Origin of the sequence: Paraburkholderia sp. Ac-20347 (assembly GCF_017104805.1) — a bacterium.
Lineage (GTDB): Bacteria > Pseudomonadota > Gammaproteobacteria > Burkholderiales > Burkholderiaceae > Paraburkholderia > Paraburkholderia tropica.
The window spans coordinates 1-48,862 of record NZ_JAAGPN010000032.1 but is presented as its reverse complement, the minus strand read 5'-3'; the positions used below and the strand labels follow the sequence as shown (position 1 = coordinate 48,862).

Sequence of the window (48,862 nt, the reverse complement as noted above, 5' to 3'; positions counted from 1 at the left end):
GCGCGCGCGCCTCGCGGCGCGCGCGACGGTGTTCGGCTACAGCCCCGCCGAATCGGGCCACAGCAGCGCCGAGGCGTTGCGGGCCGAAGGCGTCGCCCACGTGATCACCGACATGGCCGCGCTGCCGGCCGTGCTGCAAGGCTGGTCCCCGCACTGAGGCCGCGCCGCGCGTCGTCCCTCGCCGCTATATGTATGGGCGTTTCGCGCGTTTCGCGTGTATCGGCGTGTCCACGTATGGCGCGTCGCTGCAAAGCAAGTAAGCGTGTGTGACAATCTGCACCCGCCGGGCCCCGGCAGCCACCCGGCGTGGCGCGCGCGTCACACGAAGGGCGCGCGGCCGCCACGCGAACGCCGGCTCGATTACTATCCGAGGATGGCGTCGTCAGCCGGAAAAAGATAGTTTGCTACCAAATCGCTTTGGGCTATCATCCCGCCGATGTCGAATCTTCACACCTTACGACTGGCCGTCAGCAGTTCGCTCGTCCTCGCCGCCCGCAAATGGCGCCGCACGACGCATGGCGCGCTCACGGCCTATAACGTCTCCGAAGCCTGCGCCTCGCCGCTGCTGATCGCCGGCCGCCTGGGCGAAGGCGTGCGCCAGGTCACGCTCGCCGAACACGTGGGCATCGAAGGCCCGTCGCTCGTGCGTCTGCTCGATCAGCTCTGCGCCGCCGGCCTCGCCCGTCGCGACGAAGACCCGGACGACCGCCGCGCGAAAACGATTTCACTGACCGACGAAGGCCGCACCGTCACCGCGCACATCGAAGCCGATCTGCGCGATCTGCGCGCGCGCGTGCTCAAGGGCGTGAGCCGGGCGGATCTCGAAGCCACGCTGCGCGTGCTCACCGCCTTCAACGCCCCGGACCCGGCCGAGGGCGCACCCCGGACCGAAAGCTGAAAGCGGCCTCATGACCTACCCGACCCTCCGCGACTGGCTTTTCTCGGTCAAGACGTTCGCCGCGTCGATGCTCGCGCTCTATATCGCGCTGATCTTCCAGTTGCCGCGGCCGTACTGGGCGATGGCGAGCGTCTATATCGTCTCGAATCCGTTTGTCGGCGCAACGCGCTCGAAGGCGCTCTATCGCGCGCTCGGCACCGCGCTCGGCGCAGCCGCCGCGATCGCGCTCGTGCCGCCCTTCGTCGAAACGCCGCTGCTGTTCAGCGTGATCGTGGCGACCTGGACCGGCACGCTGCTCTATCTCGCGATCATGGACCGCACGGCGCGCAGCTATGTGTTCATGCTCGCCGGCTACACGATGCCGCTGATCGCGCTGCCCACCGTGACCGATCCGAGCACGGTGTTCGACGTGGCCATCGCGCGGACCGAGGAGATCACGCTGGGCATCATCTGCGCGAGCGTCGTGGGCAGCAACATCCTGCCGAGCCGCCTCGCGCCCACGCTGATCGAGCGCGCCGACGCCTGGTTCCGCGATGCCGCCTTCTACGGCCGCGAAACGCTCTCGGGCCACATCACGGGCAAGGCGCTTTCGGCTTGCCGCCAGCGTCTCGCGGCGACGGTCAATCAGCTCGAATTCCTGCTGAGCCAGTTGAGCTACGACCACACGCATCCCGAAGTGCTCGCGCGCGCGGAGAATCTGCGCGGACGCATGCAACTGTTTCTGCCGATGATTTCGGCGCTCGCCGACCCGCTGCTGGCCCTGCGCCGCGACCTGCACACGTGGCCCGAAGGCCTCGACGCGCTGCTCGCCGACGCCGCCCAATGGTTCGACGCGCCGCTGCCCACGCGCGCCGCCGAGATGCGCGACGACTCCGGCGACCCCGTCGCGGACAGCCTGCGCGCGCGCATCATCGCGCTGCAGCCGGGCCACGACGCGCTCACGAGCTGGGAAGGCGCGCTGCTCTCGAACGCGCTCTGGCGTCTGGGTCAGGTGATCGACGTCTGGCAGGACTGCCGCTCGCTGCGTGCGCTGATCGCACACGAAGCGGGTTCGTGGCGGCCGCGCTATCGCCATTGGCGTCTGGGCGGCACCGAGCGCTTCTACGATCGCGGCATGATGCTGATTTCGTGCGCCGTGCCGGTGAGCGCGATTCTCGTGGCGTGCTGGCTCTGGGTCAGTTCGGGCTGGCACGACGGCGCGGGCGCGGTGACGCTCGCGGCCGTGGCTTGCTGCTTCTTCGCCGCGCTCGACGAGCCCGCGCCGATGGTGTTCCGCTTCTTCGCCGCGACCGCCGCGAGCGTGGTGTTCGCGGGCCTCTATCTGTTCGTGGTGCTGCCCAAGGTGCACGATTTCCCGATGCTCGTGCTGCTGTTCGCGGGGCCGTTCATCTTGATCGGCACCTTGATACCGCGTCCGCAATTCAACATGGTGACGATGCTCGTGGCCGTGAACACCGCCACCTTCATCAGTATCCAGAGCGCGTACGAGGCCGACTTCCTCGTGTTCCTCAACAGCAATATCGCGGGCGTCGCGGGTCTGCTGTTCGCCTATGTGTGGACGCGCGTGACGCGCCCGTTCGGCGCCGAACTCGCCGCGCGCCGACTGCTGCGTTCGAGCTGGTCCGACGTGGCGCTCTCGGCCTCGGTCGCGCCGCTCGGCGATCAGCGCAATCTGGCCTCGCGCATGCTCGATCGCCTGATGCAGTTGCTGCCGCGTCTCGCGGCCTCCGACGAGCACCGCCATCCGTCGATCGAGAGCTTCCGCGATCTGCGCATCGCGCTCAACGCGCTCGATCTGCGCCGCTCGCGCCGCAAGCTCGACGGCGACGTGCCCGCCGCCATCGACCGCGTGCTCGCCGGCGTCAGCGATCATTACTCGCGCTGCGCGCAAGCGAGCGCGCGCCAGGACGCGCCGCCCGCGCTGCTCGCCACCATCGACGACGCGCTGCATCGCGTGGCCACGCGCGGCATCGCGCAAGGTCTCGGCGACGCGCAGACCGAAAACGCCGCGCCGCCGCGCATGCGCGTCTCGCAGCGCTGGCTGCGCGACACGCTGCACGCGCTGGTCGGGCTGCGTCTCTCGCTGTATCCGACGCTGGTCGCCCAGCGTCCGAGCGGCGATACCTCGGGAGGCAAAGCGTGAGCGCACAACCTTTTTCTGTCTCTGTAAAACCCGCACCATGATCGGCGAAATCGATATCTTCGGCGTGTTCGTGCCGGCCGTGCTCGTGCTGATGCTGATCGCGTACCTCATCAATGTCGTGATCGGCAAGGTGCTCACGCGGGTCGGTTTTTACCGGCTCGTCTGGCATCGCTCCATTTTCGATCTCGGCATTTATGTGTTCGTCCTGGCTGCCGTCATCATCGTGTCGCATCGCTTCGTGAACTAACGTGAACGTGAAAAAAACCTGGTTCTCCGCAGGCCAAATCCTGCTGACGCTCATCGTCGTCGTCGTCGCCGCGCTTGTGCTGTGGCGCATCGTCAACTACTACATGTTCTCGCCGTGGACGCGTGACGGCCACGTGCGCGCCGACGTGATCCAGGTCGCGCCCGACGTGGGCGGCCTCATCACGAACGTCGACGTGGTCGACAATCAGCAGGTCAAGAAAGGCCAGGTGCTGTTCGTGATCGACCAGGCGCGCTACACGCTCGCACTGCGTCTCGCGCAGGCCGCGCTCGAACAGCGCAAGGCCACGCTCGCGCAGGCCAAACGGGAATTCGCGCGCAACATCACGCTCGGCAATCTCGTCGCGAGCGAAACGCTCGAAGAGAGCCGCACGCGCGTCGAACAGGGCGAAGCCGCCGCGGCCGACGCCCAGGTGCAGGTGGACACCGCGAAGCTCAATCTCGAACGCACGACCATCGTGAGTCCGGTTGACGGTTATCTGAACGACCGCGCGCCGCGTGTGGGCGAGTACGTGTCGGCGGGCCGCGCGGTGCTGTCCGTGGTGGACATGCACTCGTTCCGCGTCGACGGCTATTTCGAGGAAACGCGCCTGCACGGCATTCATATCGGCCAGCCGGTCGAGATCACGGTGATGGGCGAAACGCGTCCGCTGCGCGGTCACGTGCAGAGCATCGTCGCGGCCATCGAGGACCGCGATCGTCAGGCGAGCCCGAACCTGTTGCCGAACGTGAACCCGGCGTTCAGCTGGGTGCGTCTTGCGCAGCGCATTCCGGTGCGCGTCGCGCTCGACGAAGTGCCCGACGACTTCCGCATGATCGCGGGCCGCACCGCGACCGTCGCCGTGCGCGCGGACGCCAACGACAAGCAGCGCGCGAAGGACAACGCCAATGGCGCGAGCGGTGCGAGCAGTGTAAGCGGCGCAAGCGCAGCAACGGCCGCGAGCGGAGCCTCGCAATGACGCGCCGCCGCCTCTGGCGCTCGTTTGCACTTGCGCCGCTCACGCTCGCGCTCGGCGCGTGCATGAATCTGGGCCCGAACTACAAGCTGCCGAACGAAGCGCTCGTCAACGCGCCGCTCGCGCAAGGTCCGATCGCGGGCGCGGATAAAGCGCCGGTCTCGCAGGGCGATGTGCCCAACGACTGGTGGCGTCTTTACGACGATCCCACGCTCGATCAGCTCGTGCAGGACGCGCTGCAATCGAACGCGAGCCTGCGCGTGGCCGCCGCGAATCTCGCGCGTTCGCGCGCGGCGCTCGATGTGGCCAACGCGCAAGGCGGCTTCTCGGGCGGCGCGACCGTGGGCTTCCAGCGCGCCCAGGAATCGGCGGAACAATACCTGCTGTTCAGCAAGCTGCCGGTGGAAAACCTCGGCTCGCTCGGCGTGAATGTCTCGTATGAACTCGATCTGTTCGGCAAGCTGCGCCGTGGCGTCGAATCGGCGCAGGCCGAAGACGAAGCCGTGCTGGCCGCTGCCGATCTCGCGCGCATCACCGTGGTCGCCGACGTCGTGCAGGCCTATGTCGAATCGTGCTCGGCGGGCGAGGAACTCGCCATTGCGCAGGAGTCGCTGAAGCTGCAACAGCAGCGCGTGGCGCTCACCAAACGCCTTCGCGACGCGGGCCGCGGCAACCAGCCCGACGTGACGCGCGGCGTGACGCAAGTCCAGACGCTCGCCGCCGACATTCCGCGCTTCCAGGGACGCCAGCGCATCGCGCAATATCAGCTCGCGATGCTGCTCGCGCAGCCGCCGTCGGCGCTGCCGCCGGCCATACTCAGTTGCAACCGCCTGCCGAAGCTCTCGCAGCCGATTCCGGTCGGCGACGGCGCGGCGCTGTTGCGCCGCCGCCCGGATGTGCGCGAAGCCGAACGCCAGCTTGCGTCGGCGACGGCGAAGATCGGCGTGGCGATGGCGGAGATGTATCCGGATATCAGCATCGGCGCGAGCGTCGGCTCGGTCGGTATCGCGAGCGATCTGTTCTCGCCGATCACCAATAGCTGGTCGTTCGGCCCCCTGATCAACTGGACCTTCCCCGCGAACGGCCAGCGCGCACGCGTGCGCGGCGCGCAAGCGGCAACGGCCGGCGCCCTCGCGCATTTCGACGGCGTCGTGCTGAACGCGCTGCGCGAAACGCAGTCGAGCCTCGCCACCTACGCCGCCGATACGCAACGCGCCGATTCGCTGCGCACCGCGTATGGCTCGGCGCAACAGTCCGCCGACGAAACGCATCGGCTCTATTCGGCGGGCCGCGAATCGTTCCTCTCCGATCTCGACGCCACGCGCACGCTCACGGCGGCGCACTCGCAGGTGGCGGCAGCCGAAGGCCAGGTCGCGCTCGATCAGGTCAAGCTGTTCCTCGCGCTCGGCGGCGGCTGGCAGCCCGATCAGGAAAAGCCCGCGCCCGCCGATGCGGCTTCGGGCACGCAGGCCGCCGCGCCCGCGCAATAACTGCAACCTGGCACGGGCGCGCAAGAAGACTCGCGCGCCCGGCTTCGACACTTCACGTTGGCTTACTTCGCTTCGGCGGCCGTCGCGCGATAACGCGCCGCCGGCTGCGATTGACCGAAGTTCGCCGCCATCGCCTGACGCGCGACCTCGAACGTCTTCCACTGCTGATCGTCGGGCAACGGCGGAATGGTGACCGTCTCGCGCAGATCGTAGCCCGCGAGCGCCGCATCGACGAGATCGTCGACTTCCATCACGCCATTCAGTTCGTTCACGTCCTTGCCCGCGTGCGACCAGATATCCGTGCGCGTGGCGCCCGGCAGCACCGCCTGCACATAGACGCCCTTGGGCCCGAGTTCGACGTGTAACCCTTGCGAGAGGAACAGCACGAACGCTTTGGTCGCACCGTAGAGCGTCGCATGATATTCGGGCACGAGACCCAGCACCGACGCCACGTTGACGATCGCGCCCTGCCCTTCGCGCGCGAAACGCGGCGCGACGGCGGTGGCGAGCCGCGCGACCGCCGTGGCGTTCAGCGCGATCAGCTTGCTCACGACCTCGGCGCCTTGGTCGACGAACGTGCCCGCCGCCGCGGTGCCCGCGTTGTTCACCAGCACGCCGATGCGCGCATCGTTCGCGAGCCGCGCTTCCACTTGTTCGAGGTCTGCTTGCTGCGTCAGGTCGGCGCGCAGAATCTCGACATTCACGCCATCGCGCTCGCGCAACCGCGCCGCCAGCGCTTCAAGACGCGACTGATCGCGCGCGACGAGCACGAGATCGTGACCGCGCTGCGCGAAACGATCGGCATAGACCGCGCCAATTCCTGCTGACGCGCCGGTGATCAGAACAACGGGTTTTGCTGACATGGTGACACTCCTTTGTGCATCGATCGGTTTATACATGATGTCCATCATGTATTTTAGTCGAATGATGATGAGCATCATGTATAATGTCAAGCAGAAAATCGAAGTCCGTGGAGAACGCGATGCGAGTCAGTCGTGAGCAGGTGGCGATCAATCGCCAGAAAATTCTGGAAGCGGCCAGCCGCTTGTTCCGCGAGCGCGGCTACGACGCCGTTACGGTCGCCGAGGTCATGAGCGCCGCCGGCCTCACGCACGGCGGCTTTTATGGCTATTTCAAGTCGAAGGACGATCTGATTGCGGAAACGCTCTCGCACGTGTTCGCGCAGGGCGAGGTCGGCGAAACGGATGTGGCGCGTTACGCGGCGCGCTATCTGTCGCGCGCGCATCGCGACAATCTCGCCGGAGGGTGTCCGACCGCGGCGCTGGGCGCGGAAACGGTGCGTCAAACGCCCGAAGCGCGCGCCGTGATGGCGGCGGGCCTCAGGAAGCAGATCGAGCGATTGAGTGCGGCGAAGTCGGCGAGTGGAGACGCTTCCACAGTTGCACGCGCGCGGCGCGCGGCCATCGGCAGCTGGTCGGCGATGGTGGGCGCCGTGATTCTCGCGCGCCTGATCGATGATCCCACGCTCTCGGACGAAATTCTCGACGAGACGCACGCATGGATCGATGACCAGGATCGCGATTCAATTCAAAACATTTAACGGGTCTGGCGAATGTCTGGTGAATGCGCGGCAGTGAAAGCGCTTTCACTGCGATCGAATTGAATGGTTTAGAACGCGAAAACGCGGTGCGCCCCATTGGGATGCACCGCGTTTGCACATTTCATCACGTCAAATCACGCCAATTCCGTGGCGCAATTCACGCTCACTTCATGATAACCGGCGGCGAATACGAGCTGGCCGAACCGCTTTGCGACGAGCCATCGGTCGAAGGACCGTAGCCGCTGCGTGCGGCGAGACGGGCCTGCGCGGCGCGATAATCTTCAGGATAGTAAGGAGACACGACGTTCGGTCTCCAGCCCACCGATTCCAGCTGTTTCAGCTCGTTGCGCACCTGTGCGCGCGTGACAGGACCGTTTTCCGGTTGCGATTGGGCGAACGACACGGCGGGCACCGCGAGCACGGCGGCCAGCGCAACAGCCTTGAGAAGCGACTTCATGACATAACCTCCGGTAACTTGACTTGTCGGTGCAGCGCTTGCTGCGAACCGTTGTTGATAAGTCTAGAAAGTCCGGGCTCCGAGATAAATGTCAGCCAAACGAATTCACTGTTTTCGTGACTCGTATAATCGCGCGCCGATTTTTATCCCTGTTCGCATGATGGGAATGCGCTTCTTTTGTTAAGACATAAGCTTTTTCCCTTATGGAATAAGGCACAGCGGGCGATCACCGCCCAGGCACGCGACGCGGCTCTGGTGCATCATAGCCACTCCGACTCGTCGAAGCGCAAGGAGGAGACAGCGATGGCAACGTGGAAACCGGACCCGACGTTTTACCCCTCGGCCCGTCTCGCCGCCGACGCGGCCCCCGAAAAGCTCGCGTGGGTCGCGAGTTTCGACCCTACTAGCGCGGTGCCGGACTCGCTCGACGTGGTCGATCTCGACCCTGCCTCGCCGGAGTTCGGCCGCATCGTGCATCGTCTCGCGATGCCCCATACCGGCGACGAGCTACATCACTTCGGCTGGAATGCGTGCAGTTCGTGCCTGTGCCCGAACGCGCCGCACGCGCATACGGAGCGCCGCTATCTCGTCGTGCTGGGATTGCGATCGTCGCGTATTCATATTGTCGATACGAAACCCGATCCGCGTCGGCCGCATATTGTGCGCGTCCACGAACCGGAAAGCGTCGCGCAACGTGCGGGCTACACGCGCCCTCATACGGTGCATTGCGGGCCGGATGGCATTTACGTCACCGCGCTCGCCAATGCCGACGGCGAAGCGCCTGGCGGGATCTTCCTGATGGATCACGAGAGCTTCGACATTCTCGGCCAGTGGGAAATCGAACGCGGCCCGCAGGAACTGGCGTACGACGGCTGGTGGCATCTGGGCTTCGACACGGTCGTGACGAGCGAATGGGGCCTGCCCGCGAACTTCGAAAACGGCCTCGTGCCCGAAGTGCTGCTGGGGGGTCAGTACGGTCACCGCCTGCACTTCTGGGACCTGCACACGCGGCGGCACAAGCAGACGCTCGACTTCGGCGCGGAGAATCAGCTCGTCTTCGAACTGCGGCCCGCGCACGATCCCACGCGCCCGTATGGCTTCGTCAATTCCGTGATCAGCCTGAAGGATCTTTCGGCCTCGATCTGGCAGTGGTATCTCGACGGCGATCAATGGGCGGCGCGCAAAATCATTGAGATTCCTGCCGAGCCCGCCGATCCGGAACTGCTGCCGCCGATGCTCAAGGGCTTCGCCGCCGTGCCGCCGCTCGTGACCGATATCGCACTGTCGCTCGACGACCGCTTTCTCTATGTGGCGTGCTGGGGAACCGGCGACCTGCGGCAATACGATGTTTCGGATCCCGAACATCCTAAGTTGACCGGCAGCGTGCGGATCGGCGGCATCGTTTCGCGCGCGACGCATCCGCTCGCGGGCGGACGTGCGCTCAACGGCGGCCCGCAGATGGTCGAAGTGAGTCGCGACGGACGGCGCGTCTATTTCACCAATTCGCTGTATGGCGCGATTGACGGGCAGTTTTATCCCGAAGGAATCGACGGCTGGATGGTGAAGCTCGACGCCGGTCCGGACGGCGGCCTCGCCTTCGACGAGCGCTTTTTCGTGCAATGGCCCAAGACGCATCGACCGCATCAGATCCGGCTGGAAGGCGGCGATTGTTCGTCGGACTCGTATTGCTACCCGTGAGCGTGCGGAGCAATGAGCGGCATCTTCGGCGGCTTTGACGCGCACTGGGCGGCGTGGAGCGCCGTGGTCGGCAGCGGCGTCTTTCACGGCGCGAATCCGGCCATGGGCTGGCTGTTCGCGACGGCGCTGGGCCTGCAACGGCGCAATCGCGGCGCGCTATTGATGGCGTTGCCGCCGATCGCGCTCGGGCATGCGGCTTCCGTGCTGCTGTTCACGAGTTCGATTGCGCTGCTCGGCACGTGGGTGCCGCGTCTCGCGCAAGGCGGTCTGCATTGGGTGCTGGGCGCGCTGCTGATCGGCTGGGCGATCTGGCAGCATGTTTACGGGCATCGGCATCGCGCGCGCGTGGGCATGACCGTGGGATTTCTCGGCCTCGCGGCATGGTCCGCGTTGATGGCGACGCTGCACGGCGCGGGTCTCATGCTCATGCCCGCGATGTTGCCGTTGTGCGGCGCGGGCGGCGTCAATCCGTTGACCGTGTCGTTTTCGTTCACGGCGCTGCATACGCTCGTCACGCTCGCGACGACGGCGATCATCGCACTCGTCGCTTATGAATACGTGGGGCTGGGAATACTAAAGCGCGGCTGGATTAACTTCGACTGGTTATGGCGCGGCGCACTGGTCGCGACGGGGACGTTGGTGATGGCGACGGGTTGAGCGAATGCGAGCGCAGCAAAAAATTACTCGAAGAATTCCTCGTCGATTTTTTTAAGCTCGATGACTTCTTCGACTCGACACCCTACGTTGTATCGAATCATCAATTTCGCCAGTTGACGACCATCGATCAGAACGATGCGTTTGCTAAGGAGATTGGCGGTCTCTTTCGCCGACGAAGAAAAAGCCGACGTCGTCACGAAAAGTCCCTTGGCTGCCTTGAAGCGATCCAGCGAGCCGAAAAAGTCGCGGACCGCACCGGAGCCGATGTTATTTCCGTCCGCATAGCGCTTTGCCTGCACGTAAATGCGATCCAGACCCAACGCGTCTTGATCGATCACGCCGTCCACACCGCCATCGCCGCTTCGGCCCAATGCGCGCCCGGCGTCGCGCGTCGATCCGCCATACCCCATTGCCAGCAGCAATTGAATCACCAGTCTTTCGAAGAATTCGGGAGGCGCCGCAATGACGTGAGCGAGTAAATCGAGGCTCAATTCGGCGTCCAGTTCTGCCTGCGCTTTTCGAATGATTTCGTCGGGCGTCATACCGCTTGCCTGAACGGCCTCGACTGCCGCTAAAGCCGATGGGTCGCTTTCAGCTTCGTTACCTGCTTCGCGGAATGAAACGAATTCGGGGAATTGCGTCAGGAATTTGATGTCGATTTTCTGCGGCGGTTTCGCGAGAATTTCGCGCCCGCGGTCGGTGATCTGAAAATGCGCGCGTCGCGTGAGTTCGACCAGACCGGCTTTGCCGAGATAGCTTTTCGCCCAATGCACGCGATTCGCGAAGGTCGTCTGCTTGCCCGAAGGCAGCAGTTCGGAACGCTCGTCTTCGCTTAAAAGGAATTCGTCAGCCAGAGATTGAACGACATCCGAAATCTTCACTTCACCGCCTTCCGATGCACGCAGAACGGGAAGCATCAAGGTCTGAAAATCGGGGATGGCCATGGCGATCTGGATTCCAATGAAGTGAGCTTAAACAGCACGTGATTGCAGGCGCGTTCCATCGAACAACTTCACGACGCACGCTCGACGCCCCTTATTCTCCCGCCGGAAAATCCGTCGCCAGTCCAGCGTCGCGCCACGTGTCAATATCGGCGAGCGCGGCGCGCAAACGCGCCGCCACCGCATCCACACCGAATGCGCCGAGCACGAAATGACGCGGCGGCGATTCCACTTCCGTGATGCGAATAATCGCTTGCGCGGCGCGCGCCGGATCGCCCGGCTGATGGCCGCTGCCTTCTGCCGTGCGCTGCATGCGCGCGCCCGCGGTTTCCGCGTAATCGGCAATTCGATTCGGCGTCTGCACGAGCGAGCGCCCCGCCCATTCGGTGCGGAACGGTCCCGGCTCCACACAGGTCACCTTGATGCCGAGCGGCCCCGCCTCCGCGAGCAAGGCGTCGGAGAATCCCTCTACGGCGTGTTTGCTGGCCGCGTAATACCCCGAACCCGGAAAGCCCGCGAGTCCCGCCACCGACGTAATGTTGATCACGTGCCCGCGTTTCTGCTCGCGCATGACCGGCAGCACCGCGCGCGTCAGCGCAAACAGACCGAACACATTCGCATCGAATTGCGCGCGAATCTGCGTCTCTTCGCCTTCTTCAATCGAGCTTTGATAACCATAACCGGCGTTATTCACGAGCACATCGATCGCGCCAAAACGTTCGCGCGCTTGCGCAACGGCCGCAGCAATCTGCGCCGGATCGGTCACGTCGAGCGAGACGCGCAGCAAACGCTCGCCCGCCTCGGGCGCGAGATCGTCAAGCGCGGCCTTGTTACGTGCGGTCGCGATGCAGCGCCAGCCGCGCGCCAGCACGGCGCGCGCGAACTCGCGGCCGAAGCCGATCGAGCAGCCGGTGATGAACCAGACGGGTGTTGCGTTCGGGGAAGCATTCGAAGAATTCGCCGACATAACAGAGCCTCGCAGACGTTGAAACAGCGGACGTTGACACTGCAGACGTGAACGCGCGCCAGCTCAGCGCGCGAAAGGCAATCGGAAGGCGTGCGCGGCCGGGCGGAAGGTCGAATGACACGGCGCGTGCGCGCATCGATGATAACGGCAACGCGCCGTCCGTGCAGAGCGCAGCGCGCATGCCTGCCCGCCTGCCCCCCCCCGCCCACCCCAGCGCCAAATCGCGAGGCCATGTACCATACGGCGCTCGCGCCCACGCGCCCCGCTTAACCCGTCTGCATTCAACGTATTCGCCGGAGTCAACCCGATGTCCACCCTCAGCACGCCCGAGACCGCCGCCCAGAACGCCACCGAAGCACTCGAAGCGCGTTACGGCACGCCCTGGAGCGCGCCGCTGCCCGCCTGGAACGCCACGCTCGACACGCTGCTCGCGCATCGTTCGGTGCGCAATTACGCCAAAAAGCCGCTGCCCGAAGGCACGCTCGAAACGCTGATCGCCGCGGCGCAATCGGCGTCCACGTCGTCGAATCTGCAAACGTGGAGCGTCGTCGCTGTCGAGGACCCGGAACGCAAGGCACGTCTGTCGAAGCTCGCCGCCGATCAATCGCAGGTCCGCGAAGCTCCGCTCTTTCTCGTCTGGCTCGCCGACCTCAACCGCCTGGAAGCCGCCGCGCAACGCACGTCCGCGAGCGCCGAAGGCCTGCACTATATGGAAACGCTGCTGGTCGGCGTGATCGATGCCGCCCTCGCCGCGCAGAACGCCGTGGTCGCGCTCGAATCGCTCGGCCTGAGCTCGGTGTATATCGGCGCGATCCGCAACCAGCCCGAACAGGTCGCCGCCGAACTCGGTTTGCCGCCGCGCGTGATGCCCGTGTTCGGCCTCTGCGTGGGTTACGCGGACGAGTCGCGCCCGGCGCAGGTCAAGCCGCGTCTGCCGCAAAGCGTGGTGCTGCATCGCGAGCAATACGACGCGCCGACGCAAACCGACGGCATCGCCCACTACGACGAGGTGATGGGCGCATTCCAGACCGCGCAAGGCCTGAGCGCCGCCGGCTGGACTTCGCGCTCGCTCGCACGCTGGCGCAGCCGCGAGTCGCTGCATGGCCGCGACCGTCTGCGCGACGCGCTCCAGGCGCTCGGCTTCGAACTGCGTTAATCCTCGCCGCGCGGACGACCGCATCGATATCATCAGCATACCGAAGCATTTGAATGAAGGAGCTACGAAGATGAAAGTCGCCATCATGGGTGCGGGCGCGGTCGGCTGCTATTACGGCGGCATGCTCGCGCGCGCGGGACACGACGTCGTGCTGATCGGTCGCGAGCAGCACGTCGAGGTGATCGAACGCGAAGGCTTGCGTCTGGAAACGCAGACTTTCGACGAGCGCATCGGCGCACCGCATCTGCGCGCCAGCACGCGCCCCGATGCGGTGGCGGGCGCGCAACTCGTGCTGTTCTGCGTGAAGTCGCCCGACACGGAAAGCGCGGGCGAGTCGATCAAACCGCATCTCGGCGCGGACACGCTGGTGCTCACGCTGCAGAACGGCGTCGATAACGCCGAGCGTTTGCGCACGGTGATTACGCAGGACGTCGCCGCCGCCGTAGTGTACGTGGCGACGGAAATGGCCGGCCCCGGTCACGTGCGCCATCATGGTCGCGGCGAACTCGTGATCGAGCCTTCGCGCAGCAGCGAAGCGGTCGCGCAAACGTTGATCGACGCGGACGTCCCCACCGAAATCTCGGCGAACGTACGCGGCGCGCTCTGGGCGAAGCTGATTCTGAATTGCGCGTACAACGCGCTTTCGGCGATCACGCAATTGCCGTATGGACGCCTCGTTGAAGGCACGGGCGTGCGCGACGCGATGCACGACGTCGTCGAAGAATGCAAGGCCGTGGCGCATGCCGATGGCGTGACGCTGCCGCCCGATGTGGAAGCCGCCGTGCGCCGTATCGCCGAAACCATGCCGGGCCAGTTCTCGTCCACCGCGCAGGATCTCGCGCGCGGCAAGCGCAGCGAGATCGATCATCTGAATGGTCTGATCGTGCGGCGCGGCACCGCGCTCGGCGTGGCCACGCCCGCGAACCGCCTGCTTCATACGCTCGTCAAACTCATCGAGGACAAGGCGCACGGCGCGCTTTGATATCCCCGATCACGTCCCAGCGCCGCCGCATCAGCCTGCGAACAAGCCAGGCGGTTGCGGCGGCAGCTTCACGCGAAAGATCGCGAAACGCCCATTGCGCGGATAGCCATTCGAGAAGTTCAATTCGTGCAGATGTGAATCTGCGAAATACAGATAATCATTCTGGAGTGCGAATCCATCGGCCCATGACACCTTGCCGGGCTCATCGACGAGTGTGCGTTGAGTAAAGGCCGGCTTGCCGTTGCGCGCGACGAGCGTGAGCGCCACCACCGTGCGCTTTTCGAGGTCGCCGCCGTAGAGCGTGCCATCCGCGCCCATCAGCAGGCCGCCCGTGAGCGCGTAATCGCCGAGATATTGCACGCGCTTCGCGAGCGCTTGCGGCGAGAGCGATTCGTCGATGAGCGCTTCCGTCGGCGCGCGCCAATAATGATGATCGGTGAGCGGGCGGTAATAGAGCCAGTCGCGTTGCGGCGAGAGCGCGATGCCGTCGGTTTGCAGCATGAGCACCTGACCGTCGAGCTTGCGCGCCACGCGGTCGCCGAACATCAGATGCTGATGCGGATCGGACACGCTCGACCGGTCGCCTGCGAGCACGAGGCGCGCGCGGCCGTCGCTCAAACGCGCGACCACCACGCCGCCGCGATTGCCCGCGTTGCTGATGAACGCGTAGCCGTGCTGCAGATCGATGCGCACGTCGTTGATCGAATCGGCGGCCGTGACGGCCGACTCGAACGTATACGTGCGCACGGGCGTGCCCTTGCCGATATCGAACTGCACGAGTTTGGGCGGCTGCAGACCCTGATCGACCGAGGGCAGCGACGAATCGAGCACCCACAGGCGGTCGCGCTCGTCCACCCAGAGCGCCTGCGCGGAAATCCACTGACGTTCACCCGAACGATGCGGCTGGTATGTGTTCCAGCTCGTGTCGGGAAACGGCAGCAGACTGCCGCTACGCAGATCGACTTCGACGACACTGAAACGCGATCGATGCACCGACGAAGGCGCAGTCGCAAAGACGCGGCCCGCTTTCGACACACCAATGCCGACGAGTCGAAAATCGTCACCAAAGGTCGCGACTGTTTCGAGTTTCGCACCAGCGGGCGCGGGCTGTTTTGAATCCGCCGGATTGGCGGCGCTCGCAGCGTGCGCCGCATTGGCAGACAGAAAAGCGGGTAAAGCCGCGCTATAAACCGCGGCGCCCAGCCCGGCGACGAAGCGTCTGCGCGAGCGCAGGAAGGAATGCACGGCGTCCATGCTGTCTCCTCGCGGTTGGGAAACCGTGCGTCTGCACGGCCCTCGCTGATGATGTGGCAGCCGCGAGGCCGTGTTGGTTCCCTTGAAACCCGCAATGAGCGAATGCCGTGCCCGTCTTTATCCGCACGGCATTAGTCCTTCGGCGCTTCACGTTCGAAAACAAGCAGCGTCGAGGTCGCCGATGCGTAGAGCTTGCCAGCCGCATCGGTAATCGACGCCTCCGCGAAGGCCGCGCGGCGGCCGATGCTCAGCACGCGCCCTTCGGCGCGCACCGGGCCCGTGTTCGCGGTCATGGGGCGGTGGTATGCCACCTTGAGTTCGAGCGTGGTGTAGCCCTGATTTGGCGCGAGGCGCGAATGGGCCGCGCAGCCGCAAGCGGAATCGAGCAGCGTGGCCGCGTAGCCGCCGTGCACCGTGCCGATAGGGTTGTACGCGTGCAGTCCCGGCACGCCTTCGAACACGACGCGGCCTTCATCGACTTCGACGAGCTTGAAGCTAAGCGTTTCGCCGATGGGCGCGCTGCGCCCGCTTGCGAGCATGCGCTGGAGTTGTTCGAGGCCGCTCAGGTCGGCGGGCAATTCAGCAACGAGGTTCATGGCAGTCCGGTCTCCGTCGGGTTGCGCGGTGGCGCATTCGTGCATCCATGCACCGATGCGTGCGTATGCACAGATGCGCCCAAAAAAGTGGACGGCGCGCGCCTGACGCAATGCATTCATCAATGCGCAATGCGATGCGCGCGCCGCCGTCCCGACATCCTACCGCGTTGCGAACGATCGTGCACAAATCGTTTTCGACCTGAACCGACGCTCCATTCCAGACGGTATCCGCCCTCAAATCCGTCAATACGTTTCGAGGTGCAGCCGCCCTTCCCGCTTGAGCCGCTCCCACAACGCCTCCCAACCGATGCCATGCGCCTCCGCGATCTCGGCGAGCGCCTGCAGCACGCCGTCTTCCATGCCCTTGAGTCCGCAGACATACACATGCGTGTTGCCATCCGCGAGCAGCGGCGCGACATCGGTTGAGCGCTCGCGCATGGCGTCCTGCACATAGCGCCTGGGTTGGCCAGGCGTGCGCGAAAACGCCAGATTGGTATCGATGAAGTCTTTCGGCAAATTCATCAGCGGGCCGAAATAAGGCAATTCCGACTGCGTGCGTGCGCCGAAGAACAGCATCAGTTTTCCCGTCGCGCCTTTGAGCCGGCCGCGCCGGCGATACTCCGTCATTGCGCGCATCGGCGCGGAACCGGTGCCGGTACAAATCATCAGCAAATGCGAGTTCGGATGATTCGGCATCAGGAAGGTATTGCCGAATGGTCCGATGACGCTCACCACGTCGCCCTTTTTTAAATCGCAGAGATAATTCGAACACACGCCGCGCGCGGCATTGCCGGCATGATCGTGCGTCACGCGCTTCACGGTCAGCGAGACATTGTTATAGCCGGGCCGCTCGCCGTCACGCGGACTCGCGATCGAATACTGGCGCGCGTGATGCGCACGGCCATCGGCGCCCGCACCAGGCGGCAGAATGCCGATCGACTGGCCTTCGAGCACAGGAAACGGTAGCGCGCCGAAATCGAGCACGATGTGATGAATATCGCTTGGCGTCGTGTCGTCGGTGAGACGATAGTTGCCGACCACGGTCGCGGTCGTCGGCGCCTTGTGCGTGTAGAGATTCACATAAGGACGCGCCGCCGACCACGGCGGCACGGTCGAACCGCGCACGAGATCCGAACTGGCAATAGGCGCATCGGGCGCTTCAGCAGCGAGGTCTTGAGGCGCGTTGTCATTGTCCGCCGATACGGGCGCGCTCACGGTAGGATTCTGCGTCGGCAATTCATCCCACGAATACTGCTCGTCGACGGTATACGCATTCGCCTTGAACACGTTGCGCCAATTGTCGATTGCGCCCGTCGGGCACGGCGGCACGCATGCCATGCAGCCGTTGCAGACATCGGCCTTCACTACGTAATTCGTGCCGTCGTGCGTAACCGCATCGATCGGACAGGTTTCTTCACAGGTATTGCAGCGAATGCAGATCTCGGGATCGATCAAATGCTGCCTGATGATGTCCACGGGAACCGGTCCGTTCATGATTGTCTCCCTGCCTGCCACGCCGTCTTTCAGTTGAAGCGCACGTACTCGAAATCGACGGGCTGGCGATTGATGCCCATTGCAGGCGGCGCAATCCAGTTAGCGAACTTGCCGGGCTCCACCACGCGGCCCATCAATGACGCCACATACGCGCGATCCTCCGCCGTGGGCAGCCAGGTCGCCTCGTTCGCGGCCCATTGCGCCTCGTCGATTACGCGGCCATCGGGCGCCACGCGCAAGCCCGCGAACGTGCCGATCTGCCGGTTGAACGCTTTGTGCGGCACGCTCAGGCGAAAGCCGATACCGGCCTTTTCCAGCACCTTGTTCCAGCGATTCACGCCCGCCACCGAGTCCTTGATGTAATCGTCGCGCAGCACTTCGTTCATGGCATTGAGCATCGGTACCTCGCGCTCGACGAGCTTGCCCTCCTGCACGTCGAGCAGCCGATAATGCTGGCCTTCGAGACGGTGATCGTCGTCGCGCTTCGTTTCCTCGTAGCGGCCCTTGAGACCGGAGCTGTAAAACGTCGCGGCATTCGACGAATGATCGGCGCCGAACAGGTCGATCGTCACCGAATAATGAAAGTTCAGATAACGCTGGATCGTGTCGAGGTCGATCACGCCCGCCGCTCGCAGACGCGCCGCGTCGTCGGTGCCCAGTTCGTTGATCGCTTGCGCCGTGCGCTGCACCACGCGCGACACGCCCGACTCGCCGACGAACATGTGATGCGCCTCTTCGGTCAACATGAATTTCGTGGTGCGCGCGAGCGGATCGAATCCCGATTCGGCGAGCGCGGAGAGCTGAAATTTGCCGTCGCGATCGGTGAAATACGTGAACATGAAAAACGCCAGCCAGTCGGGCGTTCGCTCATTGAACGCGCCCAGAATGCGCGGATTGTCGTCGTCGCCCGAACGGCGCTCCAGCAATGCTTCGGCCTCCTCACGACCATCGCGACCGAAGTAGCGATGCAGCAGATACACCATCGCCCACAAATGCCGCCCTTCCTCGACGTTCACCTGAAAAAGATTCCGCAGGTCGTACATCGACGGTGCGGTCAACCCCAGATGACGCTGCTGCTCGACCGAAGCCGGTTCGGTATCGCCCTGCGTGACGATAATGCGGCGCAGGTTCGCGCGATGCTCACCCGGCACCTCCTGCCACGCGGGCTCGCCCTTGTGCGCGCCGAAATGAATCTTGCGATCCGCTTCGCCAGGCGTGAGAAAAATTCCCCAGCGATAGTCGGGCATCTTCACGTGATCGAAATGTGCCCAACCGCCCGCATCCACGCTCACGGCCGTGCGCAGATACACGTCGAAACCGTGCGAGCCGTCCGGCCCCATGTCGCCCCACCACGAAAGAAAATTCGGCTGCCATTGTTCGAGCGCGCGCTGAAGCGCGCGGTCGTCGGCAAGATTGACGTTGTTCGGAATCTTTTCGCTGTAGTTAATGGTGGACATATCGGTTCCTTGCGGCGATCTGCTTCGAATCGCGCGCGAATAAAGTGCGATTCAAACGAAGGTCAAACACGAAACTCACACGCGCGACGCGTCGAACTGAGCCTTGCTGCCCTTGCCGTACACCTTGAGCGCGCCCTTTTCGCCCACCGCATTCGGGCGATTGAAGATCCAGTTCTGCCATGCGGAGAGGCGGCCGAAGATGCGCGTCTCCATCGTCTCCGGTCCATTGAAGCGCAGATTGGCTTCGAGTCCCGTGAGTGCATCGGGCGACATCGCCGCGCGTTCTTCCAGTGCGATGCGAATTTCGTCGGCCCAGTCGATATCGTCGGGCGCGGCGGTCACGAGCCCGAGTCGCTCGGCTTCCACGGGCTTGACCGGCTGGCCGATCTTTTCGCGCACCGCGTCGAGCGGTTCCGCTTCGCCATAGAAACGCCGCGCGAGCCGCGACTCATTCGTAACCATCGGATAGATTCCGAAATTTGCTTCGGATAACGTAATAACAGGCTCTTCGTCTTCATTCGAAGGCAGCGCCGCCATATAGGTGCGGTCGGCGGCAAACGCGAATTCCGCGAAGGTGCCCGCGAAACACGAGCCAGGTTCGATCAGCGCGAACAGCGAACGCGACGATACATCGATGCGCGCGAGCGTTCGGCGCAACATGCCGATGGTTTCGCGCACGAACCAGTGATCGCGATGAGCGAGCAGCGCGGCATCGGCGGCCAGCACGGCACGCGCGTCGCCTTCGGTCTTGAGCAGCCATGTGCCGATGTCGAGTTCGTTGCTGCGCATCGAGAGAATCGCGTCGTCCAGTTCGCGCGCGAATTGAAGCGGCCACCAGGACGCGCCCGCCGCCACGATCGCGTCGATGCCTTCCGGCAGCGGCTCGACCGGCGCTTTCGCCGTAAAAGTGGCCGTGCGTTTCGCGCGGTCGATCGTCACGTCGAGCCAGGCATAACTCAAGCCGTTCTCGTGTTCGACGCGCGCCACCCGCGTCAGCGCGACGCCCTGGGCATCCACGGGACGATCGCTCGTCGCAGCCAGTTCGAGCGCGCGCGCCTGCACGGCCTGGCGGAACTGGTTCGGCTTCACGACATCGTCGACGAGACGCCACGCTTTTGCGCGCTCGCCGCGTATGCCTTCCACCACCGTGCAGAAGATATCGGCGCGATCGTGGCGCACCTTGCGCTTGTCGGTCAGACGCGTGAGGCCGCCCGTGCCAGGCAACACGCCGAGCAACGGCACTTCGGGCAGCGCGACGGTCGACGAGCGGTCGTCCACGAGCAGGATCTCGTCGCAGGCGAGCGCGAGTTCATAACCGCCGCCCGCGCACGCGCCATTCACCGCCGCAATGAATTTGAGGCCCGAATGGCGCGACGCATCTTCCATGCCGTTGCGCGTTTCGTTCGTGAACTTGCAGAAGTTGACCTTCCACGCATGCGATGAAAGGCCGAGCATGAAGATATTCGCGCCCGAGCAGAACACGCGCTCTTTCAGGCTCGTGAGCACCACCGTGCGCACTTCGGGATGTTCGAAACGGATGCGCTGGAGCGCATCGTGCAATTCGATATCGACGCCCAGATCATAGGAATTGAGTTTGAGCTTGTAGCCGTCGCGAATGCCGCCGTCTTCGGCGATATCGAGGCCGAGCGTGGCGATGGCGCCGTCGAATGTGAGCGTCCAGTGTCGATACTGCGAGGGATCGGTGCGGTAATCGACTCGCGCGGGGAGCGCGGCGTCTTGCGGGGCGAGGACGGTTTCGGCGGCGGCCATGGGCGTCTCCTGGGGTGTTTGCCTTATCGTTTCAATGAACGATAGTGCAACACCTCACCCATGTAAAGCACTTTAATGCACATCAAGCCGGTGCGATGGGTAAACCATGAACTGTAATGCAGGATGAGCAGGCGGCCCGCGCATGCCGCGCGACTCCGCCCTTCAAATGATTCAGTCGATTCAATCGACCCGCATCGGCAACTCCGCGCCCAGCCGCGCGGCCAGCCGGTCGCGCAATTGCAGATAGGCATCGGCCAACGTGCGTTCGCTGGTGTCGAAGCTCATGTCCGCGCGTCCGTACAGTTCGGCGCGGCCCGCGAGAATCCGCTTGAGATCGTCCATCGCCTCGCTATTGCCCGCGTGACCCGACATCGGACGCAGGTCGCCTTGCGCCACCACGCGACGCATGTGGTCCTCGGGCGCAGCCTGCAGCCAGACCGTGAAGCAGTGCGCGAGCAGCGCGTTGAAGGTCGCGGGCTCGGAAACGAGGCCGCCGGGCGAAGCGATCACCGCGCGCGGATGCTCCGCAATCACCGCCTCCAGCGCGCGCTGCTCGTAACGGCGATACGCGCTCGCGCCATAGAGCGAATGGATTTCCGAAGGCGGGCAGCCCGCCATCTGCTCGATCACGCGCGTGAGTTCGACGAACGGCACCTTGCGTTCCTGCGCGAGCATGCGGCCGAGCGTGGATTTGCCCGCGCCGCGCAGGCCGATCAGCGCGATGCGTTCGTTGCGATGCGGGTCGGCGGGCGCCTGCGCGAACATCTCGGCGAGCGCGACGCGCGCGCGATGCAGCGCGGCCGGATCGCGCCCTTGCAGCAGCTCGCGAATCAACAGCCATTCCGCCGACGAGGTGGTGATGTCGCCAGTCACTTCGGCGAGCGCGCAATTGAGCGTGATGGCGATCTGGCGCAGCACCAGCACGGAAGCATTGCCCACGCCCGACTCGAGATTCGCGAGATGCCGCTCGGACAGGCCTGTTTCCGCCGCCAGCGCCTTGCGCGTCATGCCACGGCGCGCGCGCAGCATGCGCACGCGCTCGCCCATCGCCGTGAGAAACGGATCGCGTTCCGCCCGTTCGCCGCGCGCGCCCTCCTGCGCCTCGGCAACCTCGGCGGCCTCGTCCGCCTGCGGCTCGGCAACCGGTTCGACAACGTCTGTTTGCTTCATCTTCAGAAACCTCTCAGCGCGATTTTATGTACTATAGTGCTTGACACGGACTTTGCTACCGGCTAATTTTCCGCCAAAAGCCTCAGCGGCGATAGCCCGATGGGCGGACAGATCGTCCCGGGTCAAGCGTCATGACGGTTTCATGCAAGATCCTGCATATCGAATTGACCTGGCGCGAGCGTGCCGCATCGGCACGACAGGCAACCGAAACACCCGAGCACAACGCAAAACAATCGTTAGTCATCCCTATCAATAGAACGACCGATATCGAAACCGGCCAGCGGCGATGCGCAATCGAGCCGGACAGAGCGGAGACAGCATCGTGGACACTCAGGCAGCGTCATTCGAAAGCACCGCGTCACCGGCACGGGCGACAGCATCGATCGTTCCACCGCCCACGCAATTCAATTTCGCCGCCCATCTCTTCGCGTTGAATGCTTCACGCGCCGATAAAACCGCCTATATCGACGACCACGCCACGCTCGCCTACGGCGAACTCGAAACACGCGCGCGCCGCTTCGCCGGCGTTTTGCGCACGCTGGGCGTGCATGCCGAGCAACGCATCCTGCTCGTGATGCTCGACACCGTGGAATTGCCCGTGGCCTTTCTCGGCGCACTGCTTGCGGGCGTGGTGCCCGTGATCGTCAACACATTGCTCACAGGCTCCGACTACGCCTACATGCTCACGCATAGCCGCGCGCGTATCGTGATCGCGTCGGGCGCCGTGCTGCCCGTAGTGACGGCCGCGCTCGAACAGGCGGGCTGCACGGATTGCACGCTCATCGTTTCTCATCCGCTCGCCGAAGAGCGCGTCGATCATGCACTGAACACGCTCATCGACGGCGCCGCGCCACTCACCCACATCGCACCCACGAGCGCCGACGATATCGCTTTCTGGCTCTATTCATCGGGCTCGACCGGCAAACCGAAAGGCACGGTCCATACGCACGCGAATCTTTACTGGACCGTTGAAACCTACGCCAAGCCGATACTCGGCATTCGCGAAACCGATATTGTATTTTCGGCGGCCAAACTCTTTTTCGCGTATGGACTCGGCAATGGTCTTTCATTTCCGCTTTCGGTCGGCGCGACCACCGTGTTGATGGCCGAGCGCCCGACCGCCGACGCGGTCTTCGCGCGTCTCGTGCAGCATCGGCCCACAGTCTTTTACGGCGTGCCTACGCTCTACGCCAGCATGATGGCCTCGCCCGGTCTGCCCGCGCGCGCGGAGGTCGCGCTGCGTATCTGCACGTCGGCGGGAGAAGCGTTGCCGCGCGAAATCGGCGAGCGTTTCCGCCAGCATTTCGGCAGCGATATTCTCGATGGACTCGGCTCCACGGAAATGCTGCATATCTTTTTGTCGAATCGTCCCGGCGAAGTCGAATACGGCACGACGGGCCGCCCCGTTCCCGGCTACGACATCGAGTTGCGCGACGAATCCGGCCAGCTCGTTGCCGATGGCGAAATCGGCGACCTTTATATTCGCGGCCCGAGCGCTGCGCTGATGTACTGGAACAATCGCGAGAAAACACGCGCGACCTTTCTCGGCGACTGGGTCCGCAGCGGCGACAAATACCGGCGCCTGCCGGACGGCTGCTACGTCTACGCGGGCCGCAGCGACGACATGCTCAAGGTCAGCGGTCAATACGTTTCGCCGATCGAAGTGGAAATGGTGCTCGTGCAGCACGAAGCGGTGCTCGAAGCGGCGGTGATCGGCGTCGAACAGAACGGGCTCGTGAAAACCTGCGCCTTCGTCGTGCTCAAACGCGAGCGACAAGCGGCATTCGCCGAAACGGAAGTCATGACCGCGACGCTCAAGGCCTTCGTGAAAACACGTCTGGCGCCGCATAAAACGCCGCGCGATATTCTCTTCGTCGACGATTTGCCGAAAACCGCCACCGGCAAAATCCAGCGCTTCCGTCTGCGCGAACAATTTCACGCTCCGCCTTGAACTCATGAACCGCAGCGAATTCGCCGTCTTGCCCGCCAGCGCCAACCTTTCCGCCCGACGCGTCACGCTGACCATCGAATATCGCTGGGTCGGCGTGCGCGATCCGCATGCGCCGCTCGCCGTGTTTCTGCATGAAGGACTCGGCTCGATTGCGATGTGGAAAGACTGGCCGCACGAACTCTGCGAACGTGTCGGTCTGCGCGGGCTCCTGTATTCGCGGCCCGGTTATGGACGCTCCACGCCGCGCGCGCCCGCAGAAAAATGGCCCGTCGATTTCATGTCCGATCAGGCGCGCGACGTGTTGCCCGCGCTGCTCGATACGCTCGGCGTGAGCGAAGCTGAACGCGAGCGTATGTGGCTCATCGGGCACAGCGACGGCGCCTCGATCGCGCTGCTCTACGCGGCGTTTTATCCGCGTGCGCTCGCAGGGGCGGTCGTGATCGCTCCGCATGTCTTCGTGGAAACGATTTCGGTCGCGAGCATCGCCGAAACGAAACGTGCCTACGAAGCGACCGATTCACAATCGACTCTGCGTGCGAAGCTCGCGCGCTATCACGACGATGTGGATTCGGCGTTCTACGGCTGGAATGACATCTGGCTCGATCCGGCATTTCGCGCGTGGAATATCGTCGAGATCATTGCACCCACCACCGTGCCATTGCTCGCCGTGCAGGCGCGCGACGATCAATACGGCACGCTCGCGCAAATCGACGCGATTGGCGCGGCCGTGCCGCACGCCCGGGTGCTGACGCTCGACGCGGGCGGGCACTCGCCTCATCGCGACGCGCGCGCCACGCTCGACGACGCCATCGACGGCTTCGTGCGCAGCCACGTCGGCGCTCAATGACACGCTGAATCACATTGCGCGGCCTTCGATGCGCCACGGCGTTGCAAAACGATGCGCCCGGCATCGAATGCTTACACCGCGCAAAGCCGTTCGATGAACGGCAACTGTTCGGACCCCGCACAGCTCGAACGGCGCATCGCAATGATGGTATCGTTTGCTCTGGCCGCGAGCGCCGCCTGACCGCCCACGGGGACGCGCTCCACGGCGCGCGGCGCTGCAACATGCCGCGACATGTGCACACGCACAGACGCGCAGCCGGCGGTCCGGTACCCAACGACGAGCGATTCCATCCTGATGAACGTATCGAGAATCACGCTGCGCGCGCGGCGCGAATGGGCTGCGCTGAGGGCGTTCATGGCGCACGCCTTCGCGCCCGCGCTGCGCAACATGCAATACGTGAAACGGCGCATGCGGCCTTTCGCCGTGGTCGCCACCATCGGCTTCCCGCTTTATTACTACGTCTGGAAAGTGCTGTTTCCGCAGCCGTATGAAAATCTCACGCTGCGCCTGATTGGCTCCGCACTGTTCGCGCCATTTCTGTTTCCGGACCGCTGGCCTGCGGCAATCAAAAAATACCTGCCGTGGTACTGGTATTTCTGCACGCTCTACGGCTTGCCGTTCTTCTTCACTTTCATGCTGTTCAAGAACAACGGCAATGAAGTGTGGGTGGAAAGCGCGTTGATCGCCGCCTTCGTCATGGTGCTGCTGCTCGACTGGCTGATGCTCGTGCTGCAGTTTCTCGTCGGCATCGGGCTGGCGCTGCTCGCCTATACGCTCACGAGCGACAGCTTCTCGCTGAACGGCATTTACCTCACTCATCTGGCGATTTTCTCGTTTGCCGTCGCCATCGGTGCGATTGCGAATTACGATCAGGACCGCATCCAGATCGAACAGGAGCGCGCCATGCTGGCCACCGCAGGCAGCGTCGCGCACGAACTGCGCACGCCGCTCGTGGCCATCCGCGTGGGCGCCGCCGGCCTCATGCGCTACCTGCCCGCGCTGCTCGACACCTATCTGCTGGCCCAGCGCCACAGTCTGCCGGTGCCCAAAATACGCGTGGCGCATCTGCATTCGATGCAGGGCGTGGTCGGCCGCATCGAGCAGGAAGCGCTGCATTCGAACGCCATCATCGACATGCTGCTCGCCACGGCACGCTTTACCGGCGGAACGATGCAAAACGCAAGTTCGTGTTCCATCGCGCATTGCGTGGAAACGGCATTGGCGCGTTATCCGTTTCGCGAAGGCGACCGCGCGCGCGTGCATTGCAATCTGCGGCCCGATTTCGAATTCACCGGATCGGAAATGCTCACCGTGCACGTCCTGTTCAATCTGATAAAAAACGCCTTCCGCCATATGGGCAGTATCGAAGGCGCACATATTTCTATTCGTCTTGAATCAGGAAAACGTGCCAATCGCTTGATTTTCAGCGATACCGGAACGGGTATTTCATCCGAAGCCTTGCCGCACATCTTTACCCGCTTTTATACTTCAAGCACCATCACCGATGACGTATCGCTCGGCGCGGGAATCGGCCTGGCATTCTGCCGCGATGTCATGCAAGCGATGGGGGGAGCGATTACCTGCTCTTCGGTCAAAGGCCAATATACCGAGTTCGTTTTGACATTCCCAACGCCATGACGAAAGCCATTCAGCCATTTTCCTGGCCAACCACGGTCGCCTTCGTCGACGACAGTGCGGCATTCCTTTCGAATCTGAGCCTGCAGCTCGACCCGGAGCTGGCGTTCCGGATGTTCAGCTCGCCCGGCGAGGGCCTGAAGTATCTCAACGCGCGCGCGGCGCAGGATCATCCCGTCTCGCCCATCTTCAGCCCCTATCTCGACCGCACCGAGGAAAACGATGCGCATCAGGTGATCGCCATGCGCGTGGATGCCATTCGCAGCCTCGTGAACCGGCCGGCGCGATTTGAATCGATTTCGGTCGTGGTAGTGGATTACGATATGCCGGAACTCAACGGTATCGAATTTTGTCGCCGCCTCACGAATCCCGCGATCAAGAAAATCATGCTCACCGGCAAGGCCGACGAACACGTGGCGGTGAAAAGTTTCAACGAAGGACTGATCGACCGCTTTATTCGCAAGCATGAAGCCGACGCAGTAGAAACACTGAATCAGGCGATTCACGACATGCAGCTCGCGCATTTCGATAAAACCAGCGGCAGCGTGCTCGACGCGCTCGCGGTGTCGGAATATGCGTTTCTCAAGGACGGCGCGCTCGCCACGCATGTACAAGGCATTTTTCATTCGCTCGGCATTGTCGAACATTATCTTTCCTGGCAGCCGCACGGCCTCTTGATGTTCGACGCGGAAGGCACGGCCTACCTGCTCATCATCCATACCGAGGAATCGCTGCGCGGCGTGCGCGAGATCGCCGTCGAGCAAAGCGCGCCCGCCAATTTCCTCGCCGAACTCGACAGCCACGGCAGCGTGCCTTACTTCTGGCGCACCGAAGGCTACTATCCGGCGCAATGCGCGGACTGGCGGCTCTACATGCATCCCGCATCGGTATTCGAAGGCGAACGCCGCTACGTCTATTCCATCGTCAAGCAGCCGCCCGGCCTCACGCTCGACGGCATCGCGCCGTACGACGGCTATCTGCAGCGCCTCGACCGTGAAATCCAGGCGGCGTGGGGCACGCACTGAACGCCCCACGCCGGTGTTAACGCGGTAGAACCCTAACGCGCGTGCGGCTGCATCATGCCGCTTCCGGCAACTCGATCAGCGCCGGCGCCTGACGCGTGCGCGAACGGCCTTCGCCACGCTCGAGCAGACGCCGCGTCGACGGCCAGTTCCACATCTGCACCTCGTCGCGAATCGCCTTGCATGCCTCGACGAGCCGTTCGAGATCCGCATCGCTCATGGACGCGTTGATCGACAGGCGAATCAGCGAACGATTCTGCGCCGTGGCAGGCGCGCAAAACACCGAGCCGAAAATACCGCGCGCCTCCAGCGCATCGCGCAGCACGATGGTCTGCGTTTCCGGCCCCGCTTCGAGCGCGACGATCTGCGTTTCGCTGCCGTTGAGGTTGTAGCCGAAGTCCGCCAGACTCGAACGCACGTAAGCCGCATTCGACGCGAGACGCGTGCGACGCCAGTCGTCGCGCTCGATCACGTCGAGCGTGGCGGCAAGCCCGGCCGTTTCGTGCGGCAGCAGCGTCGAGCTGAAAATCGCCGGCAGCGCCTCGAACTTGAAATACTCCTGAAAGCGCCGCGAGCAACTGATAATGCCGGCGCGTCCCGCAAACGCTTTCGCCAGACTCGCAGTGCGAAAATGCACGCGATCGCCGAGACCCAGTTCCGCCACGAGACCCGCGCCATGCGGCCCGTGCGTGCCGAGCGAATGCGACTCGTCGACCACGAACACGCAATCGTGCGCGGCGCACACCTCGGCGAACGCCTGCAACGGACAGACGCTGCCGTTCGTGCTGTACACCGAATCGACCATCACAATGCCTGGACCGTAACGGCGAATGCGCTGCTCCAGATGCTCGGCGTCGTTATGCATGAAGCTGATCGGTTTCGCGCCCGCGCTGCGAATGCCTTCCCACAGCGACATGTGCGCCATCATGTCGACGTACACCGGCGTCTGCGCATTCGCGATCGACTGGATCAGCCCCGTATTCGCCGCGAAACCGGACTGACACAGCACGCTCGCTTCCGTACCCATATAGCGCGCGAAACGGTCTTCGAGCAGCAATTGCGGGCACGCGTCGCCGTGCAGAAAAATGCCCGACATCAGCAGACCGTTACCGTCCGAACGGATGCTCGTGCACATTGCGTCGAGAATCTCGGGGTGGCGAGCGATCGACAGATAGTCGTTGCTCGACAGATGGAGCGCCTGCGCGTCCGGCTCGCGGCCCATCATGATGTGACCGCCCGCCCACGTCTGCTGCACGCGCGCCTCGTAATAGCGGTCGACGCGCGCCGCGAGAAAAGCGGGCAGGCCCGCGTCGTTGTTGTGTGCGTCACGCCAGTTGTTATTCGTGTTATTCACTGCTTTCATCTCAGGCTCCTTGGTGGTGGATGGCCGCCCCCCGCTAACGACTTCTCGGTCGAGATCGACTGCGATAGCTGGCCGGTGATACGCCCGTGCCTGGACACCACGCGCACAACGGCATGGCGAGACATCCAGGCAACAGGCTGGTAATGAATGGCGAACAGGAAGACTGGCGCGCGCGGCGACGAGGGCGCGCGGCGGGCGCAAACGTGTGCGCACGGACAGCGCGTGGCGGCTGCGCCCCATGCGCGCAAAACGGACACGGCAGGCACAAGCAGGCACAGGCAGACGTGCACGCGGCGCGCTGCGATGTTGCGCTGATATCCCCGTGGCGCGACCTCCCGTCGACGCGCCACGCATCCGCCCGGACGCGCGCAAACGGCTGCGAATTAAATGGCGGATGCGGGCGCTTTACGCCTTGAACGAGCGTCTCGACACCCGCGCGATTGCCGCGGGTTCAATAAAAGACGCTCGCCCGATGAATGGGGTGCGATTGCGCACGGCGCGCGCACGATGGCGCACCGCAAGCTGGAACAAACGTTGCAAGCAACGTTTATCGCACCTTCGATAATTATCCTTTAAAAACAGCGGTGTGATGCATTTCACGGGCTTCGATGCGCTTTGCATTCCGAAATGGTTTTGCCATCGTCGAAACGTCATGTCGGCAGCAAGAATTTCATGCGGCAGGCATGAATTACCGGCTATCGGCAAATAAAAAACTGCAACAATCGAATCGGGGAAAGAAAAAGAAAAACGCGTCGACGAAATAATTCGTCATAAAGGACACAGCATTCGCTATTCGGCTCGAAACCGACAATCTTGCCGATGCCGTTATGAAATTTTCGTGTCGTCGGCGGCGGAAATGGTGTCGCGCGGCACGGCGGCGCGTGCGCTCACAACCTGATTGCGTCCACCCATTTTCGCTTCGTAGAGCGCCGCGTCGGCGCGCGCCATCAGCGTGGTCAAGGTGTCGCCGTCATCAAGCGCGTCCACGCCCGCGCTGAACGTCAAACCGTCGTGCGCCGGTTGTGCGGCGTCCACGTCGGGCATGCTGTGAATCGGCGCGGCGTGATCCGCCGTGCGGCGCACCGAAAGCGCGGCCACACGCAGCGCATCGACGCGTGCGGCGGCGTGCTCGCGCATCGTCGCCGGAAACAGCAGCGCGAATTCCTCGCCGCCGAGCCGGCCGAATAAATCGGTTTCGCGCACACCCGCCGCCATCACGCGCCCGAAATGCGCCAGCACGCGGTCGCCCGCCGCGTGACCATACAGATCGTTGACGGCCTTGAAGTGGTCGATGTCGATGATCGCGAGCGCGAGCGGTACGCGCGCCGCGCGGGCGGCGTCGAGCAAGGCGTCGGCTTGCGTCACGAAGGCGCGGCGCGTGAGCGCGCCGGTCAGTTCGTCGCGATTGGCGAGCCGTTCGAGCCGCTCCGCCATGCGGTCGTGCGCGAGCATCACCATGCCGATCGACAACGCGGGCAACACGAGAATGCCGAGCGCCAGATACGCCACATTGAACGGCGTGGAATCGAGCAGCGTGGTCTGATGCACGAACCCGCCGCCGTAGAGGATGCCGCGCACGCCATGCGCCAGCGCGCCCAGCCATGCCGACCAGGTGACGAAGCGATAGCTGTAGCGCGGCCGTCCCGCCGGCCGGTCGTGCAGCGCGAGCCAGCCGATCGCGCCATAAATCGACGCATGAAACACCGAAATGAGCGCAATGCGCGCGCCGAGATCCGGTTCCACCCAGTACCACCACGCAATGCCCGCCGCCACGGCCGCGCAACCCGCCCACGCGAGCGGCACGCGCGGACGCAGGCCGAAAAACTCGCGGCAGCCTTCGAGCGCGCGCGTGACGGCAATCGCGAGCAGCGTGTTCGACACGAGCACCGTGAGGAACGGCATGCCCATGCGCTGCATGCCCGCAAGCACGATCGCGATGCTCGCCATCACATACGCGCCGATCCAGCGGCTCACGCCCGGAATGCCCGCGGGCCGCAGCGATCCGAGAATCGCAAGACTCATGATGCTCGAAAGCACCGTGACGAGAAGGATATTGACCGGATTGAGCATGGACTGCGCGCGGCCGCTGCTGGCGTGTTGATCGATAAAGGGACACGTCAGTTTAGGGCACGAATTGCATAAAGCTCGCATGGTTTTTAGTAGCGGACGTCGATATGCGACGCGGATAAGCCCTTAATCGGCGTGAATCACGGCTATTCGATGCGCGTGCAGGGATCGACGGGAACGCCGTCTGCTGGAATAAGGGCAAATGGACTTGAGGGAGACTGCCATGCCCGCATCGATTCCGGACGTCGCACGCGAGGCGCTGATCCTGCGCGTCGAACGCGCGCTCGACGCCGCCACCTTTCCCGCCCATCCCGGCACGCTGGTCGACTGCGCCGAACGCGCGGGCGCGCGCGCCGACGTGATCGACGCGTTACGCGCGTTGCCCGACGAAGCCTTCGGCAGCTTTTCGGAGGTGTCGGCGTCGATCGTCGCCTCGCACGACCGCCAGGCGCGGCCGCGCGCCGTGAACGCCGGTTGAGCGCGGAGTCGGCCTATGCGCGGACAGACCACGACACGCTCAGGACAGCCGGGAACGCATTTTGCTCGCTCCGCCGGGAGTGCCGGACGGTCCCCGGCAACCGGCCGCCCCGAGCAGCAGTTAAAGCAAGGGCGCAGCCAGGGCAAGAACAAGGGCGCGCGCGATGTGAGGACCGCCGGCGGGACCACCGACGCGGTCGACGCGCGCAGCACAGGTAAACGACGTATGGCAACCGTATTACTCGTCGACGACGACAGCAACGCACTGGATGCGCTGAAAGAGCTGGTCGGACAGGAAGGCTACCGGGTCCGAACCGCGGCCGACGGCTCGGACGCGCTCAAGAGCGCACTCGCCGACCCGCCCGACGTGGTGATTTCCGATTGCATGATGCCGCGCATGGACGGTCTCGAGCTGATGCGCGCCATGCGCAACAACCGCAAGCTTGCGGCCGTACCGCTCGTGCTCGTGTCCGCGCTCGTCACGCCGCCCGCCGACGCCGATGTGGTCGGCTTCCTGCGCAAACCCTTCGCGGTGTCCCAGTTGCTCGATATTTTGCGTCGCGTGGCCTCGCCTTGATAGGCGCTTTGATCGTGATTATTTCGCCATCCTGATCGATTCAGGATGCGCCTCGCGGCACGCGCATTGCGCCATGTTGAAACATGACGACGCCACTCAGGAGGCCATCATGACCGATTACGCAGGACGCTCGCAGGACGATCGCGTCGCGCAACGCAAGCAGCAGAAACAGCCTTCGCAGGAGCCGCCCGGCGGCGATATGGCCGTTCACGGCACGCAGCCGGACGCCACGCACAGCAGCGGCGAACTTTCGGAGCAAGGCAAGGAAGTCTGGCGCAAGGGCGCGGGACTCGACGGCGGCGGCAAGTCCGGCTGATTACGTCACGCTTACGAGCGCAAAGATGACGCGTGCAGCGCAATGCCGCACGCGTCGTCTGCCTTTCATTCGCACGTTATTCATTCACCCGATTCATCGACGCTTCGGATTCGCGTTCCGGTTCGCCTGCGCGTCGTTTTGCGTGCGCGACTGATACGCGTCGCCACCCCAACGGTCCGTATCCTCCAGACCGCGCTCGAGGTCGCGATGCCCCTGCACGCCCACCGAACGCGGCTCGTGCGGATGGCGGCTGGCCAGCGGCTCGCCGCCCTCATGACGCGGATGCTTCACGCTCTGCGCCTCCTCCTGCGATTCAGGCGCCCGTTGCTCAGTACGCTTGCGATGATCGTTCATGGCACACCTCCGTTAATGGCGCGCTTCGTGTCGATCGCGCGTCTGCCCGATTAGCAGCAGCTTGCATGCCGCGTCGGCCGTCCGCTGGCTTAAACTCGCGATGTCGACGAAACACAGCACGACCGCCGCGACCGCACGCGCAGGACACAGACGCGCGGCCAACGTGTCATGCTCGTGCGTGCCTCGTCCCGCACACGCCCAACACGATCACCGCACGCCGCACCATGACTTCGAAGGACCGCCGTCACTTTCTGCGCAGCGCCGCGGCCGGCGCCGCGCTGAGCCTGTTTCCGCCCGCTATCCGGCGCGCGCTCGCCATCCCCGCGCACAACGCCACCGGCACGATTCGCGACGTCGAGCATGTCGTGATCTTCATGCAGGAGAACCGCTCGTTCGATCATTACCTCGGCACGCTGCCGGGCGTGCGCGGCTTCGGCGACCGCATCACGATTCCGCAGCCGCAGGACGCGAGCGTCTGGCAGCAGAGCGACGGCGAGCGCACGCTGCTGCCGTTCTACCTCGACAGGAACAAGGGCAACGCGCTGCTCGCGGGCGGCGCGCACGAATGGCTCGACGCGCACGCCGCGTGGGACGCGGGCCGCATGACGCACTGGCCGCGCGCGAAGGGCAACGTGTCGATGGGCTATCTGCAGGCCGCCGACCTGCCGTTCCATTTCGCGCTCGCGAATGCCTTCACGATCTGCGACGCCTATCATTGCTCGCTGCACGGCGGCACCAATTCGAATCGCCTCTTCCTGTGGACCGGCACGAACGGCCCCGGCGGCGCGCCTTATGCGGTGGTCAACAACAATGACTGGGACTGGCTCGACAAGTCGGCCAAGGGCCTGACCTGGACCACTTATCCGGAGCGCCTGCAACAGGCCGGCGTGAGCTGGAAGGTCTACGAAAACCAGCCCGACAACTACAACGACAATCCGCTCGCGGGATTCGCCGCGTTCCGCAAAGTGCACGAGTCGATCGAAGGCTCGCCGAACCGGCCGTGGACGCCCGAGATCGAAACGCAATCGCCGCTTTACAAAGGCATCGGCAACACGATGCCCGACGGCGGCTTTCTGCAGGCGCTCAAGGACGACGTCATGGCGAACCGGCTGCCGCAAGTCAGCTGGATCGTCTCGCCGCAAGCCTATTGCGAGCATCCGGCGATCTCGACGCCTGGCCAGGGCGCGTGGTACATCCAGCAGATCCTCGACGCGCTCACCGCGAATCCCGAGGTCTGGAGCAAGACCGTGCTGTTCGTCAATTACGACGAGAACGACTGCTTCTTCGATCACATGCCGCCGCCCGCCGTGCCCTCGCCGCTCGAAGGCGGCGGCTATGCGGGCAAGTCGACGGTCAGCACCGAGCACGACTATTTCACGGTGCCGAATCCGCCGGGCGATAAACAACCGCTGCCGCCCGATGGCCAGCCCTACGGCCCCGGCCCGCGCGTGCCGATGTTCGTGATCTCGCCTTGGAGCACGGGCGGCTACGTCAATTCGCAGGTGTTCGATCACACGTCGGTGCTGCGTTTCATCGAACAGCGCTTCGGCGTGCAGGAGCCGAACATCAGCGCATGGCGGCGCGCCGTTTGCGGCGACCTGACCTCCGCCTTCAATTTCAGCACGCCGAACGACCGGCCCGCCACGACGTTTCCCGCGCCCACGCGCGCCGCCGCCGATGCGCTCAACGCCCAGCAAAGTGCGCTCAAAACCGTGCGTGCGCCCGCCGAAAGCGAACAGACGATGCCGCATCAGGCGCGCGCCGTCCGGCCGTCGCGCGCGCTGCCGTATCGGCTGCATACGCACGCGAGCGTCGATGCGAAACATCGCGAAGTGCATCTCGTCTTCAGCAACGAAGGCAGCGCGGGCGCGGTCTTTCACGTCTACGACAAGCGCCATCTCGACCGCGCGCCGCGACGCTATACCGTCGAAGCGGGCAAGCATCTCGCCGACACCTGGACACCCGTTTCCACGGACGCGGGCGCCTACGATCTCTGGGTGCTCGGCCCCAACGGCTTTCATCGCAGTTTCGCGGGCAACGTCGATCACACGCAGCACGATGCGAGCGTGGAAATTCAGGTGAGCTACGACGTGGCGACGAACGGCGGCGCAACGGGCATCAGCATCGCGATCATCAACGCAGGCCGCGAATCCGCCACCTGCAACGTGATCTCGAACGCCTATCGGCACGACGGACCGTGGGTCTTCACGCTCGCGCCTGGCGCACGCGCCACGCAGCACTGGCCGCTCGACGCCTCGGGCGGCTGGTACGACTTCACGCTGAGCGCCGCGAATGGCGCGGAAGCCACCGTGCGCCGTTTCGCGGGCCGCGTGGAAACCGGTCGAGACAGCATTAGCGATCCGGAAATGGGCGCGGCAAGCTGAGCCACCCGTTTCATATCGATTGATCTAAAATGATGGCTTCCCTGCCACGGAGCCATCGATGGGCCGCCCTCGCGAATTCGACGAAACCGACGTGCTGAACGCCGCGTGCGACGCGTTCTGGGCGCGCGGCTACGAAGCCACTTCCACGCGCGATCTCGTCAAGGCCACCGGGCTCACGCAGCCGAGCCTCTATAACGCGTTCGGCGACAAGCGCGCCCTGTTTTTACGCGTGCTCGATCACTATTTGCAGCAGTCGCTGCGCGAGCGCATCGCGCGCCACGAAGCCGCGGGCACGCCGGGCACCGCGATCGCCGGCTTCTTCGCGGAGACCGTGCAGCGCTCGCTCGACGATCCGGGCAAACGCGGCTGCCTGATGGTCAATTCCGTCCTCGAAGCCACGCCCGACGACGAAGAACTGCGCGACGCGCTCGCCGCCGAAATCGTGCAGATCCGCGACTTCTTCCTGCGCTGCGTGCAAGCCGGTCAGGCCAGCGGTGAGATTGCGCGGACAGTCGGCGCGCAAGAGGCCGCGCAACATCTGCTCGCCGTCTTGCTGGGCCTGCGCGTGATCGCGCGGATTCGACCGGAGCGCGACTGGCTCGTGCATGCCGTCGCGCCCGCGCTCACGCTGCTGGGTTTGTTGCCGGCCCAGACGGCCTGACGCGCGCCGCTCGCCTGTGTTAATCTTGTAACTCCGATTCAGTCAGTCGCGGTATCGTCATGTCTTTCATCAGCACCGGTGTCGAATACGGTTTGCATTGCCTGCTCTATCTCGCCAACCCTTCGGGCGTGCGCGAGGCGAGCGTGCGCGATCTCGCCGAGATGCAGGGCGTCTCGGTCGATTACGCGGCCAAGCTGTTCACGCGCCTCTCGAAGGCGGGCATCGTCTCGGCCACCGAAGGCGTGCGCGGCGGCTTCGCGCTTGCGCGCGCGCCGGAACACATCACCGTGCAAGACGTGGTCGACGCCATCGACGGCGACAAGCGTCTGTTCGACTGCCGCGAAATCCGCTCGCAATGCGCGCTGTTCGAGGGCGAGGCGCCCGCCTGGGCCACGCGCGGCACCTGCTCGATCCACGCCGTCATGCAGGCCGCCGAGCGCAGCATGCGTGCGGAACTCGAAAAGCACACGCTCGCCGATCTCGCTTCCCGCGCGCATTCCAAGGCGCCTGCGAGCCACGCGCATCACGTGGTCGAGTGGTTCGCCGACCGCGCCGCCAATCGCCGCAGCGATCGGGCTTAAATACATACCTCAGCTCGCGCGTTAATTTTCGCGTTGGCGGAAATTATGAAAAAAGGCCCTTGTTCAAGGGCCTTTTTCATTTCCTACACTCAGCGCAGCGGGCTCAGGCCACCACGATCCGGCGCGGATCGGCGGACGCGAACACCTCTTCACGCTCCGCGCGCGGCGGATAGATCCATTCGGTGTTGATGCGATGCTTGAGCGCCTTGGCTTCCTGGCCGCTCATCTTCACTTCGCGTTCCCAGCCTTCCGTATAGACCGCGCCCCACGGGCCGAGATCGAGACAGGTCACGTATTTCGGCTGGCTGTACGGCAGCGCGTCGAGACCCAGCAGATCGGCGGCGGCGTTGTGCCCGGCCGAGCGGCCGAGATTCATCGCGTGCTGACACGACATGAGCGTGCGGTTGCCCTCGTCGTCGGTGGCCGCGCTCGCGACGTCGCCCGTTGCGTACACGCCCGGCACGCCCTCGACCGCGAGATGGCGATCCACATAAAGACGGCCCGCCGCGTCGCGACGCGCGGGAATCTGCTCGGTCAACGCGCTCGCACGCACGCCGGCCGTCCAGATCACCGTATTCGACGCGATGCGCTCGCCGTCGGCCAGGGTCACACCCTGCGCATCGACCGCGCTCACGCCCTGCCCCAGTTTCCACTGCACGCCGAGTTCGCTCAGCGCCTGCTCGATCACCGGACGCGGGCCGGGGCCAAGATCGGGACCAATCGCCTCGTTGCGCTCCACGACGACCACGCGCACGTTGGCCTGCTCGCCCAGCGCGGCGCGCAAACGCGCCGGCATTTCCGCGGCCGTTTCGATACCGGTGAAGCCGCCGCCCGCCACCACGACCGTGTTGCGCGCGGGCGTGTCGGGCTGCTGCGCCAGGTTGCGGATATGCGCTTCGAGCAACGCCGCTTCGTCGATCTGATCGACGCTGAAGGCGTGCTCCTCAAGGCCCGCGATGGCCGGGCGGAACAACTTGCTGCCCGTGGCGAGCACGAGCCGGTCATAGGACATCGTGAAGGCGCGCTGATTCGCATCGACGCCATGCACAGCATGAGCGGCGAGATCGATGCGCTCCACGCTGCCCTGCACGAACTTCACGCCCGCTTCGCGGAAGATGTCCGTGAGCGGCGCCTTCATGTTTTCCGGCCCTTCTTCATACAGTCGCGGACGCACGTGCAGATGCGGCTCCGGCGCGATCAGGGCGACTTCGACGTCCGCGCGACCCGCTTCGTCGATCAAACGCGCCGCGCTCAGTGCGCTCCACATGCCGGCGAAACCGGCCCCGATAATCAAAATACGCTTGGACATGCTGCTGCTCCTGTGGATCGTTGCACCGTCGCAACGTGTAACTCGGATTCTATGAGTCGTAGTTTAACGCGACAATGCACGTTAACGAAACACACTGTTGTCCGGGCTGAGCGAAAACAGGTTCACGCGTATTCATCCGATCAATCACACGTAAAAACGCCCGCATGCTTTGAAGCATGCGGGCGCATGGGATCGACGGCGCAGTTATTCGCGCATCAGCGTCTGGATAAGCGATGGGACGCCAGATCCGCCGCAAAAGCAAGTGCAAGCGCCACCGCGCCGCACGCGAAAATCAGCGCGTAGTTTTCGTGCGTGTGCGAGAAGAGGAAGGAATATCCGTAGCCGCCCAGCGCCTGAAAAAGTGCGAACGCCGTCGTGGCGCGGCTCCATGCGGCCCGTTGCTCGAGATGATCATGCGGCACCAGCTCGTGAATGCGGCCGAGCGCGAGCGGCACGACGCCCGGCGTCAACGCACCGAGAATCAGCGTGGCCACGAAAATCGCGGCCGTGTGATTCGACATCGCAAGCAACGCGACAGCAAACATCTGAATCGCCAGCGCGAAACGCCATGCGAGCTTGAAGCCGATGCGGTCGGCGAGTTGTCCGCACACGATCGGCCCTGCAATCGCCGCCATGCCGTAGAGCACCCAGATATGCGCGCCCGTCGACGCGCCGCGCCCGAGACCGCGCGCCACATAATCGACGAGCAACACCATGACCGGCACGAGACCGAGCGCATTGGCCGCGTACTGCGCGTACAGCACGCGCAACGCTGTTTGCGTCGGTAACGCAGCGCGATGCGCAGGCGCGGACACGGCGGCAACCGGCGCGTCGGTGCGCGGCCAGCCGAACCAGTTGATCGCCGTGAGCAGCGACGCGAGCGCACCCAGCCCGAACCACGCCGCGCGCAACCCATAGTGCAGCAACGACGGAATCAGCGTGCCCGAAGCGGCAATGCCCAGACCCAGCCCGAGAAAGATCATTCCGCTCACAAAGCCGCGGCGCGCGGGCGGCACGTGCGGAAGAATCGATGTGGCGACCAGCACCATGATCGCGCCGCCCGCCACGCCGGATGCGAGCCGCCACGCGAAAAACCACGCGACGGACAGCGGGTACGCGCACGCGAAAAACGCGATCGTGGCCGTCGCCATGAGCACGCGCAGCGCGTGCCGGTTCGTGAGCGCGTGCGCGATGGGCCGCCCGAGCAACGCGCCCAGCAAATACCCGGCGAAGTTGGCCGCGCCGAGCGTAACGGCCTGCGAAGCCGTGAACCAGTGCGCTTGGATCAGCTGCGGAATCAGCGGCGTGTACGCGAAACGCGCGAGACCGATGGCGACGAAGCTGCCACACAGACCCGCAAGCGTTGCGAACAGGGCCGCGGCGTCGAGCCGCTCGGGCGCACGGACACCAAGCGTGGAGGGCGGGGCTGACATGTTTGCTTTCCTTCCGGATGAATCCGTTTTATATCAATCGATACAGTAACGACGAATTCTATATCGATCGAAATAAAATGCAAGCCCTGAGCGCAGCCGGACAATCCGCGCAGTACACTGCCCGTTCCGTTCATCCCCCAATCGATTGCAAGGAGCCACGATGAAGATCGACCTGTCTGGAAAGCTCGCGCTCGTAACCGGTTCGGCGGCGGGCATCGGCCTCGCCACCGCCAAAGGACTCGCGGAGAGCGGCGCGACCGTGATCGTGAGCAGCCGCCACGCCGGTAACGTGAGCGAAGCCGAAGCCGCCGTCCGCGCCGCGGTGCCGGGCGCGCAGGTGCAGGGTTTCGTCGGCGATCTGTCGAATGCGCAGGGCTGCGAGGCGCTCGTGAAAGCGCATCCGAAAGTCGATATCCTCGTGAACAATCTCGGCGTGTTTCAGCAGCAGGACTTCTTCGAGATTCCCGATAGCGAGTGGCTGCGCTTTTTCGAAACCAACGTCATGTCGGGCGTGCGTCTTTCGCGCGCCTACGCGGGCGCGATGGCCAAGCAGGGATGGGGGCGCATCGTGTTTATTTCGTCGGAATCGGGACTCAATATTCCCGCCGACATGGTTCACTACGGCATGACCAAGACTGCGCAACTCGCCGTGGCACGCGGCCTCGCCAAACGACTCGCCGGCACTGGCGTGACGGTGAATTCTGTGCTGCCCGGACCGACGCTTTCGGAAGGCGTCGAAGCCATGCTGAAGGAAGAAGTGGCGAAGACCGGCAAACCCGTGGAAGAAGTGGCAGCGGCGTTCGTGCAGCAACACCGCGCTTCGTCGATCATCCGCCGCGCCGCGAGCGTGGAGGAAGTGGCGAACATGGTCGTCTATGCGTGCTCGACGCAGGCTTCCGCCACCACGGGCGCGGCGCTGCGCGTGGACGGCGGCGTGGTCGATACCATCGCCTGAATTTAATTCGACATCCTGACTAACTCGCGTGGCACGATCATTCCGATTCGCGCCACGCGATGTTTTACTTCAAAACCGCTTGCGAATCCCCAGCCGCAACGCCACCTGATTGATCGAACTCGACGCCGACAATACCGGCGCGAGATCCGCCACTGCCCCGCCGCCCGCGCGCATATAGGTTGCGCTCGCGTAGACGTCGGTGCTCTTCGAGAGGTAGTAATCCACGCTGGCATCGGCTTCGTGATAATGCGGCGCCTGCCCCGTGGCGGACACATTGCCCTCCGTATAGCTATAAGCCGCGCCCAGTTGCAAAGTCGGCGTGAGCATATAGCTCGCCACGATTTCGCCGATATTGAAAGTCACATGGCCACCGATCTTCGCACCGAGCGTGGGATCGAGATCGCCGAACTGCGTATGCGTCCAGTCCGCGCTGAGTTTGAGCGATCCGATCGTGTACGCCGCGCCAAGTCCAAACACCTTGTAGCTGCCCGCCGCGAGCCCGTAATTGCCGCTCACGGTATTGGACGCGGTCCACACGCCTTCCGGCACGGCTTGCGCGGGATGATCGATCGACGTGAACGCGCCCACCAGTTGCAGGCTGCCGTTGATGTATTGCAGCGCGAACGACTTCGCACTGTTCTGCGCCATATTGCCTGCCACGCCGCCGAAACTGTACGTGGCCATGCCGCTGAAACCGGCCACCGTCGGCGTGACATAGCGCACCGCGTTGTTCAGGTGAAAGTCGATGCCGTTGTTGTCGAGGTCGCCCGGATGCGGAAACAGGATGCCGCCCGGCAAACTGCCGTTGGCCGACAGCGTGCCAATATAGTCGCCGATCGCCTCGCCCTGGCGGCCCAGCGTGAGTGTGCCGTAATGCTCGTTCGCGAGCCCCACGTAGGCAAGTCGGCCGAACAGGCGGCCACCCTGGCTCATCGCACCGGTATTGACGTTGAAGCCATTCTCCAGCCGAAATATCGCGCTCGTGCCGCCGCCCAGATCCTCGTTGCCACGCAGGCCCCAGCGATTGCCCTGCGAGATGCTGCTGTGCAGTTGAACCGCACTATGACCGCCCTGATTGCTGCTCCAGGTCACGCCGTCGTCGATGATGCCGTAGATCGTCACGCTGCTCTGCGCGTGCGCGATTCCGGAGATTCCCGATAACGTAAGCATTCCGAAATACATGATATAAGCGAACGGCTTCCTCACGACTTCCCCTTTGAACTGGTTAGCGGACTTGCGGGTTCGATGCAGAGCGCGTGCGCGCCACGATGCGGTGTTCGTCGTCGACATCGAGCGAAACGGTGTCGCCCTCGCGCGCGGCCGATTCGAGACGGGCGATGATCATCGGACCGGCCTCGGTCTCGACGCTCGCGAGATGAACCTCGCCCGCTCCGGCGGCGCCGACACGATGCGTCACCGTCGTGGCCGCGACAACCTTGCCACTCGCGGCGGCCAACGTCGCCCACTGCGCGCCGCCGCATGCGGGACAGCGATAGCGCGCGGGAAAGAGTGTCGTGCCGCACGCTGTGCAGCGAAATACGTCGAGCGTCATTGCGCTTCTCCTTGCACTTCGCCTTGCACGGCTTCGAGCACGACCGCGTTCGCGCACATGCCGTAGCGATATTCGACCATGCCATAGCCGCTCACCAGCGCGCGTCGCGCTCGCGCGACCTGGCGTTCGCCCGCTGTGCCGCGCAATTGCGTAATGGCTTCCACGAGGCCATGCATGCCGCCCGCCGCGCCCGCCTGCCCTGCCGACAACTGGCCGCCCGAGGTGTTGACGGGCAACGCATGCGTGGCGATACGTGCGATCAGCGCGCGCAGATCGCCATCGGGCGCGAAGCCGAGATCGGCGAGTTGCACGAGCGTCATCACCGGATAATCGTCGTAGACACAGGCGAGATCCATGTCATCCGGCGCGGCGTTCGCCGTGCGCCAAAGCTCCGGCGCGAGCGTCGCGAGCGAGGTCTGCAGACCGTCTCCGGCCTGATGATCCGCGTTGTAGCGACACTGCAACGCGCGCACGGCCACATGACGACCCGGCTTCGCGAGATCGGCGCGCGCGACCACGACGGCATTCGCGCCGCACACCACCGGCACGCAGTCGTAGCGGCCCAGCGGTTCGGCCACGACAGGCGCGTGCAGATAGTCGTCCAGTGAAAGCGGCGTGCGATACACCGCCTGCGGATTGCGCGCGGCCCATTCGCGCTGCGCCACGCAAAGCGCACCGTAATCGGCGCGCGACAAGCCGTGTCGTTGCGCGTGGCGCTGCGTGAGCATCGCGAACAGCGCATTCGGGCCGCCGCTTTCGAGCGGACGCAGCCACGTGCGCGTGGTCAGGTTGTAGTGCTCGACGAGGCGTTTGAAATCGGCGGGCTCGAAACGATCGCCCGACAACAGCACGATGACATTCGCATCGCCGCTCTGGATCGCGCGTATTGCATGCTGAAGCAGATTGATCGCGCTCGCCCCGCCATGACAGTCGTCCATGCACCAGCGCGGACTCAGGCCAAGACGCCACGCCATGTCGATCGCGTGATCGGGCGCGAGCGTGAACGACGCCACGCCCAGGCCATCGACCTCGCGCGCCGTGAATCCCGATTGGGCGAGCGCGGCGTCGAAGGCTTGCGCCAGCAGATCGCCGGTCGTACCTTCCGGCGCCTGACGCCGATACGGCACTTCCACGCCCGCACACAGCAACGCGCCATCATAAGCATTCGATTGCATTGATTCGATATCCTTATCGATTGGAGTCATTGCGCTTCACGACGCACGGTTTCGCGCGTGCAGATCAGTGCAACGACGGTAATCGCGCCCATCGCCATCAACATCAGCGCAACAGGCCAGGCGGCGTGATACTTCGCCAGCAGTGCAGTCGCGACCAGCGGCGACAGACCGCCCGCGAACACCGAGGCAATTTCATGCCCGAGCGCCATGCCGGAGTAGCGTACTTCCGTGCTGAAGAGTTCGCCCATCAGGCTCGGTTGCGTGCCGATCATCGCACCGTGACAAACCGCATTACCCAGCAGCAACGCGAGCCAGACGAGCGCGGGCACCTGCGTATCGAGCAGCCAGAAGAACGGGAACGCGACCACCATGAGTCCCACCGCGCCGATCAGATAAACCGGCTTGCGGCCAATGCGATCCGAAAGCCGTCCCCAGAGCAGCATCGTGACGAGTTCGACCGTCATCGAAACCATCACGCCCGCCAGCATCACCGCGCCCGGAATGCCGATGAATTTGCCGTAGACAAGCGAAAACGCGAGAAAGATATACGAGCCGCCGTTTTCCGCAACGCGCAGACCCATTGCCACCAGAATCGCGCGCGGATGCTTTCGGATCGCATCGAGCACGGGCATATGCGAGGTCTTGCCGGCGGCTTCGGACTTCGCGAACTCCGCGCTTTCCGGCAGCGTCGAGCGAATATAGACACCCACGCCGAAGATCACGATGGACAGCAGAAACGGCACGCGCCAGCCCCAACTCATGAAGCTGTCGTGTGGGAGCATCTGCACGGCGAAGAACACGGCCGCCGACAACACGAAGCCGCCACCGACACCGATCTGGCTCCACGACGCGTAAAAGCCGCGCTTTTCCGGCGGCGCCGATTCGCTGATCATGAGCACGCCGCCGCCCCACTCGCCACCCGACGCCACGCCTTGCACCACGCGCAGCACCACGAGCAGCGCGGGCGCCCACATGCCGACCTGGCCGTACGTGGGCAGCAAGCCGATCAGAAACGTGGCGCCGCCCATCAGCGAGAGCGTCCAGACGAGCGCGCCCTTGCGTCCATAGCGGTCGCCGATATGGCCGAACAACACGCCACCGAATGGGCGCGCCGCGAAACCCACGGCGAAGCCCGCGAAAGCCGCGAGCGTGCCGATCAATGGATCGGTGCCTTTGGGAAAGAACAATTCGCCGAATACCAGCGCGGCCGCCGTGCTATAGAGAAAGAAGTCGTACCATTCGAGCGCATTGCCCGCGACGGAAGCCATGACGATGCGACGCAACGCGCGCGGATCGCGCGCAACGACATCGGATTGAGTGACACCGTGTTCGTGTGCGTCTTTCTGTGAAGCGCCGGGCGCGTCCGCGCGGCAGGTCGAGGTGCTTGCCATGCTGCCTCCAGTGCCGTGTGACGGCACATCCGATGGGGTGCTGCATTTATGGGGCGCACATGTCCCGCGCGCCGGGATGATTCCAGTCTCGTTCGATGCGAGACGGGCGAACGTTTTATCGCTTCTTTAAAGGCTCTTTTCGCGCCCTTTACGTGCGCTTCAATTTATAACCCGACTTCTCCAGATCCCACGCAGTCGCGGTAATGCCGCGCTCGCGCAGTTTGTATTTCTGGATCTTGCCGTTCTCCGTGCGCGGCAGATCGCCGACGAAATCGAGAAAACGCGGCACCGCGAAATACGGCAGACGCGGCTCACAAAAGCGAATCAGTTCGAGCGCTTCGAGCATCGCGCCTTCGCGCAGCACGAGCGACGCCATCACCTCGTCTTCGGCGAATTCGGATTGCACCGCGAACACCGCCGCTGTCTCCACGGCGGGATGGCTCAGCAGTACCTGCTCCACTTCGTATGAAGAAATATTTTCGCCGCGTCGACGAATGGCATCCTTGAGGCGATCGACGAAGCGATAGTAGCCGTCGGCTTCGCGCACCACGCGGTCGCCAGTATGAAACCAGAGATTGCGCCACGCTTCCACGGTCTTGTCGGGCATGCCGAAATAACCGCTCGCGAAAGCGAAAGGCGTATCGGCGCGAACGATTAATTCGCCCGCGACGCCGTCGGGCAGAGGATGGTCGTTTTCATCCACTACGCGAGCGTCGAAGCCCGATGCGAGTTTGCCCATCAAACCAGGGCGCTGCTCGTCGATGCCGCCACCCAGAACAAAATTGGTTTCCGTCGATCCATAACCGTCGAGCAAAGCGATGCCGCAACGGTCGGTGAATGCCTGTTGAAAATGCCCCGGCACGCCCGGAGCAAGCGCGATCCGCACACGATGCGCGCGCTCCTGTTCTGTCGCCGCGCGGCCCAGCAATATCGGCACCATTGCGCCGAGCACGTAGGTCACGGTCGCGTTCGTTTCGATCAGCGCGCCGAAGAAACCGCTCGCTGAAAAACGACGGTCGGCGACCAGTTCGGCATCGGAAGTCAGCGCCTGAAAAAACGCATTGAGCGCATTCGTATGAAATAGCGGCAGGCAGGTGTAAAGCACGTCGCCACGCACGACGCCGAGATTGGCCGCCGTATAACGCGCCCACCAGAAGAACTGCGCGTGCGGGCAAATCACGCCCTTCGAGAGCCCCGACGTGCCCGAGGTATAGAGAATCGCCAACGGATCGCCGTCGCCGAGATCGGCAGCGGGAATCGGCTCCGCGAGTGGCGGCAGCGTTTGCCGTTGAACCGGTGTTGCGGCGCTTCGTGCCGTTTCGTCCGCTTCGCCGTCTTCGCGGCTGTCGATCAGCCAGATCGATTCGAGGACGATGCGCGCTGCGTCGAGCGCGTAGACAGCGCTCACTAATTGCGTTTCGGCGACCAGCAAACGCGCGCCCGAATTCGCGAGAATGTGCTCGAGCTGCATGCCGCGCGAAGCCGTGTTGATCGGCACGACCACCGCGCCGAGCCAGCCGCATCCCAGCACGATCTCCATGAATTCGCTGCGATTGCTGCACAGCAGCGCAACACGGTCGCCGCGACGAATCCCTTGCGCCACCAGCGTTCCCGCGCGCCGAGCCGCAATATCGAGCGCCTGAGCGGCGCTCCAGCGCGTGCGTCGATCCGAGAACAGCGGCGCGTCGCCATCGCGTGCGGCGCGTGCTTGCAGCAAGGCCGGCAACGCGAGACGCTGTGCCGACTGCCGGGCCTCGCTCGACAGCGCGGCATCCTGGTCCATGCAACCCATAAGACCGTCCCCTTGAAATGGATGAGACGAGTCTAGGTTTGAGCTAAGATATCTGTCAAATTCATCAATATTATCAAGTGCATAAATATGGCGGATTTCAACGATGCCGATCTGAATCTCGTGCGCGTGTTTCAGGCGATCCTCGAGGAGCGCAGTCTCACGCGTGCGGGCGAACGTCTCGGTCTTTCGCAACCCGCCATCAGTTATGCACTGGGCCGCTTGCGCGCTCTATTCGACGATCCATTATTCGTTCGCTCTCCTGATGGCATGCTGCCCACGCCAACGGCGCAGCAACTCGCGCTGCCGCTCGGGCGCGCGATTGCGTCGATACGCGAAGCGTTGCGGCACGCCGAACCGTTCGATCCGGGCACCAGTTCACGCGAATTCCATTTATCGATGACCGATGCGGGCGAGCAATTCTTTCTGCCGCCGTTGTGCGAAATGCTCCAGCGAGTCGCGCCGAACGTGACGCTCGAAGCGCGCCAGTCGCCGGTCGCCGACGTGACCGAGCAATTGCGCCTCGGCCAGCTCGATCTCGCCATCGGCAATCTCCCGGCGCTCAAGCCGCATACGCGTCACGCGCTGCTCTTCGACGAGCCTTATGTCTGCATGACACGCCGTCGCGCCGGTCTGCCCGCGCGGCGCATGTCGCGCGAGCGCTTTCTCGACATGCAGCACATCATGGTCGTGTCGAGCGAGAGCAGCCACCGCACCATCAACGATTCGATGCGTACGGCAGGCCTCAATCGCAAGATTGCACTGCGCGTACCGCATTTTTCCGTCGTACCGCAAATCCTTCTACGCACGAACTGGATGGTGACGCTGCCACAACGCGTCGCGCGTTTTTTCAACGAACTCGATCAGTTTGCGATTTTTCCACTGCCGCTGGAAATGCCTCAAGTCGAAGTCACCGTGCACTGGCACGAAACCTTCGATAACGACGACGGCAATCGCTGGTTTCGCGAACTCGCGATCGCCACGCTACGCAAGGTATAAGCAAAGAAAAACGGCCCGCATTTTTGCGGGCCGTTTTTTTAAAGCATCCTGGCGAGAAAGCTTCACCCGCGCCGCACGACGCCGAGCAACAGCGTAACGAGAAACACCACGATGAAGATGAAGAACAGAATCTTCGCAATGGATGCCGCGCCGGCTGCAATGCCGCCGAAACCGAATACGGCGGCGATGATCGCGATGATGAAGAAAATAACTGCGTATTGAAGCATGACGTCCTCCGGTCTTCGATAAAGCGATTTAAAAAGTCACCGCCGCGCACAATCGCACACATTCAGCGCGGCGCGGAATGCAGGGGCTCGACGGTTTGAGTCGGATCGAAATCAGCCCATTTGCCTTGTTGCCAGCGGCCGTGCGCGCGCTCGACTTCCACGCCGCCCGCTGCGCCCAATACGTCGGCGGCTTCGCGCTGCGTTTCCGCGTTCACATGCACGGCCACGAGGACGCCCGATTCGCGTCCGCGCGGGGTGCCGTCCGGTTCATGACTGATGTCGGGACGCTCGCCGCGGCCGCCGCCGCGCGTTTCCAGCAGCGCGCCCGCGAGGGTGCCCACATAGGCGCCCACGCCGGCCGCGACGGCCAGCACGAGCAGCGAACGTAAAAAGAGGAGCGAAAGCACGATGGCGATGACCACGCCTGCAAGCGCGCCGACGCCTGCTCCCGCTCCTGCGCCAAGCGAAGCCCAGCGTGACTGGGGATCGGCAAAGCGGTCGCCGCCCACGGGAAAGCGGGCGTGCTGGCCGCCTGGATTCACGTAGAACAGCGAGACATCGTCGTCGACGAAGCCGCTGTTGTGCAACCGTCCGATGGCCGCTTCGGCGTCATTGAACGTCGTGAAGCGGCTTGCAACGATTAGAGACATAATCGTTCTCCTTGCTCGATCAATCCGACATGCGGAAGCGCCCGCTATGCAGCACCACGCTGCCGCCAGTCTGTTCGATCGCCTCGCTGCACACGGTGCGAATACGTGCACGACCGCGCGCGTAGGCGTCCTGCAGTTGTCCTTCAAGCGCCGATTCCGCGCCGAAGTGATCTTCGAGTGCTTCGGCGGTGATCGCGCAATCGAGCAGCTCGCCGTCCACTTCGGCGACGAAATGCATCATCAGATTCGCGCCGTCGAATTGCGGCGCATCGTTCCGGTAGTGGATATTCATATCGAAATCCTTATCGATAACGATCAGCGCTGCGACTTGCCCGCGTGACGGGATGCGTACTCACTCTTGAGCGACGCGGTGAGGCATGCGATCAATTCGGCGTTGAAGGCCGGCAGATCATCAGGCTTGCGACTCGTGACGAGATTGCCGTCACGCACCACGCGCTGATCGACCCACGTGCCGCCCGCGTTGCGAATATCGTCCTGCAGAGAAGGCCAGCTCGTCATGGTGTGCCCCTTCACGATGCCCGCCGATACCGGAAGCCAGCCGCCATGGCAGATCGCCGCGATGGGCTTGTGTGCAGCGTTGGCCGATTTCACGAATGCCTGCGCCTCGGGAATCAGACGAATCGCGTCGCCGTTGATCACGCCGCCGGGCAGCACCACGGCGTCGTAGTCGTCGGGCTTCGCTTGTGCGAAGGTGCGATCGACTTTCACGCGCGACCCTTTATCGACATGACGAAAGCCCTGAATTTCGCCGGGCTCGCTCGATATCACCTCGACACGCGCACCCGCTTCGATCAGCGCCTTCTGCGGCTCGGTGAGCTCCACTTCCTCGAATCCATCCACGGCGAGTATCGCCACCTTGCAATGCTTCAAACCCTTCAATTCGCTCGTCATCACGCACTCCTTCGACGGTGTCGCTGCAGCATCGGCTCACGTCATCATGGACGAACTAGCGCAAGCCGGATGCCTGAGGTTGAGTGAAGAATCGAGCGCATCACTGCGTGGTATTCGGCGAGGTGCTTTGCGGCATCGACTGCATGTTGCCGCTATTGCCGTTGTTGCCTGGCGCAGTCGCGGGCGCCTTGTTCGGCGTCGAGCCCGTGCCGGTGCCCATGCCGCCGCCCACGCCCGTGCTGCCAGGCGAGCCGTAGCCGCTGGTGTCGCCGTTCGCGCCGGTGCTGCCCGTGGCGGTGTTCGGCGCCATGCCTGCCGCGCCCA

47 protein-coding genes and 2 pseudogenes are annotated in these 48,862 nt (G+C 63.9%); 23 read left to right on the top strand and 26 right to left on the bottom strand.

Going from position 1 to position 48,862, the window contains the following annotated elements; all coding sequences use genetic code 11:
• The 6 genes and pseudogenes from G3N97_RS39365 to G3N97_RS09385 all read left to right on the top strand — a co-directional run.
• A pseudogene (locus G3N97_RS39365) lies at positions 1 to 157 on the top strand (HAD family hydrolase); the annotation flags it as partial.
• 279 nt (positions 158 to 436) lie between these two features.
• A complete protein-coding gene (locus tag G3N97_RS09405; RefSeq protein ID WP_205992967.1) occupies positions 437 to 898 on the top strand; it encodes a MarR family transcriptional regulator in 462 nt (153 codons plus the stop codon).
• Between the two features lie 10 nt (positions 899 to 908).
• Positions 909 to 3,041: an FUSC family protein gene (locus tag G3N97_RS09400; RefSeq protein WP_205992966.1), complete on the top strand. Its 2,133-nt coding sequence runs from the start codon at positions 909 to 911 to the stop codon at positions 3,039 to 3,041.
• Between the two features lie 37 nt (positions 3,042 to 3,078).
• Complete coding sequence (locus G3N97_RS09395) at positions 3,079 to 3,288, top strand: DUF1656 domain-containing protein (RefSeq protein ID WP_027818583.1); 210 nt, start codon at positions 3,079 to 3,081, stop codon at positions 3,286 to 3,288.
• A gap of 7 nt (positions 3,289 to 3,295) precedes the next feature.
• A complete protein-coding gene (locus G3N97_RS09390) occupies positions 3,296 to 4,264 on the top strand; it encodes an HlyD family secretion protein (protein WP_205992970.1) in 969 nt (322 codons plus the stop codon).
• On the top strand, positions 4,261 to 5,751 hold the full coding sequence (locus G3N97_RS09385; protein WP_205992965.1) for an efflux transporter outer membrane subunit: 1,491 nt from the start codon (positions 4,261 to 4,263) through the stop codon (positions 5,749 to 5,751). Before G3N97_RS09390 ends, G3N97_RS09385 begins: the two co-directional genes overlap by 4 nt.
• Before the next feature lie 62 nt (positions 5,752 to 5,813).
• Here the strand turns inward: G3N97_RS09385 and G3N97_RS09380 are convergent, their stop codons facing one another.
• Entirely contained in the window at positions 5,814 to 6,614 is an 801-nt protein-coding gene (locus G3N97_RS09380; protein WP_205992964.1) for an SDR family oxidoreductase, read from the bottom strand.
• A 119-nt stretch (positions 6,615 to 6,733) separates the two neighbouring features.
• Between G3N97_RS09380 and G3N97_RS09375 the strand changes: the two genes are divergently transcribed.
• Complete coding sequence (locus G3N97_RS09375) at positions 6,734 to 7,312, top strand: TetR/AcrR family transcriptional regulator (RefSeq protein WP_205992963.1); 579 nt, start codon at positions 6,734 to 6,736, stop codon at positions 7,310 to 7,312.
• Positions 7,313 to 7,475: 163 nt separating this feature from the next.
• Here the strand turns inward: G3N97_RS09375 and G3N97_RS09370 are convergent, their stop codons facing one another.
• Positions 7,476 to 7,769, bottom strand: a complete 294-nt coding sequence (locus tag G3N97_RS09370) for a DUF4148 domain-containing protein (RefSeq protein ID WP_205992962.1) — start codon at positions 7,767 to 7,769, stop codon at positions 7,476 to 7,478.
• Between the two features lie 303 nt (positions 7,770 to 8,072).
• Here G3N97_RS09370 and G3N97_RS09365 point away from each other — a divergent pair, with 303 nt between their 5' ends.
• Complete coding sequence (locus G3N97_RS09365; protein ID WP_205992961.1) at positions 8,073 to 9,467, top strand: selenium-binding family protein; 1,395 nt, start codon at positions 8,073 to 8,075, stop codon at positions 9,465 to 9,467.
• 12 nt (positions 9,468 to 9,479) lie between these two features.
• Positions 9,480 to 10,124, top strand: a complete 645-nt coding sequence (locus G3N97_RS09360; protein WP_205992960.1) for a hypothetical protein — start codon at positions 9,480 to 9,482, stop codon at positions 10,122 to 10,124.
• Positions 10,125 to 10,147: 23 nt separating this feature from the next.
• On the opposite strand, the gene G3N97_RS09355 is transcribed toward G3N97_RS09360, so the two are convergent.
• Positions 10,148 to 11,068: a restriction endonuclease gene (locus G3N97_RS09355; protein WP_205992959.1), complete on the bottom strand. Its 921-nt coding sequence runs from the start codon at positions 11,066 to 11,068 to the stop codon at positions 10,148 to 10,150.
• A 91-nt stretch (positions 11,069 to 11,159) separates the two neighbouring features.
• Positions 11,160 to 12,032 carry an oxidoreductase gene (locus G3N97_RS09350; protein ID WP_205992958.1) on the bottom strand — a complete coding sequence of 291 codons (873 nt, stop codon included), beginning with the start codon at positions 12,030 to 12,032 and terminating at the stop codon, positions 11,160 to 11,162.
• A 307-nt stretch (positions 12,033 to 12,339) separates the two neighbouring features.
• Here G3N97_RS09350 and G3N97_RS09345 point away from each other — a divergent pair, with 307 nt between their 5' ends.
• The gene (locus tag G3N97_RS09345) at positions 12,340 to 13,188 is read left to right on the top strand and encodes an NADPH-dependent oxidoreductase (RefSeq protein ID WP_205992957.1); all 849 of its coding nucleotides are present in this window, start codon (positions 12,340 to 12,342) and stop codon (positions 13,186 to 13,188) included.
• A 70-nt stretch (positions 13,189 to 13,258) separates the two neighbouring features.
• Complete coding sequence (locus G3N97_RS09340; protein ID WP_205992956.1) at positions 13,259 to 14,170, top strand: 2-dehydropantoate 2-reductase; 912 nt, start codon at positions 13,259 to 13,261, stop codon at positions 14,168 to 14,170.
• Positions 14,171 to 14,200: 30 nt separating this feature from the next.
• Here G3N97_RS09340 and G3N97_RS09335 read toward each other — a convergent pair whose 3' ends face one another.
• The 6 genes from G3N97_RS09335 to G3N97_RS09310 form a co-directional block, all read right to left on the bottom strand.
• Positions 14,201 to 15,424, bottom strand: coding sequence for an L-dopachrome tautomerase-related protein (locus G3N97_RS09335; RefSeq protein ID WP_205992955.1), 1,224 nt, complete (start codon positions 15,422 to 15,424; stop codon positions 14,201 to 14,203).
• A 131-nt stretch (positions 15,425 to 15,555) separates the two neighbouring features.
• The gene (locus G3N97_RS09330; protein WP_205992954.1) at positions 15,556 to 16,020 is read right to left on the bottom strand and encodes a PaaI family thioesterase; all 465 of its coding nucleotides are present in this window, start codon (positions 16,018 to 16,020) and stop codon (positions 15,556 to 15,558) included.
• 243 nt (positions 16,021 to 16,263) lie between these two features.
• Positions 16,264 to 17,514, bottom strand: coding sequence for a benzoyl-CoA 2,3-epoxidase subunit BoxA (gene boxA, locus G3N97_RS09325; protein WP_205992953.1), 1,251 nt, complete (start codon positions 17,512 to 17,514; stop codon positions 16,264 to 16,266).
• 29 nt (positions 17,515 to 17,543) lie between these two features.
• On the bottom strand, positions 17,544 to 18,971 hold the full coding sequence (gene boxB, locus G3N97_RS09320; protein WP_205992952.1) for a benzoyl-CoA 2,3-epoxidase subunit BoxB: 1,428 nt from the start codon (positions 18,969 to 18,971) through the stop codon (positions 17,544 to 17,546).
• Between the two features lie 75 nt (positions 18,972 to 19,046).
• Complete coding sequence (gene boxC, locus G3N97_RS09315; RefSeq protein ID WP_205992951.1) at positions 19,047 to 20,741, bottom strand: 2,3-epoxybenzoyl-CoA dihydrolase; 1,695 nt, start codon at positions 20,739 to 20,741, stop codon at positions 19,047 to 19,049.
• Between the two features lie 180 nt (positions 20,742 to 20,921).
• On the bottom strand, positions 20,922 to 21,911 hold the full coding sequence (locus G3N97_RS09310) for a helix-turn-helix transcriptional regulator (protein WP_241030485.1): 990 nt from the start codon (positions 21,909 to 21,911) through the stop codon (positions 20,922 to 20,924).
• Between the two features lie 382 nt (positions 21,912 to 22,293).
• On the opposite strand from G3N97_RS09310, the gene G3N97_RS09305 reads away from it, so the two are divergent.
• Both G3N97_RS09305 and G3N97_RS09300 read left to right on the top strand, forming a co-directional pair.
• Positions 22,294 to 23,862, top strand: coding sequence for a benzoate-CoA ligase family protein (locus G3N97_RS09305; protein WP_346778039.1), 1,569 nt, complete (start codon positions 22,294 to 22,296; stop codon positions 23,860 to 23,862).
• Between the two features lie 4 nt (positions 23,863 to 23,866).
• On the top strand, positions 23,867 to 24,709 hold the full coding sequence (locus G3N97_RS09300) for an alpha/beta fold hydrolase (protein ID WP_205992949.1): 843 nt from the start codon (positions 23,867 to 23,869) through the stop codon (positions 24,707 to 24,709).
• A gap of 71 nt (positions 24,710 to 24,780) precedes the next feature.
• On the opposite strand, the gene G3N97_RS09295 is transcribed toward G3N97_RS09300, so the two are convergent.
• On the bottom strand, positions 24,781 to 25,065 hold the full coding sequence (locus G3N97_RS09295) for a hypothetical protein (RefSeq protein ID WP_205992948.1): 285 nt from the start codon (positions 25,063 to 25,065) through the stop codon (positions 24,781 to 24,783).
• A 67-nt stretch (positions 25,066 to 25,132) separates the two neighbouring features.
• Between G3N97_RS09295 and G3N97_RS09290 the strand changes: the two genes are divergently transcribed.
• Positions 25,133 to 26,347, top strand: coding sequence for a HAMP domain-containing sensor histidine kinase (locus G3N97_RS09290; protein WP_346778038.1), 1,215 nt, complete (start codon positions 25,133 to 25,135; stop codon positions 26,345 to 26,347).
• Positions 26,344 to 27,369, top strand: coding sequence for a response regulator (locus G3N97_RS09285; RefSeq protein ID WP_065065418.1), 1,026 nt, complete (start codon positions 26,344 to 26,346; stop codon positions 27,367 to 27,369). The genes G3N97_RS09290 and G3N97_RS09285 overlap by 4 nt, the downstream gene beginning before the upstream one ends.
• Before the next feature lie 52 nt (positions 27,370 to 27,421).
• Here the strand turns inward: G3N97_RS09285 and cqsA are convergent, their stop codons facing one another.
• Positions 27,422 to 28,729: an alpha-hydroxyketone-type quorum-sensing autoinducer synthase gene (cqsA, locus tag G3N97_RS09280; protein ID WP_205992947.1), complete on the bottom strand. Its 1,308-nt coding sequence runs from the start codon at positions 28,727 to 28,729 to the stop codon at positions 27,422 to 27,424.
• Between the two features lie 825 nt (positions 28,730 to 29,554).
• Positions 29,555 to 30,799 (bottom strand): GGDEF domain-containing protein, encoded by a 1,245-nt coding sequence (locus G3N97_RS09275; protein ID WP_205992946.1) that lies wholly within the window; start codon positions 30,797 to 30,799, stop codon positions 29,555 to 29,557.
• 220 nt (positions 30,800 to 31,019) lie between these two features.
• Here G3N97_RS09275 and G3N97_RS09270 point away from each other — a divergent pair, with 220 nt between their 5' ends.
• The 3 genes from G3N97_RS09270 (at position 31,020) to G3N97_RS09260 (ending at position 32,166) form a co-directional block, all read left to right on the top strand.
• Complete coding sequence (locus G3N97_RS09270; RefSeq protein WP_205992945.1) at positions 31,020 to 31,274, top strand: DUF2795 domain-containing protein; 255 nt, start codon at positions 31,020 to 31,022, stop codon at positions 31,272 to 31,274.
• A 15-nt stretch (positions 31,275 to 31,289) separates the two neighbouring features.
• Positions 31,290 to 31,850, top strand: coding sequence for a response regulator (locus tag G3N97_RS39360; RefSeq protein WP_241030484.1), 561 nt, complete (start codon positions 31,290 to 31,292; stop codon positions 31,848 to 31,850).
• Between the two features lie 109 nt (positions 31,851 to 31,959).
• Complete coding sequence (locus G3N97_RS09260) at positions 31,960 to 32,166, top strand: hypothetical protein (protein WP_205992944.1); 207 nt, start codon at positions 31,960 to 31,962, stop codon at positions 32,164 to 32,166.
• Between the two features lie 93 nt (positions 32,167 to 32,259).
• Here G3N97_RS09260 and G3N97_RS09255 read toward each other — a convergent pair whose 3' ends face one another.
• On the bottom strand, positions 32,260 to 32,520 hold the full coding sequence (locus tag G3N97_RS09255) for a hypothetical protein (protein WP_205992943.1): 261 nt from the start codon (positions 32,518 to 32,520) through the stop codon (positions 32,260 to 32,262).
• 224 nt (positions 32,521 to 32,744) lie between these two features.
• On the opposite strand from G3N97_RS09255, the gene G3N97_RS09250 reads away from it, so the two are divergent.
• Genes G3N97_RS09250 through G3N97_RS09240 form a run of 3 tightly spaced genes read left to right on the top strand, consistent with a single transcriptional unit; the run spans position 32,745 to position 36,146 of the window.
• On the top strand, positions 32,745 to 34,904 hold the full coding sequence (locus G3N97_RS09250) for a phospholipase C, phosphocholine-specific (protein ID WP_205992942.1): 2,160 nt from the start codon (positions 32,745 to 32,747) through the stop codon (positions 34,902 to 34,904).
• 58 nt (positions 34,905 to 34,962) lie between these two features.
• Positions 34,963 to 35,565 carry a TetR/AcrR family transcriptional regulator gene (locus G3N97_RS09245; protein ID WP_205992941.1) on the top strand — a complete coding sequence of 201 codons (603 nt, stop codon included), beginning with the start codon at positions 34,963 to 34,965 and terminating at the stop codon, positions 35,563 to 35,565.
• 59 nt (positions 35,566 to 35,624) lie between these two features.
• A complete protein-coding gene (locus G3N97_RS09240) occupies positions 35,625 to 36,146 on the top strand; it encodes an Rrf2 family transcriptional regulator (RefSeq protein WP_205992940.1) in 522 nt (173 codons plus the stop codon).
• Positions 36,147 to 36,249: 103 nt separating this feature from the next.
• Here G3N97_RS09240 and G3N97_RS09235 read toward each other — a convergent pair whose 3' ends face one another.
• Both G3N97_RS09235 and G3N97_RS09230 read right to left on the bottom strand, forming a co-directional pair.
• Positions 36,250 to 37,455 carry an NAD(P)/FAD-dependent oxidoreductase gene (locus G3N97_RS09235; protein WP_205992939.1) on the bottom strand — a complete coding sequence of 402 codons (1,206 nt, stop codon included), beginning with the start codon at positions 37,453 to 37,455 and terminating at the stop codon, positions 36,250 to 36,252.
• A 215-nt stretch (positions 37,456 to 37,670) separates the two neighbouring features.
• Complete coding sequence (locus tag G3N97_RS09230; protein ID WP_205992938.1) at positions 37,671 to 38,888, bottom strand: YbfB/YjiJ family MFS transporter; 1,218 nt, start codon at positions 38,886 to 38,888, stop codon at positions 37,671 to 37,673.
• Positions 38,889 to 39,048: 160 nt separating this feature from the next.
• Here G3N97_RS09230 and G3N97_RS09225 point away from each other — a divergent pair, with 160 nt between their 5' ends.
• Positions 39,049 to 39,843, top strand: a complete 795-nt coding sequence (locus tag G3N97_RS09225) for an SDR family oxidoreductase (protein WP_205992937.1) — start codon at positions 39,049 to 39,051, stop codon at positions 39,841 to 39,843.
• Positions 39,844 to 39,912: 69 nt separating this feature from the next.
• On the opposite strand, the gene G3N97_RS09220 is transcribed toward G3N97_RS09225, so the two are convergent.
• From G3N97_RS09220 to G3N97_RS09200, 5 genes are all read right to left on the bottom strand, one after another.
• Positions 39,913 to 41,013 (bottom strand): porin, encoded by a 1,101-nt coding sequence (locus tag G3N97_RS09220; protein ID WP_205992936.1) that lies wholly within the window; start codon positions 41,011 to 41,013, stop codon positions 39,913 to 39,915.
• Between the two features lie 55 nt (positions 41,014 to 41,068).
• Positions 41,069 to 41,395: a zinc ribbon domain-containing protein gene (locus G3N97_RS09215; protein ID WP_205992935.1), complete on the bottom strand. Its 327-nt coding sequence runs from the start codon at positions 41,393 to 41,395 to the stop codon at positions 41,069 to 41,071.
• Positions 41,392 to 42,570 (bottom strand): thiolase family protein, encoded by a 1,179-nt coding sequence (locus G3N97_RS09210; RefSeq protein WP_205992934.1) that lies wholly within the window; start codon positions 42,568 to 42,570, stop codon positions 41,392 to 41,394. The genes G3N97_RS09215 and G3N97_RS09210 overlap by 4 nt, the downstream gene beginning before the upstream one ends.
• Before the next feature lie 26 nt (positions 42,571 to 42,596).
• Entirely contained in the window at positions 42,597 to 43,838 is a 1,242-nt protein-coding gene (locus G3N97_RS09205) for an MFS transporter (RefSeq protein ID WP_241030486.1), read from the bottom strand.
• A 271-nt stretch (positions 43,839 to 44,109) separates the two neighbouring features.
• The gene (locus G3N97_RS09200) at positions 44,110 to 45,744 is read right to left on the bottom strand and encodes an ATP-dependent acyl-CoA ligase (RefSeq protein ID WP_205992932.1); all 1,635 of its coding nucleotides are present in this window, start codon (positions 45,742 to 45,744) and stop codon (positions 44,110 to 44,112) included.
• A 96-nt stretch (positions 45,745 to 45,840) separates the two neighbouring features.
• Between G3N97_RS09200 and G3N97_RS09195 the strand changes: the two genes are divergently transcribed.
• Positions 45,841 to 46,749 (top strand): LysR family transcriptional regulator, encoded by a 909-nt coding sequence (locus G3N97_RS09195; protein WP_065065433.1) that lies wholly within the window; start codon positions 45,841 to 45,843, stop codon positions 46,747 to 46,749.
• Positions 46,750 to 46,811: 62 nt separating this feature from the next.
• Here the strand turns inward: G3N97_RS09195 and G3N97_RS09190 are convergent, their stop codons facing one another.
• From G3N97_RS09190 to G3N97_RS09170, 5 genes and pseudogenes are all read right to left on the bottom strand, one after another.
• The gene (locus G3N97_RS09190; RefSeq protein ID WP_205992931.1) at positions 46,812 to 46,976 is read right to left on the bottom strand and encodes a DUF1328 family protein; all 165 of its coding nucleotides are present in this window, start codon (positions 46,974 to 46,976) and stop codon (positions 46,812 to 46,814) included.
• A gap of 62 nt (positions 46,977 to 47,038) precedes the next feature.
• A complete protein-coding gene (locus tag G3N97_RS09185) occupies positions 47,039 to 47,626 on the bottom strand; it encodes a hypothetical protein (protein WP_205992930.1) in 588 nt (195 codons plus the stop codon).
• 19 nt (positions 47,627 to 47,645) lie between these two features.
• Positions 47,646 to 47,918, bottom strand: coding sequence for a DUF1488 domain-containing protein (locus G3N97_RS09180; protein WP_205992929.1), 273 nt, complete (start codon positions 47,916 to 47,918; stop codon positions 47,646 to 47,648).
• Positions 47,919 to 47,941: 23 nt separating this feature from the next.
• Positions 47,942 to 48,538, bottom strand: a complete 597-nt coding sequence (locus G3N97_RS09175; protein ID WP_205992928.1) for a type 1 glutamine amidotransferase domain-containing protein — start codon at positions 48,536 to 48,538, stop codon at positions 47,942 to 47,944.
• A gap of 100 nt (positions 48,539 to 48,638) precedes the next feature.
• A pseudogene (locus G3N97_RS09170) lies at positions 48,639 to 48,862 on the bottom strand (hypothetical protein); the annotation flags it as partial.

What these genes read in the sequence shown, in the direction of transcription:
- G3N97_RS09405 (WP_205992967.1), top strand. Translation starts at nt 437, where the DNA reads ATGTCGAATCTTCACACCTTACGACTGGCCGTCAGCAGTTCGCTCGTC.
- G3N97_RS09400 (WP_205992966.1), top strand. Translation starts at nt 909, where the DNA reads ATGACCTACCCGACCCTCCGCGACTGGCTTTTCTCGGTCAAGACGTTC.
- G3N97_RS09395 (WP_027818583.1), top strand. Translation starts at nt 3,079, where the DNA reads ATGATCGGCGAAATCGATATCTTCGGCGTGTTCGTGCCGGCCGTGCTC.
- G3N97_RS09385 (WP_205992965.1), top strand. Translation starts at nt 4,261, where the DNA reads ATGACGCGCCGCCGCCTCTGGCGCTCGTTTGCACTTGCGCCGCTCACG.
- G3N97_RS09380 (WP_205992964.1), bottom strand. Translation starts at nt 6,614, where the DNA reads ATGTCAGCAAAACCCGTTGTTCTGATCACCGGCGCGTCAGCAGGAATT.
- G3N97_RS09375 (WP_205992963.1), top strand. Translation starts at nt 6,734, where the DNA reads ATGCGAGTCAGTCGTGAGCAGGTGGCGATCAATCGCCAGAAAATTCTG.
- G3N97_RS09370 (WP_205992962.1), bottom strand. Translation starts at nt 7,769, where the DNA reads ATGAAGTCGCTTCTCAAGGCTGTTGCGCTGGCCGCCGTGCTCGCGGTG.
- G3N97_RS09365 (WP_205992961.1), top strand. Translation starts at nt 8,073, where the DNA reads ATGGCAACGTGGAAACCGGACCCGACGTTTTACCCCTCGGCCCGTCTC.
- G3N97_RS09360 (WP_205992960.1), top strand. Translation starts at nt 9,480, where the DNA reads ATGAGCGGCATCTTCGGCGGCTTTGACGCGCACTGGGCGGCGTGGAGC.
- G3N97_RS09355 (WP_205992959.1), bottom strand. Translation starts at nt 11,068, where the DNA reads ATGGCCATCCCCGATTTTCAGACCTTGATGCTTCCCGTTCTGCGTGCA.
- G3N97_RS09350 (WP_205992958.1), bottom strand. Translation starts at nt 12,032, where the DNA reads ATGTCGGCGAATTCTTCGAATGCTTCCCCGAACGCAACACCCGTCTGG.
- G3N97_RS09345 (WP_205992957.1), top strand. Translation starts at nt 12,340, where the DNA reads ATGTCCACCCTCAGCACGCCCGAGACCGCCGCCCAGAACGCCACCGAA.
- G3N97_RS09340 (WP_205992956.1), top strand. Translation starts at nt 13,259, where the DNA reads ATGAAAGTCGCCATCATGGGTGCGGGCGCGGTCGGCTGCTATTACGGC.
- G3N97_RS09335 (WP_205992955.1), bottom strand. Translation starts at nt 15,424, where the DNA reads ATGGACGCCGTGCATTCCTTCCTGCGCTCGCGCAGACGCTTCGTCGCC.
- G3N97_RS09330 (WP_205992954.1), bottom strand. Translation starts at nt 16,020, where the DNA reads ATGAACCTCGTTGCTGAATTGCCCGCCGACCTGAGCGGCCTCGAACAA.
- boxA (WP_205992953.1), bottom strand. Translation starts at nt 17,514, where the DNA reads ATGAACGGACCGGTTCCCGTGGACATCATCAGGCAGCATTTGATCGAT.
- boxB (WP_205992952.1), bottom strand. Translation starts at nt 18,971, where the DNA reads ATGTCCACCATTAACTACAGCGAAAAGATTCCGAACAACGTCAATCTT.
- boxC (WP_205992951.1), bottom strand. Translation starts at nt 20,741, where the DNA reads ATGGCCGCCGCCGAAACCGTCCTCGCCCCGCAAGACGCCGCGCTCCCC.
- G3N97_RS09310 (WP_241030485.1), bottom strand. Translation starts at nt 21,911, where the DNA reads ATGAAGCAAACAGACGTTGTCGAACCGGTTGCCGAGCCGCAGGCGGAC.
- G3N97_RS09300 (WP_205992949.1), top strand. Translation starts at nt 23,867, where the DNA reads ATGAACCGCAGCGAATTCGCCGTCTTGCCCGCCAGCGCCAACCTTTCC.
- G3N97_RS09295 (WP_205992948.1), bottom strand. Translation starts at nt 25,065, where the DNA reads ATGAACGCCCTCAGCGCAGCCCATTCGCGCCGCGCGCGCAGCGTGATT.
- G3N97_RS09285 (WP_065065418.1), top strand. Translation starts at nt 26,344, where the DNA reads ATGACGAAAGCCATTCAGCCATTTTCCTGGCCAACCACGGTCGCCTTC.
- cqsA (WP_205992947.1), bottom strand. Translation starts at nt 28,729, where the DNA reads ATGAAAGCAGTGAATAACACGAATAACAACTGGCGTGACGCACACAAC.
- G3N97_RS09275 (WP_205992946.1), bottom strand. Translation starts at nt 30,799, where the DNA reads ATGCTCAATCCGGTCAATATCCTTCTCGTCACGGTGCTTTCGAGCATC.
- G3N97_RS09270 (WP_205992945.1), top strand. Translation starts at nt 31,020, where the DNA reads ATGCCCGCATCGATTCCGGACGTCGCACGCGAGGCGCTGATCCTGCGC.
- G3N97_RS39360 (WP_241030484.1), top strand. Translation starts at nt 31,290, where the DNA reads ATGCGCGGACAGACCACGACACGCTCAGGACAGCCGGGAACGCATTTT.
- G3N97_RS09260 (WP_205992944.1), top strand. Translation starts at nt 31,960, where the DNA reads ATGACCGATTACGCAGGACGCTCGCAGGACGATCGCGTCGCGCAACGC.
- G3N97_RS09255 (WP_205992943.1), bottom strand. Translation starts at nt 32,520, where the DNA reads ATGAACGATCATCGCAAGCGTACTGAGCAACGGGCGCCTGAATCGCAG.
- G3N97_RS09250 (WP_205992942.1), top strand. Translation starts at nt 32,745, where the DNA reads ATGACTTCGAAGGACCGCCGTCACTTTCTGCGCAGCGCCGCGGCCGGC.
- G3N97_RS09245 (WP_205992941.1), top strand. Translation starts at nt 34,963, where the DNA reads ATGGGCCGCCCTCGCGAATTCGACGAAACCGACGTGCTGAACGCCGCG.
- G3N97_RS09240 (WP_205992940.1), top strand. Translation starts at nt 35,625, where the DNA reads ATGTCTTTCATCAGCACCGGTGTCGAATACGGTTTGCATTGCCTGCTC.
- G3N97_RS09235 (WP_205992939.1), bottom strand. Translation starts at nt 37,455, where the DNA reads ATGTCCAAGCGTATTTTGATTATCGGGGCCGGTTTCGCCGGCATGTGG.
- G3N97_RS09230 (WP_205992938.1), bottom strand. Translation starts at nt 38,888, where the DNA reads ATGTCAGCCCCGCCCTCCACGCTTGGTGTCCGTGCGCCCGAGCGGCTC.
- G3N97_RS09225 (WP_205992937.1), top strand. Translation starts at nt 39,049, where the DNA reads ATGAAGATCGACCTGTCTGGAAAGCTCGCGCTCGTAACCGGTTCGGCG.
- G3N97_RS09220 (WP_205992936.1), bottom strand. Translation starts at nt 41,013, where the DNA reads ATGCTTACGTTATCGGGAATCTCCGGAATCGCGCACGCGCAGAGCAGC.
- G3N97_RS09215 (WP_205992935.1), bottom strand. Translation starts at nt 41,395, where the DNA reads ATGACGCTCGACGTATTTCGCTGCACAGCGTGCGGCACGACACTCTTT.
- G3N97_RS09210 (WP_205992934.1), bottom strand. Translation starts at nt 42,570, where the DNA reads ATGCAATCGAATGCTTATGATGGCGCGTTGCTGTGTGCGGGCGTGGAA.
- G3N97_RS09205 (WP_241030486.1), bottom strand. Translation starts at nt 43,838, where the DNA reads ATGGCTTCCGTCGCGGGCAATGCGCTCGAATGGTACGACTTCTTTCTC.
- G3N97_RS09200 (WP_205992932.1), bottom strand. Translation starts at nt 45,744, where the DNA reads ATGGACCAGGATGCCGCGCTGTCGAGCGAGGCCCGGCAGTCGGCACAG.
- G3N97_RS09195 (WP_065065433.1), top strand. Translation starts at nt 45,841, where the DNA reads ATGGCGGATTTCAACGATGCCGATCTGAATCTCGTGCGCGTGTTTCAG.
- G3N97_RS09190 (WP_205992931.1), bottom strand. Translation starts at nt 46,976, where the DNA reads ATGCTTCAATACGCAGTTATTTTCTTCATCATCGCGATCATCGCCGCC.
- G3N97_RS09185 (WP_205992930.1), bottom strand. Translation starts at nt 47,626, where the DNA reads ATGTCTCTAATCGTTGCAAGCCGCTTCACGACGTTCAATGACGCCGAA.
- G3N97_RS09180 (WP_205992929.1), bottom strand. Translation starts at nt 47,918, where the DNA reads ATGAATATCCACTACCGGAACGATGCGCCGCAATTCGACGGCGCGAAT.
- G3N97_RS09175 (WP_205992928.1), bottom strand. Translation starts at nt 48,538, where the DNA reads ATGACGAGCGAATTGAAGGGTTTGAAGCATTGCAAGGTGGCGATACTC.